The following is a 57,255-nucleotide window of genomic DNA, read 5'->3' as shown; positions in this document are numbered from 1 at the left end:
CGCGCTCGACCCGGAACTGGTCGGCGAAGTGCTCAACGTCATCAAGGGCCTGGCCCGCGAAGGCATGACGATGATCCTCGTGACGCACGAGATCGGCTTTGCGCGCGAAGTGGCCGACCAGGTGATCTTCATGCGCGACGGCGTCGTCGCCGAATGCGGCCCGCCGGGCGTGGTGATCGACAACCCGCAGCAGGAATCGACGCGCGCCTTCCTCGGGCGCTTCAAGGCTTCGTCGGAAGCTGCCAGCAGCAGCAGCAACAACGTCGTCACGGCCGTGGCGTAAGCGGGCGATGGTCCCCGCCATCGAGATCTCAGCGTACGACGGCCGCGACGCGGCGGCACAATCCACTCATTTCCGCTGCAGGGCCGCCATGGACCTACGACTCGACGACCTGGACCGTCACCTGTTGACGCTGCTGCAAGCCAACGCCCGCGAGCCCGCCGCCAATCTCGCGCGCAAGCTCAAGGTCGCCAGGACCACCGTGGTCGCACGCATCGCGCGACTGGAGCGCGATGGCATCGTCTCGGGGTACGGGGTGCGCCTCGGCCAGCGGCTGGAGCAGGCTGCGGTGCGGGCCTTCTGCGGCCTCAGCGTCAATGCGAAGAGCGCCCCCGTGATCATCAAGGCGCTCGGGCGTTTGCCCGAAGTGGAAGAAGTGTGGGCCGTGAGCGGCCAGTTCGACTACATGGTCCTGCTCCGGTGCAGCAGCCCCGAACAGCTCGACACCCTTCTCGACCAGATGGGACAGATCGACGGCGTCAACCAGACGCAGACCTCGATCGTGCTGAGCCGCAAGATCGATCGCCGCAGCACGGTGGAGTGACGGCAGGCCCCCACGATGACAACGACCCGCGACGCCGGTGCCTTTCTGGGCGTGCTGATGCTCGACACGCGCTTTCCGCGGCCACCGGGCGACATCGGCAACCCTGAGACCTTCAGCCGGCACGGCATTCCGGTGCGGTTTCATGTGGTCACGGGCGCTTCGCCCGAGCGCATCGTGAAGCAGGCCGACCCGGCGCTGCTGCAGCCTTTCGTCGATGCCGCGCGGGCGATGGTCGACGAGGGCGCGGGGATGATCACGACCAGCTGCGGCTTTCTGGCCGCCTACCAGGACACGCTGGCCGACGCGGTGCCCGTTCCCGTCGTCACGTCGAGCCTGCTGCAGTGCAAGGACTTCGCGCGGCCGGGCATCCTGACCTTCGATGCGGCTTCACTGAGCCCCGCCATCCTGGCCATGGCCGGCGTGCCGCAGGCGACGCCCGTGCAGGGCGTGGAGCCGGGGTGCGAGTTCCATCGGCGCATCCTCAACAACGAAACGCAACTCGACCTCGAAGAGGCCGGCCGGAATGTGGTCGATGCCGCATGCCGCCTCATGGACCTGTCGCCATCGGTCGAGGACATCGTGCTCGAGTGCACCAACATGCCGCCCTACCGCGAGGCGATTGCGCGCGCGACAGGGCGGCGCGTGCACGACATCGAAACGCTGCTGGTCGCGCGTTGGGCGGGGCGCGGGAAGCCCCACAGCACGTAGAGGCGCGCCGCAAGCCGGCCGCCTCTTCCACCCCCTGAATTCCTGACTGCGGGCACGCCATCGGCGGCAGCCCGGGCAGCGCCGACGGCCGAATTGCGCCACCAATACAGCCCCCACTTTGGTGCCAATACAGTTATTTATAACGATTTGAACCGTAAATGGAATGCCTTCGACAAGGCACCGTACGATCCGCTCGGCTTCAATTGTTTTTATTCTTCAATCTTCTTTTCGAGCAAATCCGGACAATTAATCCTTTTTATTTAATTCGACAAATCGCCCATCCCGACAGGGACTTTTTTGGCCCAACTGATGCCGAAGGCTGCTTATCGCCTCGGATTTTCTTTTCTTCATCTCCTGGAGATTTTATGGACAGCAATTCCGGTCGATCGGTATTTCCAGCACCGCACCCCAGCATCGCGTGGATGGACGGTGAATTTGTCAATTGGGAGCAATGCACTTTGCATGTTCGCACCCAGGCTGGATTCTTTGGTGCGAACATATTCGAAGGGCTTCGGGCTTATTGGGACGAATCCACGAAAAAATCGCACATCTTCCGCCTGGACGACCATCTGAAGCGGCTCGAGCAGTCGATGAAGATCATGCGGATGAAGTCGCGCTTCGATACGCCAACGCTCCGGCAGGCGACGATCGAGTTGCTGAGCCGCTGCGAATTTCAGGCGCACGCGCAAATCAACCTGTCGACGTATTTCAGATATTCCGGCCCCGGCGAGCCGCTGGTCGCGACCGAAGACACGGGCGCGCACATTACCGCAATTCCGCTGCCGCGCTCCCCGAAGATAGAAAAAGGAGTTGCCGCTGCAATTTCCACCTGGCGCCGAATTTCGGACGACTGCATACCGCCGCGCGCCAAGGTAGCAGCCAATTACCAAAACAGCCGTCTTGCACAAAATGAAGCGCGCGATAACGGTTTTGATATCGCAATCATCCTGAACAACAGGGGCAAGGTGTCCGAAGGCCCGGCGGCGTGCCTTTTCGTCATCAGGGACGGCGTGCTGATCACGCCTCCGACCTTCGCCGATATCCTGGAAAGCCTGACCCGCGATACGCTGATCGTGCTGGCCAGGGAGAAATTGGGACTGCAAGTCGTGGAGCGCGAAATCGACCGCACCGAATTGCTGATTTCCGATGAAGTGCTGATGTGCGGCACCCTGTTCGAGATACTCCCGGTGACTTCCGTCGATCGCCTGCCCATCGGCGACGGCGAAGTGGGGCCCATCACCCGCCAGCTGCAGGCGCACTACCTGACGACGGTGACGGGCGGATACCCGGAATATTCGTCCTGGTGCACCGAGGTGGCCGCGCCGCCCGCGGTACTTCCGCCCAAGGTCACGCTGACCCACCAGGAAGCCATCGAGTGGGTGGACAGCGCCGACAACGCCTACCACGCCTACCCATGGGCCAAGGCGAGCCTGGACGATTTCAGCGGCTACCTGCGGGAGCCGAGCAAGTTTCCATGCAACTTCGCGCGCGCGGCGTTCCGCACGAACACGCTGCATTTCGTCTTCGCGGGCTCCGACACCGATCCGCTCGAACTCGCTCGCGTGCGCCAGGGGCTGCGCGAATACCTGAAGACGGTCTCGGTGATGACGGGGATCGAGGAATCCATGAACGTGCTGGTGATCCTGTTCAAGCCCGAGGCACAGGAGCAGGTGCTCGATCACTACCACCAGACCGCCTGGCACGTGATGCAGGACTGGGTCGACAACGATCCCGAACCGTGGCCGCCCGAGATTCCCACCGACCCCGAGCAGCCGTTCTGGAGCCTGTGCTTCGCGGGCGTTCCGCTCTTCATCAACGTCAGTGCGCCGGCGCACCGGCGCCGCAAGAGCCGCAATCTCGGTCGTTCACTGGCCATGGTCACGCAGCCGCGGGCGGGCTTCGACCTGCTCGCCGGCCCCACGCCGGAAGGCGACAAGGTGAGGCAGCGAATCCGCCGGCAGGTGGAGCTGTACGACGGGCAGCCGGCGCCGGACGTCGTCGGCACCTACCACCGGGGCGACCTCGAGTGGAAGCAGTACGTCTTCACGGACACCAACGACGAGAAGCTGACCCGCTGCCCGCTGCACATCGACGCCGCAGCACCCACGCAGCAACGCCGCACGGGCTGAAGAAAAAAGGAGAACGAATTGAACGGTTCCGATGTCATTTGCGAAACCTTGATCGCCTCGGGCGTCGAGGTGTGTTTTGCCAACCCGGGAACCTCCGAGCTCCACCTGGTGGCCGGCATGGAACGCCGGGCGGACCTGCGCTGCGTACTGGGCCTTTTCGAAGGCGTGGTCACGGGCGCGGCCGACGGCTATGGGCGCATGACCGACAAGCCCGCCGCGACCCTGCTGCACCTGGGCCCGGGCCTGGGCAACGGGCTGGCGAACCTTCACAACGCCAGGCGTGCCAGGACTCCCATCGTCAACATCGTCGGCGACCATGCGACGCACCACCTGCCCTTCAACGCTCCGCTGACCTCCGACATCGAAAGCCTCGCCAGGCCGATGTCGAACTGGTACGGACGCATCGGCTCCGTGCATGACATTGCCTCGAGCGTTTCCGACGCGTGCCGGGCAGCCAGGTCGCTGCCCGGTGTCGCCACGCTGGTCGTGCCCGCGGAAGTCACCTGGGGCGATGCCGACCCGGTGCAGCCACCGAGTCTCACAAGATTCGCAGACTCAACGCCGCCTCCCGATCGCGAGAAGGAACAGCGGGCCGTGGCCCTGCTGCGCAGCGACCGGAAGACGGCGTTGTTTCTCGGTGGCCGCGCACTGCGGCAGGAAACCCTTGCGCTCGCTTCCGAGATCGCGCGCAAGACCGGCGCCAGCCTGCTGGCCCCCTTTGCGAATGCGCGCATGGCACGCGGGGCAGGAAGGCCCGCCGTGCCGCGCGTGGCCTACGCGACGGACCTGGCCGTGGCCCAGCTGGGGCAGTTCGATGCGATCGTCATGATCGGCGCCGAGCGGCCGGTGGCATTCTTTGCGCATCCGGGCATGCCGAGCCGCCTGCTTCGCGACGATTGCGAAGTGATCGAGCTGTGCGAACCGGGGGGCGATGTTGCTGCGGCCATCGAAGGTCTCGCGGAATACTTCGCTTCGGCCCGGTTGGCCCTGGACGAGCCCCCGCCCGCAAGACGCCGCGACCAGCCACATCTTCCACTAGGCCCACTCACGAACGAAGCGCTCGCGGAGCTGATTGCCCGGCTGCTGCCGGACAACGCCATCGTCTGCGACGAGGCTTTGTCTTCCGTGACGCAGCTTTTTGCCAGGTCGTACGACGCGGCACCGCACGACTGGCTGCAGATCACCGGCGGCTCGATCGGCATCGGGATTCCGCTCGCAACGGGCGCTGCCATCGCCTGCCCCGACAGAAAGGTGATCACGCTTCAGGCCGACGGCAGCGGCATGTACACGCTGCAGGGGCTGTGGACGCAGGCGCACGAGAACCTCGATGCGATCACGATCGTTCTGGCCAACAGGAAGTACGCGCTGCTGATCGACGAGATGCGGCGCATGGGCGTGAAGCCCCCCGAGCACCAGACGCGCGGCAGCTTCGACCTCACCGATCCCATTCTCGATTGGGTCTCGCTGGCAAAAGGCATGGGCGTGGAAGCCGCGCGTGCTTCCACGGCGGAAGAGTTCATCAAGGTCTTCGTCGGCGCGCTGAAGCGCAGGGGGCCTTTTCTGATCGAGGCGGTCCTCTCATGAGAACGCGCTCATAGCGCGGACAGGAACTGCCAGAACCTGTCCGTGTCGCAATAGGCCACGTTGAAACGGAACCAGGCGCTGGCGGTGTCCGATGCGCTGAAGTACATGCCCGGGGCGAGCCAGATGCCCTGCCTGAGTGCGCGTGCCGTCACTTCTCTGGCCTCGGCAGGATCGATCGGCAGGCGCCCCCAGAGAAAGAGGCCTCCGCGCGGGCGATGGAACAGTTCCACGCCGGCAGCGCAGAGCTTTCGCTCGATCTGCGTGTGCACATCCGCCAGGCGATGGCGCAGCCGTTCGAGATGCTGGCGATAGGCGCTGTCGACAAGAATCTGGTGAACGGCCTTTTCCGTGACCGCGGAAGAAGTGAGCCCCGTGACCATCTTCAGGCGCACCAGCGCTTCCAGGGTGGCCGCATCGGCCGCGATGAAGCCCACGCGCAGCAGCGGCGAAATGGTCTTTGAGAATCCGCCGATGTGGATGACCGGCCCGAGGCCCGCCATGGCGGCCAGCATCGGTGCGTCGGGCGGAGCGAGCCCCCGGCTCACGTCGTTCTCGACGATGAGCATCTGCGTGCGCTGCGCAATCTGGAGCACCTTGTAGGCCATCGGCAAGGTGATCGACGTGCCCGTGGGGTTGTGCAGCGCGGAGCTCACGAAGAGGGCCTTGGGCTTGTGCTTCTGCACCAGGGCCTCCAGCACGTCGGTGTCCAGGCCGGCCGGCGTGCGAGGCACGAACAGCAGCTGCACGCGCGCCAGCTTCAGCCGTTCGAGCAGGTTGCAATAGCAGGGGTCCTCGACCACGACGACGTCGCCTGGCTTGAGGAGAAAGCGGATGACGAGGTCGATGGCCTGCGTGGCGCCCTGCGTGATCAGCACCGAGTTGATGTCGGCGGGCACACCGAAGCGCGCCAGCTCGAAGGCCACGCGCGACCGCAGGCTGGCATCGCCGAAGGGCTGGCCGTACCCGCCGACCTGGCTCTTCATGGTGCGGCTCAACGATCGCAGGGCCCGGCCGAATTCGATGCCGTCGAGCCAGCCCGATGGAAGCCACCCGCAGCCGGCCTTGATGGACGCTGTCTGGTCGGAGAACACCTCCGACAGGAGCCATGCATCGTTGGGGCCGGACGGTGGCACGCGCGGCTGCGGTGCAGGCTCCATCGTGACCGGGCTCGCCACGATGAATCCGGCGCCGGGGCGCGACGCGATCATGCCGAGCGACACCAGCCGCTGGTACGCCTGTGCAATGGTGAAGGTGCTGAGCTGCAGATGCATTGCCATCTGCCGCACGGATGGCAGCTTCTCGCCGGACAGAATCCTGCGCTGCCCGATCGCCTCGGCAATGCCGTCCACAAGCTGGCTGACCAGCGAGCTTGCGCGGCCTTTGCGGCGATCGATGGAGAGCTTCAACCCATGGTCGCTCAGCTCCACTGCGTCCCCACCGGCCATGGCTTGCGCGCAGCGCCGGGGTTCGAGCACAGCCTGCTCAAGGCTTCGCCGCCATTGGAGCGAACTGCTGCTTTGCACGTTTGTCGAGCGCCTGGAAATTGGCACCAAATGCAGGGCGCGGCAGATAGCGGCCCGCACCCCGCTCTGCGCGCAGGTCACCGTTGGCATACACCACGCGCCCCTGGCTGACCGTGTGCGTCGGAATGCCGCGCACGGTGCGTCCTTCGAAGATGTTGAAGTCGCCCCTGGAGTGCTGCGTTGCCGCCGAAAGGGTCTTGGAGGCCTGCGGGTCCCACAGCACGAGGTCGGCATCGGCCCCCTGGGCGATCAGGCCCTTGCGGGGATACAGGTTGAAGAGCCTGGCCGCATTGGTCGATGTGACGGCGACGAATTCGCTGGGCGTCAGCCGACCGGAGTTGACCCCGGCATCCCAGATCACGGCCATGCGTTCCTCGATGCCGCCGCAGCCGTTCGGTATCTTGGCGAAGTCGTCCTTGCCGGCGGCCTTCTGGGCCGCGCAGAAGGTGCAGTGATCGGTCGCGGTGGTCTGCAGGCTGCCCGACTGAAGGCCGCGCCACAGAAACTCCTGGTGCGCCTTCGAGCGGAATGGCGGGCTCATCACGTGTGCAGCAGCGCTGGCAAAGTCTGGCGCGCGATACACGCTCTCGTCGACCACCAGGTGGCCTGCAAGGACTTCGCCATAGACCCGTTGCCCGGCCGCGCGGGCACGCGCAATTGCGTCGGCCGCCTCCATGCAGGACACGTGCACGACGTACAGGGGAACGCCCAGCACGTCGGCGATGGCAATGGCCCGCTGGGCCGCCTCGGCCTCGACCGCGGGCGGGCGCGACCGCGGGTGGCCCTCGGGCCCGGTGACGCCCTTGCGGGCCAGCTCCTGCTGGAGAAAGTAGACAAGCTCGCCGTTCTCGGCATGCACCGTGGGCATGGCACCGAGTTCGAGCGCGCGGCGAAAGCTCTTCACCAGGATCTCGTCGTCGCACATGATGGCGTTCTTGTAGGCCATGAAGTGCTTGAAGCTGCTCACGCCTTCTTCATTCACCAGGGTGCCCATGTCGCGGTGCACGCTCTCGTCCCACCAGGTGATGGCGACGTGGAAGCCGTAGTCCGCGGCGGACTTGCGCGCCCATTCCCTCCAGGTGCCATAGGCTTCCATCAGGGACTGCTGCGCGTTGGGGATCACGAAGTCGAGGATGGTCGTGGTCCCGCCGGCCAGGCCCGCGGCCGTGCCGGTGAAGAAATCGTCCATCGTGACCGTGCCCATGAACGGCAGCTGCATGTGCGTGTGAGGGTCGATGCCGCCGGGCAGCACGTACTGCCCGGAAGCGTCCAGCTGCACCGCGCCGGCCGGCGCCTGGCGTGCGGCATCGACGCCGATGGCGGCAATCTGCCCTTCGACGCACAGCACGTCGGCTGTGAACTCCCGGTCGGCGTTGACGACGATCCCGCCTCGGATCAAGAGCGCGTTCGTCATGCTCAAGCCTCCGAAGGCCTGGTCTGTTGCGGCACCGTCGTCTGCTTCTGCAGCCGCATCGACGCAACGTACACGACGGTCGAGATGGCGATGCCCGCGAACCATGCGTAGGTGTAGATCGTCTTGAAGACTTCGGGCACTGTCGGAAAGGCGCTCGGCAGCGCCGCATTGAGGAACCCGGGAAGGTTGGGCAGGACGCCGGCGATGAACGCTGCGATTGCGGCAGGGTTCCACCCGTTCCTGTACCGGTACTCGCCATGGTCGCGGTACAGGTCGTTCACTTGCAGCTGCGTGCGGCGGACGATGTAGTAGTCGGCAATCAGGATGCCGGCGATCGGCCCGAGCAGCGCGGAGTAGCCGATCAGCCACGTGAAGATGTAGCCCTGCGTGGATTCGAGCAGCTTCCACGGCATCATCGCGACCGCGATACCGGCCGTGATGTAGCCCCCCGTGCGGTACGAGATGGCCCGCGGATTCAACGCCGAGAAATCGTAGGCCGGGCCCACCAGGTTGGCCGCCAGGTTGACGCTGACGGTATCGACCAGCAGCACGATCAGCGCGATGAGCACGGCCGCGCCCGTCATGCGGCTGGCCAGGTCGACCGGGTCCCAGATCGCCTTGCCGTAGATCACGACCGTGGCGGAGGTGACGACCACCGCAAGGGCCGCGAGCAGCCCCATGGGAACGGGCAACCCGACCGCCTGCCCGACGATCTGGTCGCGCTGCGATTTCGCGAAGCGCGTGAAGTCGGGAATGTTCAGCGCAAGGGTGGCCCAGAAGCCCACCATGGCCGTCAGCGACGGCCAGAAGACCGCTGCGAACTGACCCGCCTTCTTGCCGCCTTCGACGAACTGCGAGGGCTGCTGCAGGATCGGGCCCAGGCCTCCGGCGCGGTTGAGCGCCCACGCCAGCAGCACGAAGCAGATGAGGATCTTCAGCGGCGCCGTGTACGTCTCGAGCTTGCGGATCGATTCGATGCCGTGAATGACGAAATAGAACTGGAGCGCCCAGAAGACGAGGAAGCTCGCCAGCTGGAAGATGTTGATGCCCAGCCAGGCGATCTTCTCGCCTTCGAGCGGATGGCCGATCAGCACGCCGACCAGCGTGTAGATCATCATCCCGCCGAACCAGGTCTGGATACCGTACCAGCCGCATGCCACGAGCGCGCGCAGCAGCGCCGGTATGCGGGCGCCCCGGGTGCCGAACGAGGCACGCGCGAGCACCGCGTAGGGAATGCCGTACTTCACGCCCGCATGCCCGATCAGCAGCATCGGGATCAGCACGATGAAGTTGCCCAGGAAGACCGTGCCGACGGCCTCGGACCAGGACATGCCGGACTCGATCAAACCGGCGGCAAGGGTGTAGGCGGGAATGCACATCACCATGCCCACCCAGAGCGCGGCGAAGTGATACCAGCGCCAGGTGCGCTGCTCGGGCCGCGTGGGCGCCAGGTCGTCGTTCCAGAGTCTCGAGTGGGTTTGCAAAGGTTCGCTTGATTTCATGATTTTTCCTTTGAGAGAGTCACGTGGGGCTGGGAATTGAGCTTCTTCGATATGCCTACTATTTATCCATATAAAACATATAAATAGGAACATTACATAGCAAGTTCGATGCCCGAACAAGCCCGATCACCGGCCTATTGCGCATGTTTTTGACTCAATTGCATTCAATTGCATCGATTTATCATGAGCGATCGGCTCCGCTCGGGAGCTCCCCAAGGAACAGGGCATGCCCATTGGTCAACGCGCAAGAAAACGCCCCAAGCTCTCGGACCTCGTCGTCGAAGACGTGAAGCGCTGGATCGTTACGGAGCGCAAGCAGCCGGGCGACCGGCTGCCGAACGAGAAAGAGCTCGTCGGGCTTTTCGGCGTCTCGAAAAGCACGATGCGGGAGGGACTGAAGGCACTGGAAGTGCGCGGCCTGATCAAGACGCGCACAGGCCCGGCCGGCGGCGCCTATCTCCAGCAGGTCTCGCTGGATCACGCATCAGAGCCGCTGAGAAACTTCCTGCACTTCCACCACCTGGACGGGCATCACATCTACCAGCTGCGCAAGATCCTGGAGCCCGAGCTCGCGCTCAGCGTCGTCGGCCGGCTCGACGCGAAGCAACTGGATCTGATCGAGCAGACCATCCGCCTGTGCGAGCAGGAGCCTCGCAACGACATCGAGTTGCGTGCACAACGCGTCGCCGAGCTGGAGTTTCACAACCTGCTGGCCGACAAGTGTCCCAACGCCCTGCTCGCCTTCATGTGCCGTTTTCTCAACGACCTGCTGCGCGACCTCATGGTCTACAAGAATGCGTGGGAGCACCGCCACTTCGGCGAAGCCAACCTGGGCTTTCACACCAGGCTGCTGCAGGCCTTCCGCGATGAGGATGCCGACGCCGTGCACCGCCTGATGACCGAGCACATGGTCGATGCCGAAACGCACATGCACGAAATGGAAGTGCACGTCGGCGTGCAGCAGTTGCTGATGCCCGCGGGTCGGCGCCACGCGTGATTGGCCTGCCCAAAGAGAAAGAGCCGCTCCCTTTCGGGAAGCGGCTCTTTGCTTGTGAACCTGCGAAGGTCCGGATCAGAACGGAATGTCGTCGTCCATGTCGTCGAAGCCCGACGACGACTTGGCCGGTGCCTGGCGCGGAGCCGGCGCCGCAGCGCGCGGTGCCGCTGCGGGAGCGCGCGGGGCGTAACCGCCGCCACCACCGCCACCGCCATTGCCGCCCTGCGAATAACCGCCACCGCCGCCACCTTGCGAATAGCCGCCGTCGTCCTCGGGACCGCCCGACGGGCCGCCCTGGCCCTGACGGCTACCGAGCATCTGCATCTGGTCGGCGCGGATCTCGGTGGTGTACTTTTCGATGCCGTCCTTGTCGGTCCACTTGCGCGTGCGCAGGCTTCCTTCGACATACACCTGCGAGCCTTTGCGCAGGTACTGGCCGGCGATTTCGGCCAGGCGGCCGTTGAAGACGATGCGGTGCCACTCGGTGGCTTCGCGCATTTCGCCGCTTTGCTTGTCTTTCCAGCGATCGGTGGTGGCCACTGTGACGTTCGCGACCTGGTCGCCGCTCGGGAAGGTACGCATTTCGGGGTCGCGCCCCAGATTGCCGACGACGATGACTTTATTGACCGATGCCATATGCACTGCCCCTGATAAGTAGATGAAGGAGGAGGTTGAGAAGAACCCTCGATTGTGCCCCAAGGCGACCGGCCGCACTCCCGCCAGGTGCCAGAATGGGCCTCTCCGATGAACCGCGAACCAGACTTTTTCGAGCATCTGCGCGCCGAGCTGTCGAACGGCCGCGTCTGGCTCGACCGGGCGATCGTGCTGGGCTACGCCATCGCGGCCGGGCTGTTCGTGGTGGGCTTCACGCTGGCCAGCGACCGGGTCTTTGGCGAGTTCCACCGCTTCTACGCCGCCTGGCCCTGGGCGGTGCTGCTGACGACACCGCTGCTCACGGCCGGCATCGTCTGGTTCACATTGCGCTTCTTCCCCGGCGCGGGCGGTTCGGGCATTCCGCAGATCAAGGCGGCCCTGAATCCGGCCCTGCCCGAAGAGCGGCGCTTCGTTTTTGCCTCGCTGCGGCTCACGGTCGCCAAGATCGGACTGGGCGCGGCGGGCTTCGCGGCCGGCCTGTCGATCGGGCGCGAGGGGCCGTCGGTGCAGGTGGCGGCGGGGGTCATGCAGCATGCGCGCCGCTGGCTCTCGCCCAGCACCACCATCGATGGCCGAGCGCTGCTGGTGGCCGGCGGAGCAGCGGGCATCGCGGCAGCCTTCAATGCGCCGCTGGCGGGCGTGGTCTTCGCCATCGAGGAGCTGTCGGGCCGGCTCGAGGCGCGCTCCAGCGGCCTGATCATCACGGCCATCGTGCTGGCGGGCCTGGTGGCGGTGTCGGCCTTCGGCAACACCAGCTACTTCGGCGTGATCCGCGTGCCCCGGCTGGGCTGGGACGTGCTCGGACCCGGCCTGCTGGTCACCCTGTTGAGCGGCGCGGCCGGCGGGCTGTTCGCGCGGCTGCTGATCGCCTCGCTCACGGGCGCGGCGGGGCGCTTCAACCGCTGGCGGGCGCGCTTTCCGGTGCGGTTCGCGGCCTGCGGCGGGCTGGCCGTGGCCGTCATCGGGCTGGCGACGGGCGGCGTCACCTTCGGTGCGGGCTCCGAGGCGGTCAAGCAGATGCTGCAGGGCCACGACGAGCTCACGCCGCTCTACACCGTGCTCAAGTTCATCGCCACCTGGCTCACGGCCTGGTGCGGCGTGCCGGGCGGCATCTTCGCGCCGTCGCTGTCGATCGGTGCGGGCATCGGCGACGCGGTGGCCCGGCTGGCCAGCAGCGACCAGGGGCCGGCGCTCATCGCCATGGGCATGGCCGGCTTCCTGGCGGCGGTGACGCAGGCGCCGCTCACCGCTTTCATCATCGTCATGGAGATGGTCGACGGCCACTCGATGGTGCTGAGCCTGATGGCCGCGGCCATGCTGGCCAGCCTGGTCTCGCGGATGATCAGCCGCCCGCTGTACGACACGCTGGCCGAGCACATGGTCGGCCGGGCCATAAGCAGTACGGGCAGTACGGGCAGCGGAGGCAGCACCGAGCCGGTGCATCCGCCCAAGCCTGCAGAGCCCGGCCACTCGCCATGAAATGCGCGGCGGTCTATCATGTCCGGTTGCCCTCGGACGATCGCCCCCTTGAATTCAATATCCACTGAAGACACCGCAGCCGACGCCGAAAGCGCACGCGATGCGGAACGCGAACGCGCCACCTACCTCGGCGCGGTGCTCGCGCAGCAGCGCATCAGCATCCGCGGCGCGCGCACCCACAACCTGAAGAACGTCGATCTCGACATCCCGCGCAACAAGCTGGTGGTGATCACCGGCCTGTCGGGCTCGGGCAAGTCGAGCCTGGCCTTCGACACGCTGTATGCCGAAGGGCAGCGGCGCTACGTCGAGAGCCTGTCGGCCTATGCGCGGCAGTTCCTGCAGCTCATGGACAAGCCCGACGTCGACGTGATCGAGGGCCTGTCGCCCGCCATCAGCATCGAGCAGAAGGCCACCAGCCACAACCCGCGCTCCACCGTGGGCACGGTGACCGAGATCCACGACTACCTGCGCCTGCTGTACGCCCGCGCCGGCACGCCCTACTGCCCCGACCACCACCTGCCATTGCAGGCGCAGACGGTCTCGCAGATGGTCGATGCCACGCTGGCATTGCCCGGCGAGCCGCGCCTGATGATCCTGGCACCCGTGGCGCGCGAGAAGAAGGGCGAGTTCCTCGAACTCTTCGCCGAGATGCAGGCGGCCGGCTACGTGCGCTTTCGCGTGGACGGGCAGACCTACGAATACAACGACCTGCCCAAGCTCAAGAAGACCGAGAAGCACGACATCGACGTGGTCATCGACCGCCTGCGCGCGCGCGCCGACATGCAGCAGCGCCTGGCCGAGAGCTTCGAGGCTGCGCTGCGCCTGGCCGAAGGCCGCGCCATTGCGCTCGAGTTGGGCGCCGAGGGTGCGGCTGATAAAGAGCACCTGTTCAACGCCAAGTTCGCCTGCCCGATCTGCCACTACTCGCTGTCGGAGCTGGAGCCGCGCCTCTTCTCGTTCAACTCGCCCGTGGGCGCCTGCCCCAGCTGCGACGGCCTCGGCCACCGCGAGGTATTCGACCCGGCGCGCGTGGTGGCCTTTCCTTCGCTGTCGCTGGCCAGCGGCGCCATCAAGGGCTGGGACCGCCGCAACGGCTATTACTTCAGCATGATCGAGAGCGTCGCGAAGCACTACAAGTTCGACGTCGACGCGCCCTTCGAGTCATTGCCGGCCTCGGTGCAGCAGGTGCTGCTGCACGGTTCGGCCGCCGAGGAGATCAAGTTCAACTACACCATGGAGTCGGGCAACTTCGCGGGCAAGAAGCTCACGAAGAAGCATCCCTTCGAGGGGATCATCCCGAACATGGCGCGGCGCTACCGCGAGACCGATTCGGTGATGGTGCGCGAAGACCTCGCGCGCTTTCGCAACCTGCAGCCCTGCCCCGATTGCGGTGGCTCGCGCCTTCGCCCCGAAGCGCGCAACGTGTTCCTGGTCGACGAATCGAACCGGCCCGCCGACGGCAGCGAACCGCCGCGCATGGCGATCTTCGAGCTCAGCCGCCTCACGCTGCGCGATTCGCTCGCGTGGTTCCATACGCTCAAGCTGCGCGGCGCCAAGGCCGACATCGCCGACAAGGTGGTGCGCGAGATCGGCCTGCGCCTGAAATTCCTGAACGACGTGGGCCTGAACTACCTGAGCCTGGACCGCAGCGCCGAGACGCTCTCGGGCGGCGAGGCGCAGCGCATCCGGCTTGCGTCGCAGATCGGCTCGGGCCTCACGGGCGTGATGTACGTGCTCGACGAGCCCAGCATCGGCCTGCACCAGCGCGACAACGACCGGCTCATCGGCACGCTGAAGCATCTGCGCGACATCGGCAACAGCGTGATCGTGGTCGAGCACGACGAGGACATGATCCACGCCGCCGACCACGTGATCGACATGGGCCCCGGCGCGGGCGTGCACGGCGGGCGCGTGATGGCGCAGGGCACCTATGCCGAGGTGTCGGCCAACCCCGACTCGCTCACCGGCCAGTACCTGTCGGGCACGCGCAAGATCGAAGTGCCGAAGCACCGCACCGCGTGGCTGCCCGTGGTGAACAAGCCTGCGTTCAACGAAGGCAAGAAGGCCTCGCGCTTTCCGCCGAGCCCCGCGGCCGAACGCCGCGCCGCACGCGAGGCCGCCCACCTGGCCACGCAGACCGACCTGCAGGAAATTCGCGTCGTCGGCGCCACCGGCAACAACCTGAAGAACGTGAGCGTCGCCTTCCCGGTCGGCCTGCTGACCTGCGTGACGGGCGTCTCGGGCTCGGGCAAGTCGACGCTGGTGAACGACACGCTCTACACGGCAGTGGCGCGCACGCTGTACCGCGCGCACGAAGAACCGGCTGCGCACGAATCGGTCGAGGGCATCGAGTATTTCGACAAGGTCATCAACGTCGACCAGAGCCCCATCGGCCGCACGCCGCGCAGCAACCCGGCCACCTACACGGGCCTGTTCACGCCCATCCGCGAGCTGATGGCCGAGACCAACACCGCGCGCGAGCGCGGCTACGGCCCGGGCCGCTTCAGCTTCAACGTGGCGGGCGGGCGCTGCGAGGCCTGCCAGGGCGACGGCGTGGTGAAGGTCGAGATGCACTTCCTGCCCGACGTGTACGTGCCCTGCGAGGTCTGCCACGGCCAGCGCTACAACCGCGAGACGCTCGAGGTTTTGTACAAGGGCAAGAACATCGCGCAGATCCTCGAGATGACGGTCGAGACCGCGCACGAGTTCCTGAAGGCCGTGCCCACCATCGAGCGCAAGCTGCGCACGCTGCTCGACGTGGGCCTGAGCTACATCAAGCTGGGCCAGTCGGCCACCACGCTGTCGGGCGGCGAGGCGCAGCGCGTGAAGCTCGCACTGGAGCTCAGCAAGCGCGACACCGGCCGCACGCTCTACATCCTCGACGAGCCGACCACCGGCCTGCACTTCGCAGACATCGAGCTGCTGCTGAAGGTGCTGCACCAGCTGCGCGATGCGGGCAACACCATCGTCGTGATCGAGCACAACCTCGACGTCATCAAGACGGCCGACTGGCTGATCGACATGGGCCCCGAAGGCGGTGCCGGCGGCGGCATGGTGGTGGGCGAAGGCACGCCGGAAGACATCGCGGCGAACGAGGCGAGCCACACGGGGCGTTATCTGAAGCGGCTGCTGTAGCCGCTTCTCGTCATCACCCTCAGGTCGTCGTCTGCACGTGCAGACGGCTGGTCTTGCAGCGGTGGAGCGCGCGGTAATGCTCCAGCGGCCGGCCGTTGGCGCCGTAGGCGATCGATTCGATTCGCAGCAGCGGCTCGGGCTGCGGCAGGTTGAGCAGCTGGCAGGTCTCGGCGTCTGGCAGCACCGCATCGATCCAGCGTTCGGCGCGCACCAGGCGCAGGCCGTACTGGCGGCGCAGCACGTCGTACAGCGAGCGGTCGTCCAGGCGCGTGCGGTGCAGGCCCGGCGCAAGGTCGGCGGGCACCACGGTTTCGACCAGCAGGCGCAGCTCGCCGTCCACGCTGCGCAGGCGCTTCAGCGCGACCACCTGCGTGTCATCACTCAACCCAAGTGAGGCGGCTTCCTGCTCGGTGGGCGCGCGCAGTTCCTGCGTGAGGATCTGCGTGCGCACCGAGCGGCCCTTGCGCTCCATCTCGTCGGAAAAGCCGAGCACGGTCGAGACGAAATCCTCGTCGCGCTCGCGTGCCGACACGAACGCGCCGCGGCCCTTGATCTTGTAGATGAGGTTGTTGCGCACCAGGTCGGCCAGCGCCTCGCGCACCACGATGCGCGAGATGCCGAACTGCTCGCCGAGCTCGGCTTCGGACGGCAGCTTGGCGCCGATGGGCAGCGCGCCCTGCAGGATCTGCAGTCGAAGCGCATCGCGGAACTGGGCCCACAGGGGCGACTCGGAGTCGCGGTCGAGCACGGTCGAAGTTTCGGTCGAAGAGTTCACGTTGAGGGCTGGCCCAAGGCCTGAGGAGTCATCAATGATGCATCGAAAGACGGCGGCGCATCGGCCACCACTGGCGAAAGACGCACGCCGTGGCGCTCGCGCAGGGCGGCAGAGCAGGCTTGCAGTTCGTGGTGCGCCTGCGCTGCGTCCCAGCCGAGCGCCTCGGCTGCGATGCCAGCCATTTCAGCCAGCGCGGCATCGGTGACGAGCCCGCGAATCGCCAGCAGCGTGCGACGGATCACGAGGTCGTCGAGATGGACCACGCCGGTTTCGAGGCAAAGGTACGAGAGTTCGGCAACCGAGTAATCGGGCGCGTGCTGCAGCGGCACGTCGCCCGAGGCACCGAGGCGCTGCGCCAGCGGCAGCGCCTTCGATCCGTAGCGGCGCAGCAGCACCTGTGCGCGCGTGCGGCCCAGGCCGGAGGTGGCAACCATGCGATCGACGAAGCGCTCCGTCGCCTGTGCATCGGCAGGCAGCTCCGCACCGCCGCCGATGGGCAGCAGTTCGGTCGATGCGGTGCGCGGGCGGCCCAGTTGCTGCAGCACCTCGTTGGTGGCTTCTTCAGCAAGTGCGCGAAAGGTCGTCCACTTGCCGCCGACGAGGCCGACGATGGGAATGTCGCGCGTCGCATTGGGCGGGTCAAGCACCACCGAGTGGTCGCGCGAGATCTGCCCCGGCTTGTCGGCGTCGGAGCGTGCGAGCGGCCGCACGCCGACGTACGTGTACACCACGTCGCCGCGCCCGAAGGAGAGGTTCGGGAACACCTCGGCCAGCACGTCGAGCAGGTAGTCGACCTCTTCGGGCTCCGTGCCGATCTGGTCGGGGTCATCCACCGGAATGTCGGTGGAGCCCACCAGCACGCGGTCGAGAAAGGGATAGACGATGCACACGCGCCCGTCCACCGCCTCGAAGTAGGCCATGCGGCCTTCGAGCGCATCGCGCAGCGCCGGATGGTCGAGCACGAGGTGCGAGCCCTTCGTGCCCATCACGCGCGAGCCCGCGCCGCCGAGCACGGCCGTGCTGCGGTCGAGCCACGCACCGCTGGCATTCACCACGGTGTCGGCCGTCACGCGCACCAGCGCGCCGGTGATCTCGTCGCGCAGCGTGAGGATGTTGCCCGCGCAGCCCATCACTCGGCAGTAGTTGGCGGCGGCCGAGCGCGGCTGGTCGCGGCAGGCGTCGCCGATGAGTTCGAGGATCAGCCATTCGGGGTGGCTGATCCATGCATCGAAGAAAGTGGCGGTCCAGCGCACCGCGGCGCGGAACAGGCTGCGGTCGTTCTGCGGCACGCGGCTGATGCGGTGGTTGGGCATCACGCGCTGGCGACGGCCCAGCAGGTCGTACAGGCGCAGGCCCGCCGCCACGGCCAGCAGGCCGCGCGTGCGCTGCGGCGGCGTGCGGCCGAAGAACTTGAGCGCGCTGCTCATCAGGCCGCCGAAGAAGCTCGACAGCGGCACCACCGTCTTCAGCGGCTGTACCAGGTGCGGCGCGTTGCGCAGCAGCAGGTTGCGCTCGCGCGTGGCTTCGGCCACCAGCGAGAAGCTGCCGTTCTCCAGGTAGCGCAGGCCGCCGTGGATCATGCGCGAGGGCGCGCTGCTGGCACCCGCACTGAAGTCGCCCTTGTCGACGATGAGGCAGTCGACGCGCTGCAGGCACAGGTCGCGGAACACGCCCACGCCGTTGATGCCGGCACCGACGATGACGGTCGAGAAGTGGCGATCCGCCAGCGAAGCCGGGCGCACGAAAGGCAGTTGCCAGGCGCTCATTTCGCAGCTCCCGACAGATGGGAAAACACAGGAGACATGGTGTCGATCAGTTCGTTGAAGCCGGCGTTGAAATCGGCATGGGCGCGTGCCTCGGCGGCATCGGGTTCGACCGTGTCGCAGGGCGCGAGCAAGGCGCTGCCCTGCGCGGCGTGGTCGATGCCTTGCGACATGGCGGCGTAGATGGCTGCGCCGCGCGCGCCGGTCTCGTCGTCGGCGCAGCGTTCGACCGGGTGAGCCAGGAAGCCGGCGAGCAGGCGCACGAGGCGCGTGTCGCTCGCACCGCCGCCGAGCACGGTCGATGCGGACACGGGCAGGCCGCAGGCTGCAAGGCGCGCGGTGTGCCGCGCGTGCAGCGCGGCGACCGAATCGACCACCGCGCGCGCCATGTCGCCGCGCGTGTGGTGGCTCTTGAGCCCGACGAAGCCCGCCGTCACGCCGCCACCGCCATTGACGAAGGGCAGGAAGCGCAGGCCGCCCGCACCCAGCGGCACCGACATCGCCAGGTCGACGACAGCGCGCGAATCGGGCAGCCCCAGCACGCCGGCCAGCCATGCGATGTTGGCCATCGACGACGGACTGTTCTCCATGTAGAGCCGCTTGTCCTCGCGGCCGAAGTTCACGACGGCGGCAACATCGGGCTTGGGCTCGATCACAGGGCCGATCACCGCGTTCACGCACCAGGTGCCGAAGACCGACACCGCGCGGGCACGCTCTTCCGCGCAGATCGCGGTCATCGAGGCGAGCAGGTCGATGGCGCCCATCGCCACGGGGATGCCGGCGGGCAGGCCGCACAGCGCGGCTTCGGCAGGCCGCAGCTTGCCGACGACCTCGCCGCTCGGCACCAGCGGCCCGAAGACGCGCGGCCCGAGGTCCGCGATGCCCGGTGCATCGAAGGCCGCCTGCGACCACGTGCCCGTTGCGATCGACACCAACCCGGCAGTGCTTGCATCGCTGGCATCGGTCGCGATCTCGCCTGTCAGCAGAAAGCCGAGATAGTCCTTCGCGAACAGCAGCCGGCGCACCGCCCCGCGCTGCACGGCATCGGTGCCCAGCAGCTCGGCCGCGATCACGGTGGGCTGGCCGGGCCAGGGCCTGCAGCCGACATCCGCGAACAGAGCGTCGCCATGACCCAGTGAGAGCGAACGTGCACGCGCATCGGCGCGCTGGTCAGTCGAGGCCACGGCCCGCCCGCCGACGAGTTCGTTGCGCGCATCGAGCGCGTAGAGCCCCGCGCCGTGGCCCGTGCAGCCGATGGCGCGGACCTCGGCCACGCGGGCGCCGAGCTGGTGGGCGACGTCGCGCAGCACGTGGGTCAGGGCCGCGCGGATCGCCGTCGCGGCCACTTCGCATCCCCCTCCAGGCAGCCGGTCGTGCGGCAGTGGCATTCGGGACAGGGCGATGGAGCGGCCGCTCCCGGCTTCGAGGGCCAGGGCTTTCAGGCTGCTCGACCCCATGTCGATGCCGATCAGTATGTTTGGCTTCATGTCATAACAGCTTCGGCGGAATAAAAGCGCGTTGCCAGTAGCGTTTCCCCTAGTTATCCCGTCAAACGGGCAGCGCGTACATTCTAGCCTGTCATAACAACTGTCGTGACGCAGAGGATCAAAGCGCTGCCCTGAAAAGCAGCATCGCAAGCTGAGCCCACCCAACGTGAGGAGACAAAAAATGAGGCGTAATTTCCTGAAGTCCGCCGCCGCAGCCGGCATCGGCCTGGCCGGCGCCAGCGCATTCGCGCAGCAGCAGGCCGCGGCACCCGCCGCGGGCGGCGGACTGCGCGGCAACCCCAGCGACGTCTACGTGATGAACGTGATGGTGTCGGGGGTCGAGTACTGGTTTCCGGTCTACGAAATGATGAAGCAGCTCGGCCGCACGCTGGGCGTTCGCACCCGCTACACCGGCACGCCGGAGTACGACGTGAACAAGCAGCTCGCGTCCTTCGAGCAGGAGCTGGCGCGCAAGCCCGCCGGCATCCTGCTGCACCCGATGAACCCCGACCCGTTCATCGAGCCGATCAACCGTGCGGCGGCGATGGGCATCCCGGTCGTCACCTTCGCGGCCGACTCGCCGAACTCCAAGCGCACCTCTTTCATCACGTCCGACAACGACCGCGAAGGCACGCAGGCCGCTGACGCCATCGCCGCATCGCTGGGCGGCAAGGGCGAATACGCCGTGCTGGAGAACCCGGGCCAGGACAACCACGACCGCCGCATCGCCGCCTTCGTCAACCGCATGAAGGCCAAGCACCCGGGCATGAAGCTGGTCGGCCGCGCCGCCAGCAACCAGGACCCGAACAAGGCCTACCAGGCGGTGCTGAGCCTGGCGCAAGCCAACCCGAACCTGGGTGCCCTCTTCATGCCCGAGGCCAACTCGGCGCTCGGCGCGGCGCAGGCCAAGGTCGAGACCAAGAAGAACATCAAGGTGATGTGCTGCGACGTGAACGCCAAGATCCTCGACATGATCAAGTCGGGCGACGTGTTCGGTGCCATCAACCCGAACCAGGGCATGCAGGGCTACATGGGCATGATGATGCTGTTCCTTGCGAAGAACCCGACACTCATCGACCCGATGAACGACGCCAAGCGCAACGGCACCAACCCGATGGCCGTGCCCTTCCTGGACAACGGCCTTGCCGTGGTCAGCAAGGCCAACGCCGACGACTTCTACTGGGACAAGTACCTCGCCCGCCGCGGCACCAAGGGAATCGGCGAGTGAACGCAGTGAGCGCATTGCTCGAACTGAAGGGGATCAGCAAGCGCTTCGGCGCTTCGCGTGCGCTCTCGGGCGTGGACTTCTCGCTGCACCGCGGCGAAATCCACGCCTTGTGCGGCGAGAACGGCGCGGGCAAGTCCACGCTGATGAACATCATCGACGGCATCCACCAGCCCGACGAAGGCACGATCTCGCTCGACGGCCAGCAGGTGGTCATCGACGGCCCGGCGCACGCCATGCGCCTGGGCATCGGCCTGGTGCACCAGGAGATCGCCCTGTGCGGCGACGCCACCGTGGCCGAGAACATCTTCATGCCGGAGATCAACGCCGGCAAAACCGCGTGGATGAACTACGCGAGCCTCAACGAGCGCGCCGCCAAGGTGCTGCAGCGGCTGGGGCAGGACATCGATCCTTCCGCGCTGGTGAAGGACCTGAGCATTTCCACGCAGCAGCTCATCGAGATCGCCAAGGCGCTCACGCTGGACTGCAAGGTGCTGATCCTCGACGAACCGACGGCCGCGCTGACCGACAACGAATCGGCCGCTCTCTTCAGGGTGCTGCACGACCTCAAGACGCAGGGCATCGGCATCATCTACATCAGCCACCGCATGGCCGAGATCTTTGCGCACGGCGACCGCGTCACCGTGCTGCGCGACGGACGCGACGTGCACAGCGGCCCGCTCGCCGAACTGAACGCCGACGACCTGGTGCGCCGCATGGTCGGGCGCGACCTGGGCAACTACTACCCGCCGAAGCAGGAAGACAGCAGCTCAAACGAACACGTGCTCGAAGTGAGCGACATCGCCGACGGCGAGCGCGTGCACGGCGTGTCCTTCACGCTGAAGCGCGGCGAGATCCTCGGCATTGCGGGCCTGATGGGCGCCGGCCGCAGCGAGCTCGCCGAAACCGTGTGCGGCCTGCGCCCCGCGCGGCGCGGCACCGTGCGCCTGCGCGGCAAGCAGCTCACGATCCGCAAGTACAGCGACGCATTGCGCGAAGGCATCGCCTACCTCAGCGAAGACCGCAAGGCAGCCGGTGTGTACCTCGACCTGCCCATTGCGCAGAACATCGCATCGATGGCGCTCAAGCGCGTCAGCTCGCGCTTCGGCCTGCTTCAACGCTCGGCCGAACACAGGCTGGCCGTGGAGCTCGGCACCAAGCTCAAGCTGAAGTCCGACGGGGTTGACATCGACGTGGCGAGCCTGTCGGGCGGCAACCAGCAGAAGGTGGCCATCGCCAAGCTGCTGGCCACCAACCCCTCGGTGCTGCTGATGGACGAGCCCACGCGCGGCGTGGACGTGGGCGCCAAGTCGGAGATCCATCACATCCTGCGCGAGCTGGCCAACCAGGGCGTGGGCGTGATCGTGATCTCTTCGGAGCTGCCCGAGGTCATCGGGCTGTGCGACCGCGCGCTGGTGATACGCGACGGCCGGCTGGCCGGCGAAGTGCAAGACAACGAAATGACGGAAGAGGCGCTGCTGCGGCTGGCCTCCGGACTTTGCGAAGAGGAAACGACAGCATGAACTACCCGGCACAACTCGATGCGGGGGCCGCCCCAGGCCTCCAGCCGCGACCACAGACTGGAGGAGGAGGCCCCGTGAAACCCGCCAGCAAACTCGGCAGCATGCGCGAAATGGGCTTGCTGCTCATCATCGCGGCGCTGTGCGTGGGCATGAGCTTCGCGTCGCCCTACTTCCTCACGTGGGACAACGTGCGCGCGATGCTGCTGTCGTTCTCCATCGAGGGCATCGTGGTGGTGGGCATGACGATCCTGCTGATCGTCGGCGGCATCGACCTGTCGGTGGGCTCGGTCGTGTGCTTCGCGATGGTGGTCACCGGCAAGCTCTTTCTCATGGGCTTCGACCCGTGGACGGCGGGGCTGGTGGCCATCGGCGCGAGCGCGCTGATCGGCGCGATGATCGGCGGCTGCGTCACGCGCATCGGCCTGAACCACTTCATCGCCTCGCTGGCCTTCATGGTGATCGTGCGCGGCCTGTGCCTGGCGCTCACGCAGGGCACGCCGCAGTCGCTGTTCTCGCTGCCGGCCGAGTTCAAGTTCATCGGCCAGGGCACGCTGTTCGGCATTCCGGCCGTGATCCTGATCTTCCTGGCGATCGTGGTGGCAAGCGACTTCGTGCTGCGCCGCTCCACCTTGCTGCGCCGCGTGTTCTACACGGGCAGCAACGAGAAGGCCGCGCTGTACTCGGGCATTCGCGTGGGCAACGTGAAGTTCTGGGTCACGGTGCTGTGCTCTGCCTCCGCGGGTCTTGCCGGCGTGATCTACACGGCCCGCTTCGGCGCCGCCACGCCGACCTTCGGCATGGGCATGGAGCTCAACGTGATCGCCGCCGCGGTGATCGGCGGTGCCAGCCTCAAGGGCGGCTCGGGCACGGTGCTGGGCGCGGTGCTCGGCCTGGCACTGCTGTCGGTGGTGACCAGCTCGCTGATCCTGCTCGACGTGTCGCCTTACTGGCAGGACGTGATCAAGGGCCTCATCCTGCTCGCGGCCGTGACCATCGACCACCTCATGAACACGAGAAAGACCAAGCGATGAACAACGCATCGACCATGAAGAAGACCACGCTCGGCCCCTCGGGCATCGAATGCTCGGCCATCGGCCTGGGCACCTGGGCCATGGGCGGCTGGATGTGGGGCGGTGGGGACAACGCGGCCGCCGTGCTGGCCATACAGGCCTCGCTCGACGCGGGCGTGAACCTGATCGACACCGCGCCGGCCTACGGCCTCGGGCGCTCCGAGAGCATCGTCGGCACCGCACTGAAGGGCCGCCGCCACGAAGCCGTGATCGCCACCAAGTGCGGGCTGGTGTGGCACACGCAAAAGGGAACGCACTTCTTTGAAGAAGACGGCCACCCGGTGTACCGCTACCTCGGGCGCGAGTCGATCATTCACGAAGCGGAAGAAAGCCTGAAGCGCCTGCAGACCGACTACATCGACCTCTACATCACGCACTGGCAGGACAGCACCACGCCGGTCGAGGAGACGATGAGCACGCTGCTCGAACTCAAGAAGCAGGGAAAGATCCGCGCCATCGGTGTGAGCAACGTGAGCCCCGATACGCTCGCCGAGTACCTGCGCTACGGCCCGGTCGACGCGGCGCAGGAGCGCTACAGCCTGATCGACCGCGAGATCGAGCAGACGCTGGTGCCGCTGTGCAGCGAGAACAACGTGGCGGTGCTGGGCTACTCGTCGCTGGCGCTCGGCCTGCTCGCCGGCCCCATCGACCCCGAGCGCAAGTTCAACGGCGACGACCAGCGCGCGAGCAACCCGCGCTTCAGCGCCGGGAACCGCGGAAAGCTCAAGGCCTTCTTCGAAGAGATCGAGCCGCTGCGCAAGCAGCTCGAATGCTCGTTCGGCCAACTGATGATCGCGTGGACGCTGGCGCGCGGCAGCGTCTCTGTGGCGCTGTGCGGCGCGCGCGTCAGCAAGCAGGCCGTCGAGAACGCGGGCGCCGGCTCGGTGCACCTGCGCGACGACGCGCTGCAGCTCATCGACACGGCGGCCAGCAGGCATCTGCTCGCGCTGGCCTGAACCGTCTTTTCTGTCCCACAACCAAACAAGCAAGGATTTCTTTCGTATGTCGAAGGACAAGACCGCACGCCTGAACCGGCTGCTGAACAACGGGCGCTGCCTGGACATCGCGCTCGACCATGGCGTGTGCAACGAGCCCTCGTTCCTCAACGGGCTCGAGGACATGCCGGCGGTGATCGACAAGCTTGTCGCCGCCGGCCCCGACGCGATCCAGCTCAACTACGGCCAGGCCGATCTGCTGCAGGACCGCCCCGGCCGTGACAAGCCCGCGCTGGTGCAGCGCATCGATATGGGCAACCCCTACAACGCCACCGCGCACCGCGTGATGTGGGCCGTGCTGCAGAACGAGCATGACCCGGTGCTGCCTGCCGTGCAGCGCGACGCCGCCTGCGTGGTCGTCAACCTGTTCATGCTGCCCGACGAGCCCGACCTGTTCCGCCAGTGCGTGCAGAACATCGCGCGCGTGCGCGCCGACTGCGACCGCTACGGCATGCCGCTGATGATCGAGCCGCTGGTGATGCAGTCGCCCACGCCCGGCAGCCGCTACATGGTCGACGGCGACGCCGAGAAGATCGTCACGCTGGTGCGCCTGGCGCGCGAGATGGGCGCCGACATCGTCAAGGCCGACCCGACCAGCGACCCGGCCGACTTCCACCGCGTGGTGCAGGCCGCGCGCTGCCCCGTGCTCGTGCGCGGCGGCGGGCGCGAAGACCTGCAGCAGGTGTTCGCGCGCTCGCGCGTGCTGATGGACGAAGGCGCCGTCGGCATGGTGTACGGGCGCAATGTGTACCAGCACGCCAATCCGTCGGCGGTGGTCGATGCGCTGATGGCCATGATCCACCGCGGCGCGAGCGCCAAGGAGGCGTGGGACATCTATGAATCGGGCGGCGTGAAATGAGCTGACGCCACCCGACCAAGGAGAGAGCGAGAGAGGGAAGAAGAGGAAGCAAAGGCTGTACGGCGGGCGACGCATGCGTCGCCCGCCGGGGTGCGTCCTGCGCGCGAGCTTTTGCCAGAAGAAAAAAGACGGAGCGAGTTGGCCGAGAAAAAGGGTTCCCCTGCGGACTTCAAACAACCTGGAGGCAACGATGAAAATCCGGTATTACTTGATGGCGTTCCTGCTGCCGTTCGTCACGCTGCTGACGCACGCGGCAATCACCGGGGTCAGTCCGATGACGACCCTGAACAACATGGCGGCAGCGGTTTCCGCGGCCGTCGCCGACCCGCTCCCGCTGCAGGGGCCGGGCCTGGGTAATCTCACCTACACGTCGGCCGAGCTGTTCAAGCCGGTGTCGATGATCACCAGCCCCGCGCACCCGCTCGATCCGGCGCACAGCAGCGCCTACGAATCGCGCGAGGTTCCCGCCACCTACCCGGGCCGCAAGGACTACGGCATGAACGCGGGCATCATGGTCAACGGCTACTTCCTCACCTCCTTCGCGCCGGACAGCGGCCTGGGCCCGGGCGGCTTCCTGCTGTACGACGTGTCGAACCCGCGCCAGATCCAGCTGGTCAAGAAGATCTACGAACCCGAGGCCCGCACCAAGGAGTTCCGCGAAACGCACTCCTTCGGCACCGCGAAGATCGGCGGCAAGACGTACGTGGTGCTGCCCAGCATCAACGGCGTCGAGTTCTGGGACTTCACCGACGTCAACGACATCAAGCAGGTGAAGAAGCTGGCGCTGCCCGGCGTCAATGGCGGCGACTACGAGAACGTGGCCTGGCAGCTCTGGTGGCAGGCACCCTACCTGTACGTGGCGTCGGCGGGCCGGGGCATCTTCATCGTCGATGCCGGGGACCCCGCGAACGCCGTGATCGCGAACCGCGGCGCCGGCAAGCCCAACCCGGTGCCCACCGGCGAGCTCGGCGGTTTCCGCATCGGCCCGATCTTCACGATGGGCAACCACATGGTGCTGACCGCGATGGAAAGCAACGGCGGTTTCGCGAGCCTGGACATCTCCGATCCGCTCAACCCCAAGGTGCTCGATTCCATCGTGGGCACCACGCCGTTCTACTACGCGACCTGCTTCGACGGCAGGAACCTGCATGCCTCCGCGCGCAACAGCGGCGCCAAGATGTACAGCTACGACCTGAGCGACCGCTCGCACTTCGTGGCCGAGGACAACCGGCTCGTCATCGACGAACAGCTGTACTGCGCCACGCAGGACAACTACGTCATCCAGGGCGCGCAAACGCGCATCCACAAGGTCGACGTGAGCAATCCGCTCAACCACGTGGAGGTGGGCCGAGGCAGCATCCTGCGCGAGGACGACCCGAACTTCACGCATTCGGACAACGGCCAGGTCGCGATGTTCGGCAATCTCGTCTTCGTGGGCAACGACCATGGCTCGGGCAGCGGCTTCGTCGTGCACTCGGTGGACCCCGACACCACGAAGCCCGAGGTCAAGCAGGTCTCGCCCGCCAACGGAGCGAAGCAGCAGGCGCTGACATCGCGCATCGGCCTGGGCATGACGGACAACATCCGGCCCGAGAGCGTGAACTCCAACACCTTCATCGTGCGCCCTGTCGGCGGCAACACGCTGGCCGGCACCTACAGCGTGCAACTGGGCATCATCAACTTCCACCCCGACCAGCCGCTCTCGCCCGGCACCAGCTATGAAGTGTTCCTGCCGGCCAACGGCGTGAAGGACTATGCGGGCAACGCCATCGGCGCGGACTACAAGTCGACGTTCAACACCGGCAACGCGACCGACATCAACCTGATGCACTACTGGACGCTGGCGGGCAACCTCTCCGACCAGATCGGCGCCAACAACGGCACGCCGGCCGGCGGCGACGCGTTCGAAAGCATCGGCATGAACTTCGCGAACCGCACCACCGGTGTGCCACTGAAGAACGACAGCGTGGCCACCGTGCTCGGCGGCACCGCGTCGCTGAGCTTCTACATGAAGACCACGCAGGCGGGCGGACCCAACTCGTGGACCGCGCCCGGCATCTTCGGGCGCGACCAGTCCGGCGGCGCGGACGACGTGTTCTGGGGCTGGCTCGACAACGGCGGGCGCATCAAGCTGTCGATCGGCAACGATGCGGGCACCACCTCCACCGCAGCGGTGAACGACGGCGGCTGGCACCACGTCGTGATGACGCGCGACGCGGCCTCGGGTGCGCAGGCCGTGTACGTCGATGGGGTGAAGACCACATCCACCGGCCCCACCGGCAACAAGGGCCTGTCGAACAAGTTCAACCTGCTGGGCCAGATCCAGGGCAATGCGGCGCTCTTCAAGGGCACGCTGGCGGAGGTTCGCGTCTACGGCCGCGTGCTCAACGACAGCGAGGTGAGCACGCTGCGCGGCCAGGCCATCATCGGCGACCCCGGCATCGGCGGCGGACCGAAGATCGTCAACGGCCAGCTGGTGTTCAACCCGGCCACGCTGGGCAGCAGCGGCGCGCAGTTCCGCTGGAACTTCGGCGACGGCACGCAGACGGCCTATTCGAGCCAGCCGAACTACACCTACACCTACACGCGCCCCGGCCACTTCACGGTGACGCTGACGGTGAAGGACAGCAGCGGCCGCGAGACCTTCTACACCTACAACCTCACGGTGATCGTTCCGACCACGGCGCGGGCGCCCACGCACACCACCAACATCGCAGGCGACGCGAACTCGGTGTATTCGGTCAACCCCGACAGCGGCACGGTCGCCGCGATCAACGCGCAGACCCTGGCCAAGCTCTGGGAGACCCGCGTAGGCGATGAGCCGAAGACGCTGGCAGTCGGCCCCGACGGACGCATCTGGGTCACGGTGCAGGGCGAGGACAAGCTGGTTGCGCTCAACGCGGCAGACGGCGCCATCTCCGCCACCGTGGCGCTTGCCTACGGCAGCGGCCCCTACGGCGTGGCCTTCACGCCCGATGGCGCGAAGGGCCTGCTGACGCTGGAGAGCAAGTCGGTGCTGATGAGCTTCGACCCGAGCAACGGCGCCACAACCGGTGCGGTCGCGCTCGATGGCGCGCTGCGCGGCATTGCCGTCAACTCCGACTCGCAGGTGGCCTACGTCACGCGCTTCAAGTCGAAGATGACGGGCGGCCAGCTGCACAGGGTGAACCTGCAGAGCATGAGCGCCATGACCACCATCGCGCTGCCGGTGGACACCACCACGGTGGACACCGAGAGCCGTGCGCGCGGCGTGGCCAACTACCTGAGCCAGGTCGTGATCTCGCCGGACGGCAAGCGGGCGGTGCTGCCTTCGAAGAAGGACAACATCGTGCGCGGCAAGTTCAGGGACGGAAACAACCTGGTGCACGACCAGACGGTGCGCTCCATCCTGTCGCAGGTCGACCTGCAGGCGGCGGCGGAGAAGTTCGACGAGCAGATCGACTTCGACGACCGCGCACCGGCGCGCGCCGCGCTGTTCTCCGCCTCGGGTGACTACCTGTTCGTTGCGCAGATGGAAGGTAACCGCGTCGCCATCGTCGATCCGTACAGCCGCTCGGTGCGCGGCGAGATCAACGCCAGCAGCGCGCCGCACGGCCTGTACCTGGACTCGGCGCGCAAGCGGCTGTTCGTCAACAACTTCCTGGCGCGCTCGGTGTCGGTGCACGACGTGGCCTCGGTGCTGAGTTCGGAGACCAATGCCCCGACCTTCCTGCAGAACGTGTCGACGGTGGCGCAGGAGCCGATGGCGGCCGCGGCGCTGCGCGGCAAGCAGGTGTTCTACAACGCCTCCGACCGACGCATGAGCAAGGACAACTACATCTCCTGCGCGAGCTGCCATGCGGACGGCGGCGACGACGGCATGGTGTGGGACTTCACCCAGCGCGGCGAGGGCCTGCGCCGCACCATCAGCCTGCAGGGCCGGCGCGGCATAGGCCACGGCAAGCTGCACTGGACGGCCAACTTCGACGAAGTGCAGGACTTCGAGAACGACATCCGCAACGAGTTCGGCGGCACCGGCTTCCTGACGAATGCGGACTTCGCGGCCACCTCCGACCCGCTGGGCGCGCCCAAGGCCGGCAAGAACGCGCAGCTCGACGACCTGGCGGCCTACCTGGGCTCGCTGAGCAAGTTCATGCGCAGCCCGGCGCGCAACGCGGACGGCAGCCTGAGCGTGGATGCGACGCGCGGCCAGACGCTGTTCAGCTCGGCGCAGTGCGTGACCTGTCACTCGGGCGGCACCTTCCGCGACGGCCTGCGGCACGACGTGGGCACGATCCAGGCATCGTCGGGCAAGGGCATGAACCAGCCGCTGGCGGGCGTGGGCTTCGACACGCCGACGCTGTCGGGCACGTGGAACACCACGGCGTTCTTCCACAACGGCCAGGCGGCCACGCTGCAGGACGTGCTCACCAGCGGCCACGGCAACGCCAACAGCCTGCCGGGGGCCGACCAGGTGGCGATCCGCGAGTACGTGCGCTCGCTCGACACGGCTCCGGCCGTCGTCGCGCGCATCCGCTCCGACCTGAACCCCACGATGTGCGTGAACATCAAGGGCGCGGCGACCACCAGCGGCACGACCGCCGTGCAATGGCCGTGCGGCAACGCCGGCAACGAGAAGTTCACGGTGAACAGCCTCACGGGCGGCTACGTGCAGTTCGTCGCAGAGCACAGCGGCCTGTGCCTGGCGCAGAACGGCACCGCGACGACGAATGCGCCTGTGGTGCAGCTGGCGTGCACCGCCGGCGACACGACGCAATGGAGCCTGGTCGGCGGGACGGTTCGCAACCGCGCATCGGGTTCATGCCTCGATGTGCCGAACGGTTCGACGACGCAGGACACGGCGCTCATCACGTGGACCTGCAACGGCGGCAACAACCAGAACTGGACCCAGTTGCCCTGAGGCTCTGACGCTCCCCTGAAAGCCGGCCGCTTCTTGCGGCCGGCTTTTTTTCGTGCAGCCCATGACCTCCCACGTCATGGACCGTGCGCACCCTCTCTGGGAAAGTACCTCCATCGAATCAATCGATCAATCAACCAACCAGGAGAAAACACCATGACCGGCTTCAACATCCTTCCCCTCGCAGTCGCCCTGCTGATCGGCGTCGCGGCCCTCGGCTCCTGCCTCGGCATCGGACTGGTCGGCCAGAAGTTCCTGGAGAGCACCGCGCGCCAGCCCGAGCTGGTCGACACGCTGCAGACCAAGTTCTTCCTGGTGGCGGGCGTGACCGACGGAGCCTTCATCATCGCCACCGGCATCGGCCTCTGGTTTGCCACCGCCAACCCCTTCGGCTGAGCAGGAACGAGACGGCGCACTGGCACCATTCGTGCTAGCACTGTTGACACCGAATTGTTTACAGTTAAAGTATTTAGCTATCAACGGTTTGATGTCGCCGGTGCCGCATGGGGCGGTACCGGTGCGTTGTTTCATCTTTCCCTGCCGGAGAACCCATGAGCCACCTGCCCCCGAAGTCGCCCGCGCTGCCGCGCACCCTGCTTTCGCTGCTGCTGTGCGGCGCAGTCCTCGGTACCGCGGTGTCGGCCGCTGCCGCACCCGTCAAGGTGGGCCTGGCCCTCGACATCTCGGGGCCATTCGCGGCATTGGGCGCCGAGGCGCGCGACGGCTTCGCGCTGGGCATCAAGCAGCTGGGCGGTAAGCTCGGCGGGCAGGACGTCGAATTCGTGCAGGCCGACATGGCCGGCAGCCCCGACCAGGCCAAGCAGCTGGTCGACCGCATGATCCAGCGCGACAAGATCGATATCTTCAGCGGCCCCATCGGCTCCAACGTGGCGCTGGCCGTGGGCCCGACGCTGTTCAACGCCAAGGTGCCGTACCTCTCGGCCAACGCCGGCCCCAGCCAGTTCGCCGGCGCGCAGTGCAATGCCTACTTCTTCGGCACCGCCTACCAGAACGACCAGTTCCACGAGGCCGCCGGCAAGTTCGCGCAAGACCGCGCCTTCAAGAAGATCGTGCTGATCGCCCCCAACTACCCGGCCGGCAAGGATGCCCTTGGCGGCTTCAAGCGCCAGTTCAAGGGCCAGGTGGCTGACGAGCTCTACACCAAGCTGGGCCAGATCGACTACGCCGCCGAGCTCGCGCAGTTGCGCGCGGCCAAGCCCGACTCCATCTACTTCTTCCTGCCCGGCGCGATGGGCATCAACTTCATCAAGCAGTTCGTGGGCGCGGGCCTGTCGAAGGACATCACGCTCGTGACCAGCGGCTTCTCGGCCGACGAGGACGTGATCGGCGCCGTGGGTGACCCGATGCTCGGCCTGTTCAACACCTCGCACTGGGCGCACGACCTCGACAACGCCGCCAACAAGGCCTTCGTGGCCGCGTTCCGCAAGGAATACAACGGCCGCTACCCGTCGGTGTACGCCGCGCAGGCCTATGACGCGATCCTCGCGATGGACGCTGCCGTGAAGCAGTCCGGCGGCAACGCGCAGAACCGCGAAGCCGTGGTGGCCGCGCTGAAGAAGGCCAACTACGCATCGACGCGCGGCAACTTCAAGTACGCGAACAACCACTTTCCCATCGAGAACTTCTACCTGCGCGTGATCGGCAAGGATGCGCAGGGCAAGGTCACGAACAAGCTGATCAACACGGTTCTCACGAACTACGGCGACAGCTACGCAGACAAGTGCCCCCTGAAATAGGCTCGCCCCCAGGCTTCGCGCACTTCGTGTCGCTTCTCCTTCCCCCTATCGGGGGCAACACCTGAGGCCCGGCGAAGCCGGTTCCTCGGTGTTCCTCGAATGAAAACGCGAGCAATCCTTGTGATCCTATGAGTGGAATTCTTGTTCTCGAGCAGCTGCTCAACGGCCTCGGCTACGGGCTGATGCTGTTCCTGCTGGCTGCGGGGCTCACGCTGGTGTTCGGCATCATGGACGTGCTGAACCTCGCGCATGGCTCGCTCTTCATGGCCGGCGCATACGTGGCGGCCGAGGCGCACACGCGCACCGGCTCGTTCGCGGCGGCCATCGTCATCGCGGTGGCGGTCACCGTGGTGGTGGCGCTGCTGCTCGAAGCGCTGCTGATGCGCCGCCTCTACACACGCGACCACCTCGCGCAGGTGCTGGCCACCTTCGGCGTGATCCTGGTCGCCGACGACATCGTGACGATGGCCTGGGGCCCGTCGCCGGTGATGGCGCCGACGCCGGCCGCGCTCTCGGGGCCGGTCGAACTGATGGACGGCCTGCCCTACCCGGCCTATCGCCTCGTCATCCTCGTCGGTGGCCTGCTGGTCGCGCTGGCGCTGTACCTGCTGGTGAACCACACGCGCATCGGCATGCGGGTGCGCGCGGGCGCCTCCGACCGGCCGATGGCCGAGCTGATGGGCGTGCGCGTGGGCCGCATCTTCAACGGCGTGTTCCTGCTCGGTGCGGCGCTGGCCGCGCTGGCGGGCGCGCTGATGGGCCCGATCGTCGCGGTGCAGGTCGGCATGGGCGAGGCCATCCTGATTCCGGCGCTCGTGGTGCTGGTGATCGGCGGCATCGGTTCGGTGCGCGGCGCGTTCGTGGCTGCACTGCTCGTGGGCGTGGTCGACACCGTGGGGCGTGCCTTCGTGCCGATGCTGCTGCGTGCCACGCTGCCCCCGGCTACTGCAGCCGACCTGGGGCCGCTGTTCGCCGAAGTCGCGATGTACGCGCTGATGGTGGTGGTCCTCATCTTCCGGCCCTCGGGCCTTTTCTCGGCACGCGCATGAAGTCCTCACGCTACATCGGCCTCGGGCTGCTCTTCGTGCTGCTCGCGGCGTTTCCGCTGGTCGCGCCCGTCTTCGGGCTCGAGTTCTACATCGGCTTCGTGCGGCGCGTGCTCATCGTGGCGCTGGCGGCCGCGAGCCTCAACTTCATCCTCGGCTTCGGCGGCATGGTGGCGCTGGGGCATGCGGGCTTCATCGGCGTGGGGGCGTACACGGTGGTCGCGCTCAGCGACGCGGGCGTGATGTCGGCGTGGGTGATGTGGCCGCTGGCCGTGCTCGTGGCCGGCCTCGTCGCGGCGCTGATCGGCACGGTGGCGCTGCGCACGCGCGGCGTGTACTTCATCATGACCACGCTGGCCTTCGCGCAGATGCTGTATTTCGTGGTGGTGTCGCTGCGCCGCTATGGCGGCGACGACGGCTACACGCTGATGTCGCGACCCACGCTGCTGCCGGGGCTGGACCTGGGCAACGAAGCCAACTTCTACTGGGTGGTGCTGGCGATCGTGGCGCTCGCGCTCTGGTGGCTGCACCGTGCGACGCAATCGCGCTTCGGCCATGCGCTGATGGGCATCCGCGACAACGAGACGCGCATGCGGGCGCTGGGCTATCCGGTGTTCCGGCTGCAGCTGGTGGCGTTCGCGATTGCAGGCGCCATCGCGGGGCTGGCCGGTGCGCTGCTCGCGGGCGGCAACGGATTCGTGAGTCCGGCGACGATGCACTGGACGCAGTCGGCCACGCTGCTGGTGATGGTCGTCATCGGCGGGCTGGGGCGCAGCTGGGGCGGGCCGGTGGGCGCTGTTGTCTGGCTGTTGCTCGAAGAGGCGTTGAAGCAGCACACGGAGCATTGGCATATGCCGCTGGGGTTGTTGCTGATCGCTGTTGCGTTGTGGGCACCCAAAGGGCTTGCCGCCCTCTACAAGCGCCGCTTGCCCCTCACCCCAACCCTCTCCCCAGAGGGGCGAGGGAGTAAGACGACACCATGAGCCTTTTCAGAATCGAAGGGTTGGTCAAGCGCTTCGGCGGACTGCTGGCGACCGACCATGTGAACCTCACCGTGGAGCGCGGCGAAGTGCATGCGCTGATCGGCCCGAACGGCGCGGGCAAGACCACGCTGGTGAACCTGATCACCGGCCTGCTGAAAGCCGATGCCGGGCGCATCCTGCTCGACGAAGCCGACATCACGAAGCTGAAGGACCACCAGCGCGTAGCCGCCGGCATGTCGCGCTGCTTCCAGGTGACGCGCGTGTTCCCCAAAGAAACCGTGCACGACAACCTGATGCTCGCGGCGCAAGCCCATGCGGGCACCAGCCTGCGCTTCATGGCGCCGCGCGCGAAGGAACGCGACCTCGTCGATCGCGCCATGGCGCTTGCGAACCGCGTCGGCCTCGGCAGCGAACGCGAGCGCATCGCGGGCACACTGCCGCACGGCGCGCAGCGCGCGCTCGACGTGGCGCTGGCGCTCGCGGCCGAGCCCAAGCTGCTGCTGCTCGACGAGCCGATGGCCGGCATGGGCCCGGACGAATCGGCGCGCATGGTGGAGCTGATCGAATCGCTGCGCGCATCGATGGCCATCCTGCTGATCGAGCACGACATGGACGCGGTGTTCCGCCTGGCCAACCGGCTCACCGTGCTGGTGCAGGGCAAGGTGCTGATGAGCGGCACAGCCGACGAAGTGCGGGGCCACCCCGACGTACAAGCCGTCTACCTCGGCACGGAAGCGGAGGGCCACTCATGAGCACGGCCAACACATTGCTCGAAGCGAAATCCATCGAAGCCGGCTACGGTGCCAGCCAGGTGCTGTTCGGCATCGACCTCGACATCCGCCCCGGCGAAGTGCTCGCACTGCTCGGGCGCAACGGCATGGGCAAGAGCACGCTGCTGAAGGTGCTGACCGGCACGCTTTCTCCGATGCGCGGCAGCGTGCACTTCGGCGGCGCGGCCATCGGCGGCCCGAACAAATCGATGCGGCCCGACGCCATCGCGCGGCGCGGCGTGGCCATCGTGCCCGAGGGGCGGCATGTGTTCCCGAACCTCAGCGTCGATGAGCACCTGCGCGCCTTTGCAAGACCGCGTCCGGGCAGCGCGCCGCGCTGGACGCTCGATGCGCTGTACGGCCTGTTCCCTCGCCTGTCGGAGCGCAAGGCCAATGCGGGCAACCAGCTCTCGGGCGGCGAGCAGCAGATGCTGGCCATCGCCCGTGCGCTGTCGACGCACCCGCGCCTGCTGATCCTCGACGAAGCCACCGAAGGCCTGGCCCCGGTGATCCGCGAGGAGATCTGGCACTGCATTGCCACGCTCAAGGCCGAAGGCGAGGCGATCCTGGTGGTCGACAAGTACGTGCAGCGCCTGCTGCCGCTGGCCAACCGCCACGTGATCCTCGAACGCGGGCGCGTGGTGTGGCAGGGCGACTCGGCCGCGCTCGACGCCGACCGGTCGCTGTGGACGCGCTACCTGGGCGTGTAGGGCCTCCGTTCGCCCCCTGGTTCGCGCGGCTTCACGGCGTTCACGGCGCCGCGTCTCATTGCGGACGAAGCGCGAGGAAGTAGACCCACGCTTCCTCGTTGCGGCCGGTGCGCTCCATCTCCCAGTGCGTGCGCAAGCCGGCCTCTTCAAGCTGCGCGGCGAACAGATCTTTCGCCCAGTACACGGTGTGACAGTCGCCATTCGTCTCGCCTTCGCCGACTCGCATGGAGACCAGGAAGGCACCGCCGGGCTCGAGTGCGTCGAAGACCTTGCGCAAGATCGGGCCGATCTGCGCGCGATCGACATGAATCAGCACGCACATCGCGAGGATGGCGTTGTAGGGCCCTCCCAGCGCACCCGTGATGACGTCGAGCAGTTCGCCCTTCTTGCCGCGCTCCGCCTGCAGATCGAGAAATGCCTGTGCCGCATCGGTGCGCCTGACGACCCCGCCCAGGGACTCGATGAAGTCGGCGTCCCGCCCCGGACCGGAGCCGATCTCGAGCACGGTGCCGCCGGCGGGCACGAACTGCATCATCCGCCGCATCGCGTCCGCGATTTCGGGCTGCAGCGGGTGTTCGGCCACGATCGCGTTGTACTCGCGGGCAGAACCTTCGTAGGACTGGACGGTGCGGTGCGATTTCTCCAGCGCCTGTGCGGAGATTTTCATGAGCAGCCTTTCCGGCCCATCGGACATCCGGCGGGACCTGGATGGAAAGTCTAGGTTCAACGCGCCATCCGGCTCATGGGGAAAATCGCCTAGGCGCTGACCGGTGCCGTGGCGTGCGCGAGCCGCAGTGCGCGCATGGCCAGCACCAGCACGATGGCCGAGCAGCACGCGATGCCCGCCACCATCGGCAGCGGCGTGCCATTGGCGAATGGCGACACCAGCGCGACCATCACCGCGCCGCCCGCGAAGTTCAGCGTGCCGAGCAGCGCCGAGGCGGTGCCGGCGCGCGCGGCATGCCCTTCCATCGCGACCACGAAGGCTGAAGGCACGATCACGCCATTGAGCCCGTAGACGGCCATCAGCAGGCCGACCAGCACGCCGAGCCGGTCGACGCCCGCCAGCGTCAGCACGAGCAGCAGCCCGGTGACGGCGGCATGCGCGATGACCGCCGTACGCAGCACGCGCCGGATGCCGAAGCGCGCGGCGAGCCGCCCGTTGAACTGCGACGCCGCGATCATCGACACCGCGTTCAACGCGAACAGCGCGGCGTACATGCGCGGCGAGATGCCGTAGTGCGTGCTCATCACGAACGACGAGTTCGCCACGTAGACGAAGAAGCCCGACAGCGTGAGCGAGGCCATGAAGGCCACGGCCAGGAAATTCCGGTCGCGCAGCAGCACGCCGTAGCTGGCCATTGCGCCGCGCAGGCTGCTTTGCGCACGCGCTGCCGGCGGCCGCGTCTCGGGCAACATCGCGGCCACCATTGCCATGGCCAGCACCGCGAGCGCGCCGATCACCCAGAACACCGCGCGCCAGCTGGCCGCCTCGGCCACGAAGCTGCCCACCAGCGGCGCGAGGATCGGCGACACGCTGTAGACCAGGATCAGCATCGACATCAGCCGCGCCGCCTCGGTGCCGGTGTGCAGGTCGCGCACCACGGCGCGCGGCGTGACCATGCTCGCGCAGGCGCCGAGCCCCTGCAGGAAGCGAAAGGCGATGAGCACGCCGATGTTCGGTGCGAGCGCGCAGCCGATGCTCGCGCCCGCGAACACGGCAAGGCCCACGTACATCGGCCGCTTGCGCCCGAACATGTCCGACAGCGGGCCTGCCACGAGCTGGCCCGCGCCGGTCGCAATGAAGAAGGCCATCAGGCTGGCTTGCACCGCGTGCGGGTCGGCGCCCAGCGCGTGGCCGATGGCGGGCAGCGCTGGCAGATACATGTCGATGGCGCAAGGTCCGATCGCGGTGAGCAGGCCCAGCACGATGGCGTAGCGGGAAAGTTGAGCGTTCGATGAGGACATGCGTCGATGGTCGCGCGTCAAGCTGGATGATTGAATAATCAACAGGCCGCTTTTCCTATTCATTCGTACAGAAGAAACCATGGACCCCTTGTCCGATGTGCTTTCGATGCTCACGGTGAGCAGCACGCTGTCTTCGCGCTTCGAGGCCCATGGCCGTTGGGCTTTTCGCTATCCGCACTACGACTCGCACATCAAGCTGGGTGGCGTGCTCACGGGCCGGATACGGCTCCAGATCGGAGACAAGAGCCCGTCGGTCCTGCTGGAGAAGGGCGACTTCTATCTGCTGACCAACGGCCAGCCTTTCACTTCTTCCAGCGATCCGCCGGGTCCGATGCAGGACGGCATGCAGATCAGCCGCGACCACCGCGGCCCCGACGGCGTGCTGCGCTACGACGGCCGTGGCGCGGGTGACGCCGAGGCAGTCACCATGGCGAGTGGTCGCTTCACGCTCGACACCGAAGCAGGCGAACTGCTGCTGCGCCACCTGCCGCCGCTGATCCACCTGCGGGCAAGCGACCCCGGCGCGCGGCCGCTCGTGGGACTGCTCGACCTGCTGGGCTGGGAAACCGCCGAGATGCGGCCGGGCGCATCGATTGCGCGCACGAATCTCGCCGCACTGGTGCTGGTGCAGGCGCTGCGTGTGTACCTGGCGAATGCGCCGCAGCCCGAAGGCTGGCTGGGCGCGATGGCCGATGCGCGCATCGGCGAGGCCTTGTCGCGCATGCATGGCGACATCGCGCAGCCGTGGACCGTCGAGAGTCTTGCGCAATCGGCGGGCATGTCGCGCACGGCGTTCGCGGTGCGCTTCAAGTCGCTGACGGGATCGACGCCGCTCGACTACCTGGGCGGCTGGCGCATGACGGTGGCGCGCAATGCGCTGCGGCATAGCGACGAAGCCATCGCGCGCATTGCCGAGCGCATCGGCTACCAGTCGGAGACTGCGTTCAGCGCTGCATTCAGGCGCATGGTGGGTGAAAGCCCCGGGCGCTTTCGCGTGCTGAGCCGCGGCAGCGTTACACAGAACGCGTGATGCCGCCGTCCACGCGCAGGTTCTGGCCGGTGATGTAGCCGGCGCCTTCCGAAGCGAGGAAGCCGATGACGGCCGCGATCTCGCTGCTCTTGCCGTAGCGGCCCATGGGAATGCGGCCGCGGAATTCGGCCTTCTCGGGCAGGCTGTCGATGAAGCCGGGCAGCACGTTGTTCATGCGCACGTTGTCGGCTGCGTACTTGTCGGCAAAGAGTTTGGTGAAGGCTGCGAGGCCCGCGCGGAACACGCCCGATGTGGGGAACACCGGGTCGGGCTCGAAGGCGGCGAATGTGGAAATGTTGATGATCGTGCCGCCGCCCTGCTTCACCATCAGCGGCGCAACGAGGCGCGCGGGGCGCACCGCGCTCAGCAGATAGACGTCCATGCCGCGGTGCCAGTCTTCGTCGGTGATGTCGAGGATGGGTGCGCGAGGGCCGTGGCCGGCGCTGTTGACCAGCACGTCGACGCGGCCCCACTGGGCGACGACCTTGTCGACGAGCCGCTTCAGGTCGTCGTTCGACTGGTTCGAGCCGGTCACGCCGATGCCACCCAGCTCGGCAGCCAGTGCCTCGCCCTTGCCCGACGACGAGAGGATGGCTACACGAAAGCCGTCGTCTGCGAGCTTGCGTGCTGCTGCGGCGCCCATGCCGCTGCCACCTGCGGTGACGATGGCTACTTTTTTCTGTTCTTCAGAAGACATCCGGGATTCCTTGGTTCATGCGGAGCCTGCATTTAGCCAAGGAATCGGGGCTCTTGCCATTCGGGCTCTTGTCTTGTTGTTCAGGGCGAGTGCGAATGACACCGGGTACTCCCCTCCGCGAATGTCCCCCGTCGGCGTGAGCGCGCCCCGAACGAAACCTAAACCGCAGGCAAAGTAGCCTGCATCGACGCACGCTGGTTGAACGCCTCGAACCACTTCGCGCTATTCGGCGCTTGAGCGCGCCAATCCACTGCGGGAAACCGGAAGTCCATGTAGCCCAACGCACAGCCGAAAGCGATGGTGCCGATATCGACACGGTCACCGAACGAAGGTGCAGCCGTCTCGAGCCATTCGAGACCGGTACGCACCTTGGCCAGTTGACCATCGGTCCAGTCAGTCCAGCGCAGCGCCTCGGGACGCAGCACGCTCTCGTAGCGAGCGAGCAATGCGGCGCCAGTCATGCCGTCGGCCAGCGCCAGTTCGGTCAGGCGCGCCCAGCGCGCGGCGCCGTCTGCCGGAAACAGCTTGCCCGACTGCGCGGCGTTCAGGTACTCGCAGATCACGCGGCTGTCGAACAGCACCTGGCCGTCGTCGGTGATGAAGGTCGGCACCTGGCCGAGCGGGTTCTTCGGAATGATGGTGGCGTCGCGCTTCACCGGGCCGGCCGCGCTCGGCAGCTTCTCGATGCGGTCTGCAATGCCGAGCTCGTGCGCCACGACCATGCACTTGCGCACGAAGGGGGAAGCGGGAGAGAAGAAGATTTTCATGGTGATGAGAGCTTGGTGCTTCGGGCTTGCGCTGTTGTGACTACGCCGGCTTCCTGATGCGCAGCATGCCCTCCTGCGCGGCCGAAGCCACGAGCCGGCCGTCGCGCGCATAGAGGCTGCCGCGGCACAGGCCGCGCGCGCCGCCCGCGCTGGGCGAATCGAGCACGTACAGCAGCCAGTCGTCCATGCGGAAATCGCGGTGGAACCACATCGCGTGGTCGAGGCTCGCGGGGCGCACCTGGCCGCTCATGAAGCTCAGGCCGTGGGGCAGCATCGCGGCGCGAAGCAGGCCGTGGTCGGAGGCATAGGCCAGCAGCGCGCGGTGCACCATCGGATCGTCGGGCAGCGGCGCGATGGCGCGCATCCAGATGGCGCTTTGCGACGCCGCCGGGCGCGGCAGCGGCGCCATCAGGTCTTCAGGGTCGACGCGGCGGTATTCGATGCCGTGCGGCTGGATCGCCTTGGAGCGCCAGGGCTCGGGCAGGCGGTCGCCGAGGGCGATGCGCTGGTCGAGTTCGCTGACGAGGCCTTCGGGGCCGGCCACTTCGGGCATGTCGAACTGGTGCTCGACGCCTTCGTCCACGGTCTGGAACGAGGCCGACATTTCAAAAATGATGCGCTCCTGCTGGCGCGCCACCACGTGGCGGGTGGTGAAGCTGCGGCCGTCGCGCACGCGGTCGACGCTGTATTCGATGGGCGCGTGTTCGCCCGGCAGCAGGAAGTAGGCGTGCATCGAATGCACCGGGCGCTCGGCGCCCACCGTGAGGCTCGCGGCCATCAGCGACTGGCCCAGCACCTGGCCGCCGAACACGGCGGGCGTGCCGATGTCCTCGCTCTGGGCCAGGAAGCGGTCGCCGCCCAGTGGCTCGAGCTGCATGAGCGCGACGAGTTCGTTGACGAGGTGGGCGGCGGTGGCGGAATCGGTGGTCATCGGGGGAAGGCTGTCAAAACAGGGCAGAAAGCAACCCTGGACCATAGCAAAGGCCGCGCCCGCGGGCTGTCGCGGGCCGGTCAGCGGCTGCTATCTGAAGAAGCAGATGTCCATGAAGCGGGCCCGGCAGCTGTAGTCAGTGCCGCCCTGCACCACCGACAACAGCGCCCCGCCCAGCACCAGCGAGCCGTCGGCGGCGCGGGCCAGCGGCGTCGGCGCGGCCTTGTCGGCGGGGCCGCTGGCCGTTTCCTGCTCCACGTACTTGAGGTACTGCGTCCGGGAGAAGTCGACCGCCTCGTCCTGCTTCAGCACGCCGGCCTCGTAGCGGCGGCCCTTCACGCTGCCGAAGTAGCGCAGCGCCGGCCCGGTGCGGTCGCCGTATTTCACTTCGGTCTTCGCGAAGCCGGTCTGGATCAGGAAGGCCTGGTCGTCGGGTGTCAGGTCGGTGTCGAAGGCCATCAGCACGTACTGGCCTTCGAGGCTCTGGTTGCGCGCCACCTTCAACTCGCCGACCAGGGCGGGCGAGATCTTGGTGCGCCCTTCCCACCGCAGGATGGTGGCCACGCCCGGGTCGCCGTCGAACACGTAGTGGTACTTCTCGCCGGCAATGACGAGCTTGCGGCCGTCCTTGCTCGCGAGAAAGCTCACCATCGCGTCCTTGCCATGAACGGGCTCGCCCTCGGGCGTGCTGGCGCAGCCCCACTGCATCAGGCCGAGCGCGGCGCATGAAAGAGCCAGGAAGCCGCGGCGCGCGGTGATCGACAACGAAAGAAGGTTCACGTTTCGTCCGGGGGTCGAGTTCATCTTGCCCCGGACTCTAGCGCGCCGCCGCTCTCAGCGGTCGAGGTCGGCGCCGTCGGCGGCCAGCTTTTTCTGCAGAGCCGGCACATCGACCTTCGCGAAGGCCGTGCTGCCCAGCGACGCTGCAGCCGTGCCCGCGGCCTGCCCCATGACGAAACAGCCGCCGCTCGCACGCGCGGCCGACTGGCCCTCGTGCGTCATCGATGCGCAGCGGCCGGCCACCAGCAGGTTGTCGAGCGTCTGCGGCACCAGCATGCGCCACGGCAGGTGGTTGTAGGCGTTGGCTTCGTCGCGCGGAAAGGCCCATTCGATGCGGCCGTCTGCGTGCATTTCCATCGGCCAGGCATTCAGGCCGATGTTGTCGTCGAACTTCGCCGAGCCCAGGATGTCTTCGCGCCCGAGCGCGTAGAGCCCCTGGATGCGCCGCGTCTCGCGGATGCCGACTTGCGGCGCGATCTCCACGATGGACGACTGCGCGAAGCCCGGCACCTCGGCCTTCAGGAACTTGAAGTACTCGCTGATCTGGCGGCGGCCTTCGAGCTCGCCCTCGGTGAGCTCGCGCGCATCGACACCGTTCATCGCGCGGCCCTGGGCGTTGCGGATCTGCGTGACGTTGGCGCGCCATTCGCGCGGGTCCTTGTTGGGCCGCAGGATGGCGCCTTCGCGCGGAAACTTGTAGACGCCCGGCTTCTGCTGTTCGGTGCGCGCCATGTAGTCGTTGATGGCCTTGAACTCGCCCACCGCCTCCAGCGCGGCCGGCGCGTCGACCTGGCCGATGCGGAACATGGTGGTCGGGAACAGCCCGCTGCCGTGTCCGTCGCCCACCTCGAAGGGCACGCCCGCGAAGGCGGCCACATCGGCGTCGCCGCTGGCGTCGATGAAGGCGTTGGCGCGAATGGCCTGGCGGCCCGACTTGGTCTCGACCACCAGCGCCGCGATGCGGCTGCCCTCGCGGATCACCGCGGCCGCGTACGCATGGAACAGCAGCTTCACGCCCGCGGCGTCGAGCAACTGGTCAGCGGCCAGCTTGTAGGCCGAGGTGTCGTACGAGCGCACGCAGATGCGCCCGCCCATGCCGTTCTGCGGCTGGTTCATGCCGTTGAGGCCGGCGATGCGGTCGATCAGCTCGTCGACCACGCCGTGCACCAGCTGCGTCATCTCGCCCTTGCGCTTGCCGTACAGGCCCGCGAAGTTGGTAACGCCGCCGGCAGTGCCCATGCCGCCGAGAAAGCCGTAGCGCTCCACCAGCAGCGTGTTGGCACCGTGGCGTGCAGCGCTCACGGCGGCAGCGATGCCGGCGGGGCCGCCGCCGACCACCACCACGTCGTATTCACCGAAGACCGGCAGCTCGCGCGCCGGTTCATGCAATGTTGTGGAAGACGTAGTCATCACTGGAGCTTGATTCCGCGGGCCGAGATGATCTTGCTCATGATCGCCGCCTCTTCGTTGACGCGCGTGCGCATGCCGTCCGGCGAGGTGCCCACGGCCTGCCAGCCCTGCTCGAAGAGCTTGCGGCGCACGTCCGGGTTCTTCATGACCACTTCGAGTTCGCGGCTGATGCGCGCCTGCGCCGCCTTCGACAGGTTGGCCGGGCCGAGCAGCGCCACCCACACTTCGAGATTGAAGTCTTTCACGCCGGCTTCCGACAGCGGCGGGATCTCGGGCACCAGCGCGCTGCGGCCGCCCGTGAGGCCGATGGCCTTGAGCTTGCCGGCCCTGATCTGCGGCATGGCCACGCCCGGCGGGATCAGGCCCATCTGCACCTGGTCGCCCAGCATCGCGGTGATGACCTGCGGGTTGCCCTGGTAGGGCACGTGCTCGGGCTTGAAGCCGGGCACGCGGGTCTTGAGCAGTTCCATGCCCAGGTGCCCGACCGAGCCGATGCCCACCGAGCCGTAGTTCCACTTGTCGCCGGCCTTGCGGCCCTCGTCGAAGAAGGCGGTGCCGGAGGGCAGGTTGTTCTGCGCCACCAGCACCAGCGGCGCGGTCGCGATCAGCGACAGGTAGGTGAAGTCTTTCACCGGGTCGTACGGCAGCCTGGCGTACAGCATCTTCGACGACGTGAGGTTGCCGTTGATGACGATGCCCAGCGTGTGGTCGTCGGTGGCCTTGGCCACCTGGTCGGCCGCGATGTTGCCCGAGGCGCCGGCCTTGTTGTCGACCACGATCGGCTGGCCCAGCGCCTTCGACAGCGGCTCGGCGATGGTGCGCGCCGCGATGTCGGGCGTGGAGCCGCCCGGGAAGCCCACGAGCAGGCGGATCGGCTTGGTCGGCCAGGCGGCATTCTCTGCATTGGCGCTCAGCGGCAGCGCGGTGGCGGCGGCCGCCAGACCGCAGGCAATCAGGAGAGCTCTCTTGGTGGCTTGCATGAAAAGAAGTGTGAAAAAGTTGTCAAAAACTAAAGAGGGCCAGCTTAACTGTCGAGCAAGACACCGGGCAAGCCACGCCCCCCGCTATTCGAGGCTGATGTTGCCCCTGCGCACCAGCTCGCCGTACACCTTCGACTTGGCCTCGGCATTGCGCTCGATTTCCTCTGGCGACCAGGCCAGCGGCTCGAAGGCGAAGGTGTCGAAGCGGGCGCGGATCTCGGGGTCGGCGATGACCTTGGCCACGTCGGCATTGATCTTCGCCTTGATGGCTGCCGGCACACCCTTGGGCGCGAGCAGCGACACGAACGAATTCACCTCCAGCGAAGCCGGGCCGCCGGCCTCGGCCATGGTCGGCACGTCGGGCATCTGCGGAATGCGCTTGGGCGCCGCGATGGCCAGGTAGCGCAGCTTGCCCGCCTTGTAGATGCCCTGGCTCGACGGAATGCTCGCGAAGCTCCAAGGCACCTCGCCCGCCCCCACGTTGGAGAACAGCTGCGACACCTCGCGGTACGGCGCGTGGCGCATGCGGATGCCGGTGAGCGCCTCGAGCTGCTGCGCGCCCAGGTGGCCCGGGCTGCCCACGCCCCACGAGCCGTAGACGATGCCGTCGGGGTTGGCCTTGGCGGCGGTGATCAGGTCGCTCATGCTCTTCCACTTCGAGTCGGTGCCCACGGCCACGAAGAAGGGCGTGCGAAAGAGCGACGCCACCGGGTCAAAGTGCTGCAGCGTCACGAAGTTGCGCGACTTGTACAGGTGCGGCAGCGCGGCGATGTGCTCGCTGTCGAGCTGCAGCAGCGTGTAGCCGTCGGGCGCGGCGCGGCGGGCCTGGTCGATGGCGATGAAGCCGCCGCCACCGGGCTTGTTGTCGATCAGCACGCGCTGGCCCCACAGGCGCGAGAGCTTGTCGGAGACCAGGCGCAGCACCGCGTCGGGGCCGCTGCCGGCCGCGAAGGGGGTGACGAGGGTCACGGGCTTGTTGGGGAAGTCGCCGGCTTGCGCCATGGCGCCTGTCGCCGCCGTCAGGGCGAGGACGCCTGCCAGAAGTGCGCGCGAAAAGTTCATGTCTTGTCTCCTGGGCCTGGGGCCTCGATGGTTATGAATGTTGGAAGCAACGGGTGTCAGTGCAGCGAAAGCGCGGCGGCCATGGCGGCCGCTTCGGCAGATGGCCGCAACGCCTCGGGCGCATCGTCCAGGCAATGCTCGGGCCGCCAGGCGTACAGCCATTCGACCGCATCGTAGAAGCGCTCGGGCGAGCGGCCGACCCACAGGCTGTTGCGCACGAGGCGCTCCACGCCCTTGGCGTGATACAGCCGCCCCATCTCGCGCACCGACAGCACCACGCGCGCCGTGCGGGCGATGCGTGCAGCTTCATAGAGCTTGAACGCGGCGGTCATGTCGAAGCCGCAGGCCTTCACCGCCTCGCCGAGCGTCACCGCGTCTTCGAGCGCCATGCACGCGCCCTGCGCGAGGTACTGCATCATGGGATGCGCCGCATCGCCCAGCAGCGTGGCCGGGCCCTCGCTCCAGCGCTCCACCGGATCGCGATCGGCCGTGCTCCAGCGGCGCCACGAGGTCGGACGGTCGAGCAGCTGGCGCGGACGCGCGTGCACGCCCTCGAAGTACGAGAGCACTTCTTCCTTGCTGCCATCGGTCACGCCCCACTCCTCCTGCTCGCGGCTGTGGAACGTGACGACCAGGTTGTATTGCTCGCCATGGCGCAGCGGGTAGTGCACCAGATGGCAGTTGGGGCCGGCCCAGACCACGGGCGCGTTCCAGCGCAAGTCGGCCGGCATGTCGGCCGCAGGCACCACGGCGCGGTAGACCACGTGGCCCGACACGCGCGGCGCATCGCCGATGAGCTTGCTGCGCACCACCGACTTCACGCCGTCGCAGCCGACGATGGCGTCGGCCTTGAACTGCCGGCCATCGCTCGTGACGGCAGTGACGCCCTGACCGCCCATGTCGATAGCCTCGACCTGCGCCGAGGTGTGGAAGCGGATCAGTGGATGCTGCTTCACGGCCTCGTGGATTGCGCCATGCAGGTCGGCACGGTGACTCACCGCATAGGGATTCCTGAAGCGCGCGCGGAAGGCTTCGCCGACCGGCACCGAGGCCACTTCGCCGCAATCGACCGCGTCCATCATCACCAGCCTGTCGGTGAACACCGAGCCCCGGCGCACCGCCTCGCCCACGCCCAGAGCGTCGAGCGCGGCGAAGGCATTGGGCCCTAGCTGCAGGCCGGCGCCGATCTCACCGATGGTGGCGCTCTGTTCGAGCAGGTCGATGGAAACGCCCAGGCGCGCGAGCGCCAGCGCCGCGGCCATGCCGCCGATGCCGCCGCCGACCAGCAGCACGGTGGGAGGGTTCTTCGATGGGGTCATGGCGGGCCTGTGCGGTGAAGGAAATCAGTCGATGTGCACGGTCAGCGACGGCAGGCGGTCGATGCTCACCTTGATCGTCTGGCCGGGCTTCACCGCGCCCACGCCTTCGGGCGTGCCGGTGAAGATCAGGTCGCCGGGCTGCAGCGTGAACAGCGTCGACAGATTGGCGATGACTTCGCTCACCGACCAGATCAGGTGCGTGATGTCGCTGCTCTGGCGCACCTGGCCGTCGACTTCGAGCACGATGGCGCCAGCGTTGATCTCGCCCACGTCGGCCAGCGTGCGCAGCGGCGCGATGGGCGCGGAGAAGTCGAAGGCCTTGCCGATTTCCCACGGGCGGCCCTGCTCGCGCATCTTCATCTGCAGGTCGCGGCGGGTCATGTCCAGGCCCACGGCGTAGCTGTGGATGTGGCTTGCGGCCTGGTCGACCGGAATGTCCTTGCCGCCCTTGCCGATGGCGACCACCAGCTCGGCTTCGTAGTGGTAGTTGCTCGTGAGCGGCGGGTAGGGAATGGACGCGCCTTTGCCGTCGAACACCGGCACCACGGAAGCGTCGTCGTTCGGCTTGCAGAAGAAGAAAGGCGGTTCGCGGTCGGGGTCGAAACCCATCTCGCGCGCATGGGCCGCGTAGTTGCGGCCGACGCAGTAGACGCGGCGCACGGGGAACTGCTGGTCGGAGCCCACGATGGGCAGGCCGACGATGGAAGGAGGCGTGAAGACGAAGGACATGAAGGCTCCTGCCGCGCGTGGCGGCACACGGTCGAACAAAAAAAGAAAAGAAGGCTCGCCCGGGCTTCAGGCGTCTTCGAGAAAGGCTTCGCGCAGGATGCCCATGGCCTGCTGCACCGGGCGGTCGGAAAAGCTGAAGAGCACGGTGTCTTCGCCCGGCGACGACAGCCGAAGCGGCGCCCACGAAGGCACCACGAAGGTGTCGCGTGGACCGAACTCGAAGCGCTGGCCGGCGATCTCGGCCGTGCCGTGGCCTTCGACCACGCTGTACACCGCGCCATCGGTCGCGCGGTGCGTCTTGCCCGCGAAGCCCTTTGGCAGCAGTTGCAGGTTGGTCGAGATGGTCGGCATCGGCGAGCCGCCCGTCAGCGGGTTGATGTAGCGCAGCTTGTGGCCCAGCCATGCGTCGGGTGCTTCCTGCGTCTGCAGTTGCGCCAGCGCCTCGCGGCTGCGTGCGTAGGGGTAGTTGAAGATCGGCGAGGTGGCCGATGTGTGGTCGTGCCGCACCGGCACCATGTTGTGGCCGAAGCGCGCGAGGCTGTTGCCTTCGGGGCGCGACACGTGCTGCACCTTGGCGTCGTCGTTCTCGGCGAAGCCGGCGTCGAAGAAGCGCAGCATCGGAATGTCGAGCCCGTCGAGCCACACCACGGGCTCCACGGTGCCGCCGATGCCTTCGTTGCCATGGTCGTGCCAGGCCCACGAGGGCGTGATGATGAAGTCGCCGGGGTGCATGGTGGTGCGTTCGCCGCCCACCGTGGTGTAGGCACCCTTGCCGTCGACGATGAAGCGCAGCGCCGACTGCACGTGGCGATGCGAAGGCGCCACCTCGCCCGGCATGATGAGCTGCAGGCCCGCGTAGAGCGACTGGGTGATCGACGAGTTGCCGGGCAGCGCCGGGTTCTCGAGCACCAGCACGCGGCGCACGGCCTCTTCGGCGGTGATGAGCCCGGCCGACTCCATCAGCAGCGGACGGATCTCGTCGTAGCGCCACAGCGCGGGCACGCAGGGCGTCTGCGGTTCGCGCGGCACCAGCGCGTGCAGCGATTCCCACAGCGGCGTGAGGTTCAGCGGGCGGATGCTGGCGTAGTAGTCGCGGCGTTCTGCCGCATTGGAAGGCGCGGGTTTCATGGCGTGGGTGTCTCCGTGGCGGCATTGTTGAGCCGCACCACTATTTCCTCAAGACCGGTAGCCAATACACGGAATTCGAAATTTCGATAATGGTGCCTTTCACCGTACGCAGGAGCCCCCGATGTCCAAGCTCGATCTCGAATGGCTCGCCGTGTTCGACGAGGTCTACAAGACCGGCAACGTCTCGAAGGCGGCCGAGCGGCTGGGCATGGCGCAGGCCGCGGCCAGCACTGCGCTGAACAAGCTGCGCGTGCACTTCGACGACCGCCTGTTCACCCGCACCGCCCAGGGCATGCAGCCCACGCCGCATGCCGAGCGCATCTATCCGAACCTGCGCGAGGCGCTGGCGCAGCTGGCGCAGGCCCAGGGCAACCGCAGCAGCTTCGAGCCCGCGCAGGCGCAGCGGCGCTTTCGCATCTGCATGACCGACATCAGCGAGGTGGTGCTGCTGCCCGGCCTGCTCGACCACCTGCGGCGCGCGGCGCCGGGGGTGCACATCGAGACCGAGATCATCTCGACCATCAGCGGGCGCCGCCTGCAGGACGGCGAGGTCGACCTGGCCGTGGGCTTCATGCCGCAGCTGGACGCGGGCTTCTACCAGCAGACGCTGTTCATGCAGAACTTCGTCTGCCTGGCGGCGCAGAACCATCCGCGCATCGGCGCGAAGCTCACGCGCAAGCGCTTCGAGGCGGAGGCGCATGCGGTGGTGTCGACCTCGGGCACCGGGCACGCCATCGTCGACACGACCATCGCGCGGCTGGGCCTGAAGCGCGACGTGGTGGTGCGGCTGTCGAGCTTCCTGAGCGTGGCGCGCATCGTGGCGCACACCGAGCTGATCGTGGTGGTGCCGCGCATCCTCGGCAAGGTGCTGGCTACGCAGGAGCCGGTGAAGCTGCTGGAGCCGCCCTTCACACTGCCGGCCTATGCGGTGAAGCAGCACTGGCACGAGCGCTTTCATGCCGACCCGGGCAATGCCTGGCTGCGGCGCAGCCTGGCCCAGCTGTTCAGCGGCAGCTAGCCGCCGACTGACTGAGCGTGCATGCCCGGACGACGGGCGGCATCCGCAAGCGTGCGCCCGCTCGCATAATCGCGGCTCCCCACCCCATAGCCATATCCGAAAAGGCGGCCCCATGTCTTCGATCACCCTGCGTTTTCTCGCCGAACCCAGCACCGTCAACTTCGGTGGCAAGGTCCACGGCGGCACGGTCATGAAGTGGATCGACGAGGCCGGCTACGCCTGCGCGACCAGCTGGGCCAAGCGGTATTGCGTCACCGCCTTCATCGGCAGCATCCGCTTTCACCGGCCGATCATGATCGGCGACCTCGTCGAGGTGGAGGCCCGCCTGGCCTACACCGGCAACACCAGCATGAACATCTCGGTAGAGGTGCGCAGCGGCGACATGAAGGGCGGCTCGATGGAAAAGACCACCGAATGCCTGATCGTGTTCGTCTCGGTCGACTCGCACGGGCGGCCGCTGCCGGTCGAAGCCTATGTGCCCGGCACTCCCGGTGAAATGGCCCTGGCCGAGCGCGCGAAGGCGCATCTCGACGCGAGCCGCGCGGCGGGCGCAACGCCCTGAGCCTTCCCGGGGAGGCTTGGCCTCATAGACGCGAAGCTCTAATGGGAAGCACGTCGAACGGCTAGAGTCGGCCGATTGTTTGCAAAGGAACATTCGCATGGCTACCCAGGACGACGACAGCAACGGCAAGGCCGCAGACCGCATCAAGGATTCCGCCCAGCAGATCTGGCTCGCAGGGCTCGGCGCCTTCGCCAAGATGCAGCAGGAAGGCAGCAAGGCCTTCGAGGCGCTGGTCAAGGACGGCGCCGGCATGCAGAAGAAGACCCAGCAGGCCGCCGAGGAAACCCTGTCCCAGGCCCAGCAACGCATGGCCGGCTTCGCCAGCGAGTTCGGCACCAAGGCCGCGGGCCAGTGGGGCAAGCTGGAGAACATCTTTGAAGAGCGTGTGGCGCGCGCCCTCGAAAAGCTCGGCATCCCCAGCGCCGCCGACATGGCTGCGCTGCAGGCGCGCGTCGAGGCGCTCGAAGCACAGCTGAAGAAATCGCAGGGCGCCACTGCCGCTCCCCGCAAGACCGCGGCCCGCAAGACGGCCGCGCCGGCCGCCAAGAAAACCTTGCGCCGCAGCAAAGCCGGCTGAGCCAGCCCGCGCCGTCTGCCGACCGGTCGGTATTGCGGCACTGCACAAAAAATCAGCGCCGCAAAACATGTCCCGCACCGTTCATGGTGCGGTGCACATGCGCTAGAGTGCCCCCAAGAGACCACGAGACAACCGGGGGCACCGACATGGCAAAGAAGGCGCCACGCCGCACGGCGCAACGCATCCTCGAAGCCGCATTGGATCTGTTCAACCGCTTCGGGGAGCCGAACGTCTCGACCACCCTGGTGGCGGGCGAACTCAACATCAGTCCGGGCAACCTGTACTACCACTACCCGGCCAAGGAAGAGCTGATCAACAAGCTCTACGAAGCCTACGAGACCGAGCTCAACGAACTGCTGCACGCGAGCGAAGGCGTGCACGACGTGGAAGACGCGTGGTTCTTCATGCACAGCCTGTTCGAGCTGATCTGGCGCTACCGCTTTCTCTACCGCGACCTCAACGACCTGCTCAGCAAGAACCGGCGGCTGGAAACCCAGTTCCAGCTGGTGCTGAAAAACAAGGCACGCGCCATCCGCCAGCTGATTGCCGGCCTGAGCCGCGCCGGCCACCTCGAGATCGACGCGCACGAGGTCGACACGCTCGCGCAGAGCATGGTCGTGGTGCTGACCTACTGGCTCAGCTATGAATACGTGCGCAACCCGCGCGAGGCGCTGGAGCCCGCGCATGCGCAGGGCGCGCTGATGCGCGGCGGCCACCACACCCTGCACCTGCTCGCGCCCTACCTCGGGCGGGAACAACGGCGGCATCTGCTGACACTCAGCAATGCTTACAACGGCGAAGATTCCAGCAACAGCGGTGCCGGCAGCAGCGCCGGCGCCGCGGCTTCCCCGGTCGATATGGCGGTCTAGCAACCATGCCCCACCCCGATTTCAAACCGCTCTCGCTGATGTCTGCCAGCCCGCTTGCCACCGCCGACGCGGCCCCCTGGACGCCCCTGCCCTGGGCCGACGTGCCCCGTTTCGATGCCCGCAGCGTGCTGCTCCACTGGCCGCGCCTGCATGCCGGCCACGAGCTGCCGCTGCCGCCCGAAAGCTCTGCGCTCGCCGAAGGCTGGGCGCTGTACCACAGCGGCGAATTCGAACGCGCCGCCGCCATCGGCCTGCTGCAGGGAGCCGAAGGGCTGGCGCTGGCCAACCAGGCGACAGCGATCTACGCCAACTACGTCGAACCGCGCGAGGCCGTGCGGCTCGCGATGTTCCGCCAGGTGATCGAGCGCGCGAGCGCGCAGGCCGCTGCCGAGCCCGAGAACTGCCAGGCGCTCTACTGGCAGTCCTACGCACTGGGCCGCTACAGCCAGGGCATCAGCGTGGCGCGTGCGCTGGCGCAGGGACTGGGCAGCAAGCTCAAGGGAGCGCTGGAGCGCGTGATCGAGCTGCAGCCGCGGCACGCGGACGCGCACCTCGCGCTGGCTTCGTTCCACGCCGAGGTGATCGACAAGGTCGGTGCGCTGGTCGGGCGCATGACCTACGGCGTGCGTGCCGAGACCTCGCTCGAGCTGTTCGAACGCGGCCTCGAACTGCACCCCCATTCAGCCGCCGGAATGATGGAATACGCCCGCGCGCAGCTGATGCTGCACGGCGAATCGCGCACGGGCGAGGCAACGCGGCTATATGAAAGAGCTGCAGGGCTGAAGCCGGCCGATGCGCGGGAGCGGCTCGATGTGGAGCTGGCGCGGGCGGGGCTGAAGGACTGAATCTGGTACCACCGGGTACCGCGCAATTTAAGATGCACGGTTTCCGCTTTTCTTCAATTCGACCGCCATGTCTGATCTCAACGCCCAATTCGAAGCCGCCCAGGCCAACTCCAAGCTGCTCGCCGAGCGCCCCGACAACCCGACGCTGCTGAAGATCTACGGCCTCTTCAAGCAAGCCACCGAGGGCGACAACACCGCCAAGAAGCCCAGCTTCAGCGACATCGTCGCGCGCGCCAAGTGGGACGCGTGGACCGCCCAGAAGGGTGCGAGCGCCGACGAGGCCAAGCAGAAATACATCGACCTGATCGAATCCCTGCGCGGCTGATCGACCGCGCCTTCGCGCCAGTCAGGCCGGAAGCTTCGTATCGGCGTAGCGCCGGATGGGCTGGACGAACGCGATGTCAACGCCATCGAGCACGTCACGCCCTTCGAGGCTTTCGAACTTGAGCCCGGTCTCTGCTTCGATGAACGCGAGCGGACGCTGCGAGGTTTCGAAGTCCTCGAGGTCGCGCGCCACTCCTGAATCGAGATAGGTGGCCTGGCTCATCAGATAGGCGATGGCGCTCAGCTCGCCCGTCGCCTCGCTGATGAAGGCCACCACCTTCCAGAAGTCCCGCGGAATCTGTATGCCGAATCTCTCCGGGTCGTCCGACCGGAGGATCGGGCCCGTGAAGACGCTGATGCGCTTGTCGTCGCCCTGGGCGTTGCCGAGGATGTAGTCCTCTAGATCGCCCCACAGCCCATCGTTGAAAGGCTGCCATTGCGGGCAGGCGTTGGTGGCAAAGAAGGTGTCGATGTTGGCCCGTTGCGCCGCTACCAGCGAGCCCCAGTTCGGGTCCTGCCTGCGCGTCATGTGGCCGCGGGAAAATTTCTTGTCCTGCTCGGGGCCGTAGGCCTCCCGCAGCATCTGGTATTCCTTCTTGATGCGGCCGTCGTAGTTCCAGGTGTCGTGACGCGGAACGTTCTTCGACTTCGACCCGTCGATGTTGCACGCCGAGTAAAGCGGCACGCGCCGGGAAATGCATTGCACCGTGCTGAAGTGCTGGTACTTGAGCTCGAAGGAGCCGTCTTCGAGCTTTGCGATGTCGTCCATGGAGATGGCGTCGCCCATCCACGGCAGTTCCACTCGGTTGGCGTCCCCGAAGAACTCTGGTGCGTAGCCTTCACGGCCCCTGAAGAACTCAGGTGGCTTCGGCGTTGCGGCGACGCGCTGGATTCCGGCCCATGAATTGCTCACGACCTGAATGTCTGTATCGGACATGAAGCTCCCTATCCAAAAAACTCCATGACCACCAGCGGCCGTGGGCGCCTTGCGGCTATTTCGCGAGCTTGGCGCGTGCGTTTTTCAGATTGAAGACAGGTTTGCGGATTTCCGCAAAGCTAGGCTGGGACACGGCCCATTCCGGGTTCTGTTCGAGCGCCGCCAGTTGCTCCTCGTCGAGCTGGGCTTCCACCAGGGTGCTCGTCTTTGGCGTGAGCACCGCGCCCGGCACGCTGCGGCGCAGCCGTGCTTGCGCCGACAATTTCTTGCCGGGGCTGCCTGTGTAGGTCAACACGACGCTTGTCACTTCAGAACTCCAAAACCTTCATATTCGGCTGGCCAACCCACCTTTTGCGCTGTCTGAGACAGCATCTTGACGATGGCGTCGGCCTTTTCAGGACCGTCAGGCATGTTAAGCAGCTTCGAATTCCCTGACAACAGACGGGCCGCCATGCCCGAGGAGTACGGCGTGGCCATCGAGGTGCCGGACATCATTGCGTACTTTTCGCCCGGAAACGTCGACAGCACCGCCACGCCGGGGCCGATGAAATCGGTCGAAAGCCCATAGTTCGAGAACTCGGCGACAAACTCTTTCTTGCGGCGGATCTCGCTCTCCTGAAAGCTCTCGGGGCAATCGGCCGGAAATGTCCCGTCGCGCCCCAGCGCACCGACGGCCAGTGTGTGGCTGTACCGGGCCGGGTAGCGCAGCAGGGGCTGGCCGTCGTTGCCGGTGGCCGCGAACACCACAACGCCGGCATCGCGCGCCTTCTGGAGGATGTCCGGCATCTCCGGCATCGGCTCCAGGCTGCCCATGCTGATGTTCACGATGTTGCAGCCGTCACTGATGGCGCGTTCGAGCGCGCTGGCAATGTCGGTCGATTTCGCGCGTCCACGCTCGCCGGTCTTCGGGCAGACCCGGTAGGCCAGCAGGCGGCAGGCCGGCGCCAGGCCATAGATGCCGGTGGCGGCCGCCTTCTTGCCCGCGATGATGCCGGCGACGTGGGTCCCGTGCCCGATGCCGTTGTCGAGAAAATCCGCGGCATTCTCGCCAGTGACGAAGCAGCCGCCGCCCGCCACGGCGATGTCCGCATGCGGCCCGACGCCGCTGTCGATCACGCCGACCGTCACGCCCGCTCCGGCCTGAGGGTCGTATGGCGCGTAGTTCGCCAGCAGCTGGAAGCTGTCGGGCACCAGCGGCGTGGCCTGCACGTTCAATCGCTTCGGTGCCGCGACCCGGTCGAATCCCTTGATGAAGACCGACCAGTGCGTGTGTTCCGGCTCGACCAGGATCATTTCCACCCGCGGGTAGAGCACCGGAATTCCCAGGCTCGCGATTCCCTTGCTGTCGGTCACCGCGGGCACGTGCGCGCCGTCCCAATCGACGAGCGCCTTGACCCGGACGCCCGGCACGGGCTTGCCCTGCGGGTCCGCAAGATGCAGCTCGAAGCTCTTGACCTTGGCCCCCGGCGCGACCTGGATCGCGCTGGAATCCATCTCATCACCCAGCGGCCGGATGTACTGGAGGTAGGCCCATGCGGCAGGTGCAACCCGCAGCCCTGGCGTGTTGCGGCGCATCGCCAGCAGGGCGGACGAGTTGGCCTGCATCACGGACACGTCGTCGAGCTGCTTGATGAGCTTCATCCGGGGAATGCCGCGACCTTCCACTCTTTGACCGAGCGCCTCTGCCGCGTTGCCGAGATTGATTGCGCTCAGTGCCGCCATCTCTGCGCCGCCAGCCACGGCGCTCCTGGAGGGCCACACGATGACGTCGTCGGAGAACTTGGGCTCCACAGCCACGCGGCGCAGACGCAGTTGCTGCAGCAGATGCTCCACCTTCTCGCAGTCCGATTTCGACAAGTCCCATTTCGCGGTCCCGTAGACGCGTTCGGTTTCACGCGCAGGGGTACTGCTGTTTCGCTTCGGGGCTTCCTGTCGCCTGTTCGCTGCTGCCATGGACTCTCCTTGTTGCCCGGTTTATCGCACGGAGGCCATTTCAGGCCCATGAATGGCCCGTATCGGCTAGCCCACTATTCCGCGCTCGTGCAGCGCGGCGATCTGCTCCGCGCTCAGGCCGATTTCCCTCAGCACCGCATCGGTGTCCGCGCCCAGCGCCGGCGCGTTGTGCCGGTGGCTGGCCGGCGTGAGCGACATCTTGGGCACGAAGCCAGGCACCGCGAGCGCAGTGCCGTCGGCCATCTGCACCTGCTGCAGCATGCCGCGCGCGGCGTAGTGCGGGTCGGCCGCGATGTCGGCGATCGTGTAGATGCGCCCGCCCGGCACATGCGCCGCGTCGAGCGCGGCCAGCACCTCGTCGACGGTGTGCTGCGCGGTCCAGTCGCCGATGGCGGCGTCGAGCATCTCGACCTGCGCCACGCGGCCGGTGTTGCCGGCCAATGAAGGATCGGCCGCGAGGTCGGGCCGGCCGATGCACGCCATGAGCCGGCGAAAGATGCTGTCGCCGTTGCCCGCGACGATCGCGTAGCCGCCGTCCGCGCAACGGTACGCATTGGTCGGCGCAATGCCCGGCAGCGCGCTGCCGGCCGCCTCGCGCACCGCGCCGAATTCGCCGTACTCGGGCAGCAGGCTTTCCATGCAGTTGAAGACGGCCTCGTAGAGCGCCACGTCGATCACCTGCCCGCGGCCCTTCGGGTATTCGGCACTCACGGTCGCATGCCGGTGCTGCATCGCCATCAGCACGCCGATCACGCCGTGCAGCGAGGCCAGCGTGTCGCCGATCGACACGCCCACGCGCACCGGCACGCGGCCCGGCTCGCCCGTGAGATGGCGCAGCCCGCCCATGGCCTCGGCCACCACGCCGAAGCCGGGGCGGTCGCGGTACGGGCCGGTCTGGCCGTAGCCGCTGATGCGCAGCATCACGAGCGCAGGGTTGGCGGCCAGCAGCTCGTCGGGGCCGAGGCCCCAGCCTTCCATCGCACCGGGTCGGAAGTTCTCGATCAGCACGTCGGCCTCGGCCGCGAGCTTGCGCACCACGGCCTGCGCCTCGGGCTCGCGCAGGTCCAGCGCCAGCGAGCGCTTGTTGCGCGACTGCACCTGCCACCAGACGGAGGTGCCGTCCTTCAGCAGCCGCCAGGTGCGCAGCGGATCGCCCGCGCCGGGCGGCTCGATCTTGATGACCTCGGCGCCGAAGTCACCCAGCGTGCGCGCGGCGAAAGGCCCAGCGATGAGCTGCCCGAGCTCGATGACCTTGAGGCCGGCCAGCGGGCCCGCCGCCGGAGGGGAGGAGCTTGTTGTCGTCATGACGCCAGAGTGTGCCCGGGCCTGCCGGGGCGGGAAAACACCTATGAATTCTTGACTCCGCGAATCCGGCGCTTTCCGCAGCGCAGCAAATACCGCCCTCGCCCCCTCCTCTCCCCGAGGAGAAAGGAGTTTGCTGCGGCGCAATGCATGGTGCGGCATCGGCCATTCGGGCCTCCCCGGAAGTCAAAAAAGTATCGATTCCGGGCGCCATCTCTGGTTGTTGGCATCGGGAGCGGTTCGTACAGTCCGCCCCAT

The 57,255-nt window shown here is 67.0% G+C and carries 51 protein-coding genes (2 of these 51 only partly in view); 28 read left to right on the top strand and 23 right to left on the bottom strand.

The annotated features are described in order from the left end of the window. From ACTG4X_RS03360 to ACTG4X_RS03340, 5 genes are all read left to right on the top strand, one after another. Positions 1-283 carry the 3' end of an amino acid ABC transporter ATP-binding protein gene (locus tag ACTG4X_RS03360; protein ID WP_440533209.1) on the top strand. Its footprint begins 530 nt before the window's first position, so 283 of the gene's 813 nt are visible here — the last part of the coding sequence; the start codon falls outside the window, past its left edge; the stop codon is at positions 281-283. Positions 284-371: 88 nt separating this feature from the next. Beyond that, positions 372-824, top strand: a complete 453-nt coding sequence (locus ACTG4X_RS03355) for an Lrp/AsnC family transcriptional regulator (RefSeq protein ID WP_093053860.1) — start codon at positions 372-374, stop codon at positions 822-824. A gap of 15 nt (positions 825-839) precedes the next feature. Continuing rightward, positions 840-1,532: an aspartate/glutamate racemase family protein gene (locus tag ACTG4X_RS03350; protein WP_440533208.1), complete on the top strand. Its 693-nt coding sequence runs from the start codon at positions 840-842 to the stop codon at positions 1,530-1,532. Positions 1,533-1,897: 365 nt separating this feature from the next. Beyond that, positions 1,898-3,661 carry a branched-chain amino acid transaminase gene (locus ACTG4X_RS03345; protein WP_440533207.1) on the top strand — a complete coding sequence of 588 codons (1,764 nt, stop codon included), beginning with the start codon at positions 1,898-1,900 and terminating at the stop codon, positions 3,659-3,661. An 18-nt stretch (positions 3,662-3,679) separates the two neighbouring features. After that, positions 3,680-5,245: an acetolactate synthase large subunit gene (locus ACTG4X_RS03340; protein ID WP_440533206.1), complete on the top strand. Its 1,566-nt coding sequence runs from the start codon at positions 3,680-3,682 to the stop codon at positions 5,243-5,245. Between the two features lie 8 nt (positions 5,246-5,253). Here the strand turns inward: ACTG4X_RS03340 and ACTG4X_RS03335 are convergent, their stop codons facing one another. Genes ACTG4X_RS03335 through ACTG4X_RS03325 form a run of 3 tightly spaced genes read right to left on the bottom strand, consistent with a single transcriptional unit; the run spans position 5,254 to position 9,684 of the window. After that, positions 5,254-6,720, bottom strand: coding sequence for an aminotransferase-like domain-containing protein (locus ACTG4X_RS03335; protein WP_257015050.1), 1,467 nt, complete (start codon positions 6,718-6,720; stop codon positions 5,254-5,256). Between the two features lie 7 nt (positions 6,721-6,727). Beyond that, entirely contained in the window at positions 6,728-8,182 is a 1,455-nt protein-coding gene (gene hydA / locus ACTG4X_RS03330; protein WP_097200518.1) for a dihydropyrimidinase, read from the bottom strand. A 2-nt stretch (positions 8,183-8,184) separates the two neighbouring features. Beyond that, a complete protein-coding gene (locus ACTG4X_RS03325) occupies positions 8,185-9,684 on the bottom strand; it encodes an NCS1 family nucleobase:cation symporter-1 (RefSeq protein ID WP_440533205.1) in 1,500 nt (499 codons plus the stop codon). A 226-nt stretch (positions 9,685-9,910) separates the two neighbouring features. Here ACTG4X_RS03325 and ACTG4X_RS03320 point away from each other — a divergent pair, with 226 nt between their 5' ends. Next, on the top strand, positions 9,911-10,681 hold the full coding sequence (locus tag ACTG4X_RS03320; RefSeq protein WP_097200520.1) for a FadR/GntR family transcriptional regulator: 771 nt from the start codon (positions 9,911-9,913) through the stop codon (positions 10,679-10,681). Positions 10,682-10,756: 75 nt separating this feature from the next. On the opposite strand, the gene ssb is transcribed toward ACTG4X_RS03320, so the two are convergent. After that, the gene (ssb, locus tag ACTG4X_RS03315) at positions 10,757-11,317 is read right to left on the bottom strand and encodes a single-stranded DNA-binding protein (RefSeq protein WP_097200521.1); all 561 of its coding nucleotides are present in this window, start codon (positions 11,315-11,317) and stop codon (positions 10,757-10,759) included. 108 nt (positions 11,318-11,425) lie between these two features. Between ssb and ACTG4X_RS03310 the strand changes: the two genes are divergently transcribed. Both ACTG4X_RS03310 and uvrA read left to right on the top strand, forming a co-directional pair. Continuing rightward, entirely contained in the window at positions 11,426-12,814 is a 1,389-nt protein-coding gene (locus ACTG4X_RS03310; protein WP_257015051.1) for a chloride channel protein, read from the top strand. 18 nt (positions 12,815-12,832) lie between these two features. Continuing rightward, positions 12,833-15,949, top strand: coding sequence for an excinuclease ABC subunit UvrA (gene uvrA / locus ACTG4X_RS03305; protein WP_097200522.1), 3,117 nt, complete (start codon positions 12,833-12,835; stop codon positions 15,947-15,949). 19 nt (positions 15,950-15,968) lie between these two features. On the opposite strand, the gene ACTG4X_RS03300 is transcribed toward uvrA, so the two are convergent. Genes ACTG4X_RS03300 through ACTG4X_RS03290 form a run of 3 tightly spaced genes read right to left on the bottom strand, consistent with a single transcriptional unit; the run spans position 15,969 to position 19,974 of the window. Continuing rightward, positions 15,969-16,724, bottom strand: a complete 756-nt coding sequence (locus tag ACTG4X_RS03300) for a GntR family transcriptional regulator (protein ID WP_093053825.1) — start codon at positions 16,722-16,724, stop codon at positions 15,969-15,971. Beyond that, positions 16,721-18,490 (bottom strand): glycerol-3-phosphate dehydrogenase/oxidase, encoded by a 1,770-nt coding sequence (locus ACTG4X_RS03295; RefSeq protein ID WP_093076864.1) that lies wholly within the window; start codon positions 18,488-18,490, stop codon positions 16,721-16,723. The genes ACTG4X_RS03300 and ACTG4X_RS03295 overlap by 4 nt, the downstream gene beginning before the upstream one ends. Next, positions 18,487-19,974, bottom strand: coding sequence for an FGGY family carbohydrate kinase (locus tag ACTG4X_RS03290; protein ID WP_097200523.1), 1,488 nt, complete (start codon positions 19,972-19,974; stop codon positions 18,487-18,489). Before ACTG4X_RS03290 ends, ACTG4X_RS03295 begins: the two co-directional genes overlap by 4 nt. Before the next feature lie 181 nt (positions 19,975-20,155). On the opposite strand from ACTG4X_RS03290, the gene ACTG4X_RS03285 reads away from it, so the two are divergent. The 12 genes from ACTG4X_RS03285 to ACTG4X_RS03230 all read left to right on the top strand — a co-directional run bounded on the left by ACTG4X_RS03285 (position 20,156) and on the right by ACTG4X_RS03230 (position 35,809). Then, entirely contained in the window at positions 20,156-21,202 is a 1,047-nt protein-coding gene (locus ACTG4X_RS03285) for a substrate-binding domain-containing protein (protein ID WP_093076861.1), read from the top strand. Next, positions 21,199-22,722 carry a sugar ABC transporter ATP-binding protein gene (locus ACTG4X_RS03280; protein WP_097200524.1) on the top strand — a complete coding sequence of 508 codons (1,524 nt, stop codon included), beginning with the start codon at positions 21,199-21,201 and terminating at the stop codon, positions 22,720-22,722. The genes ACTG4X_RS03285 and ACTG4X_RS03280 overlap by 4 nt, the downstream gene beginning before the upstream one ends. Then, on the top strand, positions 22,719-23,753 hold the full coding sequence (locus tag ACTG4X_RS03275) for an ABC transporter permease (protein WP_093053814.1): 1,035 nt from the start codon (positions 22,719-22,721) through the stop codon (positions 23,751-23,753). Before ACTG4X_RS03280 ends, ACTG4X_RS03275 begins: the two co-directional genes overlap by 4 nt. Positions 23,754-23,767: 14 nt before the next feature. Further along, the gene (locus ACTG4X_RS03270) at positions 23,768-24,748 is read left to right on the top strand and encodes an aldo/keto reductase (RefSeq protein WP_440534353.1); all 981 of its coding nucleotides are present in this window, start codon (positions 23,768-23,770) and stop codon (positions 24,746-24,748) included. A 46-nt stretch (positions 24,749-24,794) separates the two neighbouring features. Then, entirely contained in the window at positions 24,795-25,646 is an 852-nt protein-coding gene (locus ACTG4X_RS03265; RefSeq protein ID WP_093053811.1) for a class I fructose-bisphosphate aldolase, read from the top strand. Between the two features lie 190 nt (positions 25,647-25,836). Next, on the top strand, positions 25,837-30,546 hold the full coding sequence (locus ACTG4X_RS03260) for an Ig-like domain-containing protein (protein ID WP_440533204.1): 4,710 nt from the start codon (positions 25,837-25,839) through the stop codon (positions 30,544-30,546). Positions 30,547-30,699: 153 nt separating this feature from the next. Beyond that, complete coding sequence (atpE, locus tag ACTG4X_RS03255) at positions 30,700-30,939, top strand: F0F1 ATP synthase subunit C (protein ID WP_012745530.1); 240 nt, start codon at positions 30,700-30,702, stop codon at positions 30,937-30,939. A 155-nt stretch (positions 30,940-31,094) separates the two neighbouring features. Further along, positions 31,095-32,300 carry an ABC transporter substrate-binding protein gene (locus tag ACTG4X_RS03250; RefSeq protein WP_440533203.1) on the top strand — a complete coding sequence of 402 codons (1,206 nt, stop codon included), beginning with the start codon at positions 31,095-31,097 and terminating at the stop codon, positions 32,298-32,300. A gap of 128 nt (positions 32,301-32,428) precedes the next feature. Next, positions 32,429-33,349 carry a branched-chain amino acid ABC transporter permease gene (locus tag ACTG4X_RS03245; protein WP_093053802.1) on the top strand — a complete coding sequence of 307 codons (921 nt, stop codon included), beginning with the start codon at positions 32,429-32,431 and terminating at the stop codon, positions 33,347-33,349. Then, a complete protein-coding gene (locus ACTG4X_RS03240; RefSeq protein WP_097200529.1) occupies positions 33,346-34,329 on the top strand; it encodes a branched-chain amino acid ABC transporter permease in 984 nt (327 codons plus the stop codon). The genes ACTG4X_RS03245 and ACTG4X_RS03240 overlap by 4 nt, the downstream gene beginning before the upstream one ends. Beyond that, positions 34,326-35,081, top strand: a complete 756-nt coding sequence (locus ACTG4X_RS03235; protein WP_440533202.1) for an ABC transporter ATP-binding protein — start codon at positions 34,326-34,328, stop codon at positions 35,079-35,081. The genes ACTG4X_RS03240 and ACTG4X_RS03235 overlap by 4 nt, the downstream gene beginning before the upstream one ends. After that, entirely contained in the window at positions 35,078-35,809 is a 732-nt protein-coding gene (locus tag ACTG4X_RS03230; RefSeq protein ID WP_093053793.1) for an ABC transporter ATP-binding protein, read from the top strand. The genes ACTG4X_RS03235 and ACTG4X_RS03230 overlap by 4 nt, the downstream gene beginning before the upstream one ends. Before the next feature lie 55 nt (positions 35,810-35,864). On the opposite strand, the gene ACTG4X_RS03225 is transcribed toward ACTG4X_RS03230, so the two are convergent. After that, positions 35,865-36,476, bottom strand: a complete 612-nt coding sequence (locus ACTG4X_RS03225; RefSeq protein WP_440533201.1) for a methyltransferase type 12 — start codon at positions 36,474-36,476, stop codon at positions 35,865-35,867. 89 nt (positions 36,477-36,565) lie between these two features. Further along, the gene (locus tag ACTG4X_RS03220; RefSeq protein WP_440533200.1) at positions 36,566-37,777 is read right to left on the bottom strand and encodes a multidrug effflux MFS transporter; all 1,212 of its coding nucleotides are present in this window, start codon (positions 37,775-37,777) and stop codon (positions 36,566-36,568) included. Between the two features lie 79 nt (positions 37,778-37,856). Here ACTG4X_RS03220 and ACTG4X_RS03215 point away from each other — a divergent pair, with 79 nt between their 5' ends. Further along, positions 37,857-38,807, top strand: coding sequence for an AraC family transcriptional regulator (locus tag ACTG4X_RS03215; protein ID WP_093053784.1), 951 nt, complete (start codon positions 37,857-37,859; stop codon positions 38,805-38,807). Here ACTG4X_RS03215 and ACTG4X_RS03210 read toward each other — a convergent pair. The 10 genes from ACTG4X_RS03210 to gtdA form a co-directional block, all read right to left on the bottom strand. Then, positions 38,791-39,504, bottom strand: coding sequence for an SDR family oxidoreductase (locus tag ACTG4X_RS03210; protein WP_097200534.1), 714 nt, complete (start codon positions 39,502-39,504; stop codon positions 38,791-38,793). The genes ACTG4X_RS03215 and ACTG4X_RS03210 overlap by 17 nt on opposite strands. A 158-nt stretch (positions 39,505-39,662) precedes the next feature. Further along, positions 39,663-40,271 (bottom strand): glutathione S-transferase, encoded by a 609-nt coding sequence (locus ACTG4X_RS03205; RefSeq protein WP_097200535.1) that lies wholly within the window; start codon positions 40,269-40,271, stop codon positions 39,663-39,665. A gap of 40 nt (positions 40,272-40,311) precedes the next feature. Then, positions 40,312-41,202: an acyl-CoA thioesterase gene (locus tag ACTG4X_RS03200; protein WP_093175377.1), complete on the bottom strand. Its 891-nt coding sequence runs from the start codon at positions 41,200-41,202 to the stop codon at positions 40,312-40,314. A 90-nt stretch (positions 41,203-41,292) separates the two neighbouring features. Beyond that, positions 41,293-41,982, bottom strand: coding sequence for a hypothetical protein (locus ACTG4X_RS03195; protein WP_440533199.1), 690 nt, complete (start codon positions 41,980-41,982; stop codon positions 41,293-41,295). A gap of 54 nt (positions 41,983-42,036) precedes the next feature. Next, the gene (locus ACTG4X_RS03190) at positions 42,037-43,392 is read right to left on the bottom strand and encodes an FAD-dependent oxidoreductase (RefSeq protein WP_440533198.1); all 1,356 of its coding nucleotides are present in this window, start codon (positions 43,390-43,392) and stop codon (positions 42,037-42,039) included. Further along, positions 43,392-44,372, bottom strand: coding sequence for a Bug family tripartite tricarboxylate transporter substrate binding protein (locus ACTG4X_RS03185; RefSeq protein WP_097200538.1), 981 nt, complete (start codon positions 44,370-44,372; stop codon positions 43,392-43,394). Before ACTG4X_RS03185 ends, ACTG4X_RS03190 begins: the two co-directional genes overlap by 1 nt. A gap of 84 nt (positions 44,373-44,456) precedes the next feature. Then, complete coding sequence (locus tag ACTG4X_RS03180) at positions 44,457-45,434, bottom strand: Bug family tripartite tricarboxylate transporter substrate binding protein (protein WP_097200539.1); 978 nt, start codon at positions 45,432-45,434, stop codon at positions 44,457-44,459. Between the two features lie 56 nt (positions 45,435-45,490). Continuing rightward, a complete protein-coding gene (locus ACTG4X_RS03175; RefSeq protein ID WP_093053760.1) occupies positions 45,491-46,753 on the bottom strand; it encodes a 3-hydroxybenzoate 6-monooxygenase in 1,263 nt (420 codons plus the stop codon). 24 nt (positions 46,754-46,777) lie between these two features. Next, a complete protein-coding gene (locus ACTG4X_RS03170) occupies positions 46,778-47,482 on the bottom strand; it encodes a fumarylacetoacetate hydrolase family protein (RefSeq protein ID WP_097200540.1) in 705 nt (234 codons plus the stop codon). Between the two features lie 66 nt (positions 47,483-47,548). Beyond that, entirely contained in the window at positions 47,549-48,610 is a 1,062-nt protein-coding gene (gene gtdA / locus ACTG4X_RS03165; RefSeq protein ID WP_440533197.1) for a gentisate 1,2-dioxygenase, read from the bottom strand. 121 nt (positions 48,611-48,731) lie between these two features. Between gtdA and ACTG4X_RS03160 the strand changes: the two genes are divergently transcribed. The 6 genes from ACTG4X_RS03160 to ACTG4X_RS03135 all read left to right on the top strand — a co-directional run bounded on the left by ACTG4X_RS03160 (position 48,732) and on the right by ACTG4X_RS03135 (position 52,806). Then, positions 48,732-49,628: a LysR family transcriptional regulator gene (locus tag ACTG4X_RS03160; RefSeq protein ID WP_440533196.1), complete on the top strand. Its 897-nt coding sequence runs from the start codon at positions 48,732-48,734 to the stop codon at positions 49,626-49,628. 112 nt (positions 49,629-49,740) lie between these two features. Beyond that, positions 49,741-50,190, top strand: a complete 450-nt coding sequence (locus ACTG4X_RS03155; protein ID WP_093053749.1) for an acyl-CoA thioesterase — start codon at positions 49,741-49,743, stop codon at positions 50,188-50,190. 97 nt (positions 50,191-50,287) lie between these two features. Next, a complete protein-coding gene (locus tag ACTG4X_RS03150; protein WP_093175397.1) occupies positions 50,288-50,767 on the top strand; it encodes a phasin family protein in 480 nt (159 codons plus the stop codon). Between the two features lie 146 nt (positions 50,768-50,913). Further along, positions 50,914-51,636: a TetR/AcrR family transcriptional regulator gene (locus ACTG4X_RS03145; protein ID WP_093053744.1), complete on the top strand. Its 723-nt coding sequence runs from the start codon at positions 50,914-50,916 to the stop codon at positions 51,634-51,636. 5 nt (positions 51,637-51,641) lie between these two features. Beyond that, positions 51,642-52,481: a hypothetical protein gene (locus ACTG4X_RS03140; RefSeq protein ID WP_097200543.1), complete on the top strand. Its 840-nt coding sequence runs from the start codon at positions 51,642-51,644 to the stop codon at positions 52,479-52,481. A gap of 67 nt (positions 52,482-52,548) precedes the next feature. Further along, positions 52,549-52,806, top strand: a complete 258-nt coding sequence (locus ACTG4X_RS03135) for an acyl-CoA-binding protein (protein ID WP_007835415.1) — start codon at positions 52,549-52,551, stop codon at positions 52,804-52,806. 21 nt (positions 52,807-52,827) lie between these two features. On the opposite strand, the gene ACTG4X_RS03130 is transcribed toward ACTG4X_RS03135, so the two are convergent. The 4 genes from ACTG4X_RS03130 to ACTG4X_RS03115 form a co-directional block, all read right to left on the bottom strand. Then, a complete protein-coding gene (locus tag ACTG4X_RS03130; RefSeq protein ID WP_440533195.1) occupies positions 52,828-53,742 on the bottom strand; it encodes a DNA/RNA non-specific endonuclease in 915 nt (304 codons plus the stop codon). Between the two features lie 55 nt (positions 53,743-53,797). Beyond that, positions 53,798-54,037 carry a hypothetical protein gene (locus ACTG4X_RS03125; protein ID WP_143042575.1) on the bottom strand — a complete coding sequence of 80 codons (240 nt, stop codon included), beginning with the start codon at positions 54,035-54,037 and terminating at the stop codon, positions 53,798-53,800. 8 nt (positions 54,038-54,045) lie between these two features. Continuing rightward, positions 54,046-55,464, bottom strand: coding sequence for a S8 family peptidase (locus ACTG4X_RS03120; RefSeq protein WP_440533194.1), 1,419 nt, complete (start codon positions 55,462-55,464; stop codon positions 54,046-54,048). 297 nt (positions 55,465-55,761) lie between these two features. Then, a complete protein-coding gene (locus ACTG4X_RS03115; protein ID WP_093053729.1) occupies positions 55,762-57,000 on the bottom strand; it encodes a CaiB/BaiF CoA transferase family protein in 1,239 nt (412 codons plus the stop codon). 253 nt (positions 57,001-57,253) lie between these two features. Between ACTG4X_RS03115 and ACTG4X_RS03110 the strand changes: the two genes are divergently transcribed. Then, a protein-coding gene (locus ACTG4X_RS03110) for a helix-turn-helix domain-containing protein (protein WP_440533193.1) crosses the window boundary here: on the top strand, positions 57,254-57,255 show a 2-nt sliver of it. The gene runs 889 nt beyond the window's last position; a 2-nt sliver of its 891-nt coding sequence is all that appears in the window; its start codon straddles the right edge of the window (only 2 of its three bases are visible, at positions 57,254-57,255); its stop codon lies beyond the right edge, outside the window.

The sequence above is a fragment of the Variovorax sp. YR566 genome, from assembly GCF_051992195.1.
Taxonomy (GTDB): domain Bacteria; phylum Pseudomonadota; class Gammaproteobacteria; order Burkholderiales; family Burkholderiaceae_C; genus Variovorax.
This window is presented reverse-complemented; position numbering and strand designations above follow the sequence as displayed.

Coding starts and splice junctions, on each gene's coding strand:
- ACTG4X_RS03245 (WP_093053802.1), top strand. CDS start 32,429: ATGAGTGGAATTCTTGTTCTCGAGCAGCTGCTCAACGGCCTCGGCTAC.
- gtdA (WP_440533197.1), bottom strand. CDS start 48,610: ATGAAACCCGCGCCTTCCAATGCGGCAGAACGCCGCGACTACTACGCC.
- ACTG4X_RS03260 (WP_440533204.1), top strand. CDS start 25,837: ATGAAAATCCGGTATTACTTGATGGCGTTCCTGCTGCCGTTCGTCACG.
- ACTG4X_RS03320 (WP_097200520.1), top strand. CDS start 9,911: ATGCCCATTGGTCAACGCGCAAGAAAACGCCCCAAGCTCTCGGACCTC.
- ACTG4X_RS03185 (WP_097200538.1), bottom strand. CDS start 44,372: ATGCAAGCCACCAAGAGAGCTCTCCTGATTGCCTGCGGTCTGGCGGCC.
- ACTG4X_RS03135 (WP_007835415.1), top strand. CDS start 52,549: ATGTCTGATCTCAACGCCCAATTCGAAGCCGCCCAGGCCAACTCCAAG.
- ACTG4X_RS03220 (WP_440533200.1), bottom strand. CDS start 37,777: ATGTCCTCATCGAACGCTCAACTTTCCCGCTACGCCATCGTGCTGGGC.
- ACTG4X_RS03265 (WP_093053811.1), top strand. CDS start 24,795: ATGTCGAAGGACAAGACCGCACGCCTGAACCGGCTGCTGAACAACGGG.
- ACTG4X_RS03345 (WP_440533207.1), top strand. CDS start 1,898: ATGGACAGCAATTCCGGTCGATCGGTATTTCCAGCACCGCACCCCAGC.
- ACTG4X_RS03295 (WP_093076864.1), bottom strand. CDS start 18,490: ATGAGCGCCTGGCAACTGCCTTTCGTGCGCCCGGCTTCGCTGGCGGAT.
- ACTG4X_RS03115 (WP_093053729.1), bottom strand. CDS start 57,000: ATGACGACAACAAGCTCCTCCCCTCCGGCGGCGGGCCCGCTGGCCGGC.
- ACTG4X_RS03285 (WP_093076861.1), top strand. CDS start 20,156: ATGAGGCGTAATTTCCTGAAGTCCGCCGCCGCAGCCGGCATCGGCCTG.
- ACTG4X_RS03290 (WP_097200523.1), bottom strand. CDS start 19,974: ATGAAGCCAAACATACTGATCGGCATCGACATGGGGTCGAGCAGCCTG.
- ACTG4X_RS03130 (WP_440533195.1), bottom strand. CDS start 53,742: ATGTCCGATACAGACATTCAGGTCGTGAGCAATTCATGGGCCGGAATC.
- ACTG4X_RS03150 (WP_093175397.1), top strand. CDS start 50,288: ATGGCTACCCAGGACGACGACAGCAACGGCAAGGCCGCAGACCGCATC.
- ACTG4X_RS03355 (WP_093053860.1), top strand. CDS start 372: ATGGACCTACGACTCGACGACCTGGACCGTCACCTGTTGACGCTGCTG.
- ACTG4X_RS03140 (WP_097200543.1), top strand. CDS start 51,642: ATGCCCCACCCCGATTTCAAACCGCTCTCGCTGATGTCTGCCAGCCCG.
- ACTG4X_RS03210 (WP_097200534.1), bottom strand. CDS start 39,504: ATGTCTTCTGAAGAACAGAAAAAAGTAGCCATCGTCACCGCAGGTGGC.
- ACTG4X_RS03240 (WP_097200529.1), top strand. CDS start 33,346: ATGAAGTCCTCACGCTACATCGGCCTCGGGCTGCTCTTCGTGCTGCTC.
- ACTG4X_RS03190 (WP_440533198.1), bottom strand. CDS start 43,392: ATGACTACGTCTTCCACAACATTGCATGAACCGGCGCGCGAGCTGCCG.
- ssb (WP_097200521.1), bottom strand. CDS start 11,317: ATGGCATCGGTCAATAAAGTCATCGTCGTCGGCAATCTGGGGCGCGAC.
- ACTG4X_RS03350 (WP_440533208.1), top strand. CDS start 840: ATGACAACGACCCGCGACGCCGGTGCCTTTCTGGGCGTGCTGATGCTC.
- atpE (WP_012745530.1), top strand. CDS start 30,700: ATGACCGGCTTCAACATCCTTCCCCTCGCAGTCGCCCTGCTGATCGGC.
- ACTG4X_RS03250 (WP_440533203.1), top strand. CDS start 31,095: ATGAGCCACCTGCCCCCGAAGTCGCCCGCGCTGCCGCGCACCCTGCTT.
- ACTG4X_RS03180 (WP_097200539.1), bottom strand. CDS start 45,434: ATGAACTTTTCGCGCGCACTTCTGGCAGGCGTCCTCGCCCTGACGGCG.
- ACTG4X_RS03200 (WP_093175377.1), bottom strand. CDS start 41,202: ATGACCACCGATTCCGCCACCGCCGCCCACCTCGTCAACGAACTCGTC.
- ACTG4X_RS03275 (WP_093053814.1), top strand. CDS start 22,719: ATGAACTACCCGGCACAACTCGATGCGGGGGCCGCCCCAGGCCTCCAG.
- ACTG4X_RS03235 (WP_440533202.1), top strand. CDS start 34,326: ATGAGCCTTTTCAGAATCGAAGGGTTGGTCAAGCGCTTCGGCGGACTG.
- ACTG4X_RS03175 (WP_093053760.1), bottom strand. CDS start 46,753: ATGACCCCATCGAAGAACCCTCCCACCGTGCTGCTGGTCGGCGGCGGC.
- uvrA (WP_097200522.1), top strand. CDS start 12,833: ATGTCCGGTTGCCCTCGGACGATCGCCCCCTTGAATTCAATATCCACT.
- ACTG4X_RS03160 (WP_440533196.1), top strand. CDS start 48,732: ATGTCCAAGCTCGATCTCGAATGGCTCGCCGTGTTCGACGAGGTCTAC.
- ACTG4X_RS03310 (WP_257015051.1), top strand. CDS start 11,426: ATGAACCGCGAACCAGACTTTTTCGAGCATCTGCGCGCCGAGCTGTCG.
- ACTG4X_RS03205 (WP_097200535.1), bottom strand. CDS start 40,271: ATGAAAATCTTCTTCTCTCCCGCTTCCCCCTTCGTGCGCAAGTGCATG.
- ACTG4X_RS03120 (WP_440533194.1), bottom strand. CDS start 55,464: ATGGCGGCACTGAGCGCAATCAATCTCGGCAACGCGGCAGAGGCGCTC.
- ACTG4X_RS03230 (WP_093053793.1), top strand. CDS start 35,078: ATGAGCACGGCCAACACATTGCTCGAAGCGAAATCCATCGAAGCCGGC.
- hydA (WP_097200518.1), bottom strand. CDS start 8,182: ATGACGAACGCGCTCTTGATCCGAGGCGGGATCGTCGTCAACGCCGAC.
- ACTG4X_RS03225 (WP_440533201.1), bottom strand. CDS start 36,476: ATGAAAATCTCCGCACAGGCGCTGGAGAAATCGCACCGCACCGTCCAG.
- ACTG4X_RS03270 (WP_440534353.1), top strand. CDS start 23,768: ATGAAGAAGACCACGCTCGGCCCCTCGGGCATCGAATGCTCGGCCATC.
- ACTG4X_RS03155 (WP_093053749.1), top strand. CDS start 49,741: ATGTCTTCGATCACCCTGCGTTTTCTCGCCGAACCCAGCACCGTCAAC.
- ACTG4X_RS03145 (WP_093053744.1), top strand. CDS start 50,914: ATGGCAAAGAAGGCGCCACGCCGCACGGCGCAACGCATCCTCGAAGCC.
- ACTG4X_RS03215 (WP_093053784.1), top strand. CDS start 37,857: ATGGACCCCTTGTCCGATGTGCTTTCGATGCTCACGGTGAGCAGCACG.
- ACTG4X_RS03325 (WP_440533205.1), bottom strand. CDS start 9,684: ATGAAATCAAGCGAACCTTTGCAAACCCACTCGAGACTCTGGAACGAC.
- ACTG4X_RS03170 (WP_097200540.1), bottom strand. CDS start 47,482: ATGTCCTTCGTCTTCACGCCTCCTTCCATCGTCGGCCTGCCCATCGTG.